This is a genomic window from Segetibacter koreensis DSM 18137 (genome assembly GCF_000374045.1).
Taxonomy (GTDB): domain Bacteria; phylum Bacteroidota; class Bacteroidia; order Chitinophagales; family Chitinophagaceae; genus Segetibacter; species Segetibacter koreensis.
This window is the reverse complement of record NZ_KB893315.1, coordinates 230,686-288,356: the sequence shown is the minus strand read 5'-3', so window position 1 is coordinate 288,356 and position 57,671 is coordinate 230,686. Positions and strand designations below refer to the sequence as shown.

General features: G+C 37.7%; 50 protein-coding genes and 1 tRNA gene (1 of these 51 running past the window's edge). 29 read left to right on the top strand and 22 right to left on the bottom strand.

Going from position 1 to position 57,671, the window contains the following annotated elements:
* Window positions 1–125 precede the first annotated feature (125 nt).
* Window positions 126–1,223, bottom strand: coding sequence for a tRNA 2-selenouridine(34) synthase MnmH (gene mnmH / locus B154_RS27615; RefSeq protein WP_018612009.1), 1,098 nt, complete (start codon window positions 1,221–1,223; stop codon window positions 126–128).
* A 185-nt stretch (window positions 1,224–1,408) separates the two neighbouring features.
* Between mnmH and B154_RS0103875 the strand changes: the two genes are divergently transcribed.
* Complete coding sequence (locus B154_RS0103875) at window positions 1,409–2,992, top strand: peptide chain release factor 3 (RefSeq protein ID WP_018612008.1); 1,584 nt, start codon at window positions 1,409–1,411, stop codon at window positions 2,990–2,992.
* Between the two features lie 116 nt (window positions 2,993–3,108).
* Window positions 3,109–4,107 (top strand): YpdA family putative bacillithiol disulfide reductase, encoded by a 999-nt coding sequence (locus B154_RS0103870; RefSeq protein ID WP_018612007.1) that lies wholly within the window; start codon window positions 3,109–3,111, stop codon window positions 4,105–4,107.
* 78 nt (window positions 4,108–4,185) lie between these two features.
* On the opposite strand, the gene B154_RS0103865 is transcribed toward B154_RS0103870, so the two are convergent.
* Window positions 4,186–4,638, bottom strand: a complete 453-nt coding sequence (locus tag B154_RS0103865; protein ID WP_018612006.1) for a hypothetical protein — start codon at window positions 4,636–4,638, stop codon at window positions 4,186–4,188.
* 8 nt (window positions 4,639–4,646) lie between these two features.
* On the bottom strand, window positions 4,647–5,966 hold the full coding sequence (locus B154_RS0103860; protein ID WP_018612005.1) for an aspartate kinase: 1,320 nt from the start codon (window positions 5,964–5,966) through the stop codon (window positions 4,647–4,649).
* A gap of 286 nt (window positions 5,967–6,252) precedes the next feature.
* Here B154_RS0103860 and pafA point away from each other — a divergent pair, with 286 nt between their 5' ends.
* Both pafA and B154_RS0103850 read left to right on the top strand, forming a co-directional pair.
* A complete protein-coding gene (gene pafA / locus B154_RS0103855; RefSeq protein WP_018612004.1) occupies window positions 6,253–7,881 on the top strand; it encodes an alkaline phosphatase PafA in 1,629 nt (542 codons plus the stop codon).
* A 135-nt stretch (window positions 7,882–8,016) separates the two neighbouring features.
* Window positions 8,017–9,156: an acyl-CoA dehydrogenase family protein gene (locus B154_RS0103850; protein WP_018612003.1), complete on the top strand. Its 1,140-nt coding sequence runs from the start codon at window positions 8,017–8,019 to the stop codon at window positions 9,154–9,156.
* Window positions 9,157–9,253: 97 nt separating this feature from the next.
* On the opposite strand, the gene B154_RS0103845 is transcribed toward B154_RS0103850, so the two are convergent.
* The 6 genes from B154_RS0103845 to B154_RS0103815 all read right to left on the bottom strand — a co-directional run bounded on the left by B154_RS0103845 (window position 9,254) and on the right by B154_RS0103815 (window position 14,346).
* Window positions 9,254–9,436, bottom strand: a complete 183-nt coding sequence (locus B154_RS0103845; RefSeq protein WP_018612002.1) for a hypothetical protein — start codon at window positions 9,434–9,436, stop codon at window positions 9,254–9,256.
* A 245-nt stretch (window positions 9,437–9,681) separates the two neighbouring features.
* Window positions 9,682–10,917 carry an ATP-dependent Clp protease ATP-binding subunit ClpX gene (gene clpX, locus B154_RS0103840; protein ID WP_018612001.1) on the bottom strand — a complete coding sequence of 412 codons (1,236 nt, stop codon included), beginning with the start codon at window positions 10,915–10,917 and terminating at the stop codon, window positions 9,682–9,684.
* Between the two features lie 157 nt (window positions 10,918–11,074).
* Window positions 11,075–11,704: a ClpP family protease gene (locus B154_RS0103835; protein WP_211217449.1), complete on the bottom strand. Its 630-nt coding sequence runs from the start codon at window positions 11,702–11,704 to the stop codon at window positions 11,075–11,077.
* Window positions 11,705–11,718: 14 nt separating this feature from the next.
* Window positions 11,719–12,435, bottom strand: coding sequence for a ClpP family protease (locus B154_RS0103830; RefSeq protein WP_018611999.1), 717 nt, complete (start codon window positions 12,433–12,435; stop codon window positions 11,719–11,721).
* Window positions 12,436–12,641: 206 nt separating this feature from the next.
* A complete protein-coding gene (gene tig, locus B154_RS0103820) occupies window positions 12,642–14,003 on the bottom strand; it encodes a trigger factor (protein WP_018611998.1) in 1,362 nt (453 codons plus the stop codon).
* Window positions 14,004–14,264: 261 nt separating this feature from the next.
* Window positions 14,265–14,346, bottom strand: a tRNA-Leu gene (locus B154_RS0103815).
* Between the two features lie 157 nt (window positions 14,347–14,503).
* Between B154_RS0103815 and B154_RS0103810 the strand changes: the two genes are divergently transcribed.
* The 3 genes from B154_RS0103810 to B154_RS0103800 all read left to right on the top strand — a co-directional run bounded on the left by B154_RS0103810 (window position 14,504) and on the right by B154_RS0103800 (window position 19,727).
* Window positions 14,504–16,453 (top strand): M1 family metallopeptidase, encoded by a 1,950-nt coding sequence (locus B154_RS0103810; RefSeq protein ID WP_018611997.1) that lies wholly within the window; start codon window positions 14,504–14,506, stop codon window positions 16,451–16,453.
* A gap of 139 nt (window positions 16,454–16,592) precedes the next feature.
* Entirely contained in the window at window positions 16,593–18,836 is a 2,244-nt protein-coding gene (locus tag B154_RS0103805; protein WP_018611996.1) for a RelA/SpoT family protein, read from the top strand.
* Between the two features lie 306 nt (window positions 18,837–19,142).
* On the top strand, window positions 19,143–19,727 hold the full coding sequence (locus B154_RS0103800; protein ID WP_018611995.1) for an outer membrane beta-barrel protein: 585 nt from the start codon (window positions 19,143–19,145) through the stop codon (window positions 19,725–19,727).
* A gap of 566 nt (window positions 19,728–20,293) precedes the next feature.
* Here B154_RS0103800 and B154_RS0103795 read toward each other — a convergent pair.
* A complete protein-coding gene (locus B154_RS0103795; RefSeq protein ID WP_018611994.1) occupies window positions 20,294–20,932 on the bottom strand; it encodes a carboxypeptidase-like regulatory domain-containing protein in 639 nt (212 codons plus the stop codon).
* Window positions 20,933–21,363: 431 nt separating this feature from the next.
* On the opposite strand from B154_RS0103795, the gene B154_RS0103790 reads away from it, so the two are divergent.
* The 12 genes from B154_RS0103790 to B154_RS0103735 all read left to right on the top strand — a co-directional run bounded on the left by B154_RS0103790 (window position 21,364) and on the right by B154_RS0103735 (window position 31,885).
* Window positions 21,364–22,488 carry an Mrp/NBP35 family ATP-binding protein gene (locus B154_RS0103790; RefSeq protein WP_033411080.1) on the top strand — a complete coding sequence of 375 codons (1,125 nt, stop codon included), beginning with the start codon at window positions 21,364–21,366 and terminating at the stop codon, window positions 22,486–22,488.
* Between the two features lie 157 nt (window positions 22,489–22,645).
* Window positions 22,646–23,530 carry a glycerophosphodiester phosphodiesterase gene (locus B154_RS0103785; RefSeq protein WP_033411021.1) on the top strand — a complete coding sequence of 295 codons (885 nt, stop codon included), beginning with the start codon at window positions 22,646–22,648 and terminating at the stop codon, window positions 23,528–23,530.
* A gap of 10 nt (window positions 23,531–23,540) precedes the next feature.
* Window positions 23,541–24,359 carry an orotidine-5'-phosphate decarboxylase gene (pyrF, locus tag B154_RS0103780; RefSeq protein WP_018611991.1) on the top strand — a complete coding sequence of 273 codons (819 nt, stop codon included), beginning with the start codon at window positions 23,541–23,543 and terminating at the stop codon, window positions 24,357–24,359.
* Between the two features lie 198 nt (window positions 24,360–24,557).
* Entirely contained in the window at window positions 24,558–25,181 is a 624-nt protein-coding gene (locus B154_RS0103775; RefSeq protein ID WP_018611990.1) for an NUDIX hydrolase, read from the top strand.
* 226 nt (window positions 25,182–25,407) lie between these two features.
* Window positions 25,408–26,592, top strand: a complete 1,185-nt coding sequence (locus B154_RS0103770) for an acyl-CoA dehydrogenase family protein (RefSeq protein WP_018611989.1) — start codon at window positions 25,408–25,410, stop codon at window positions 26,590–26,592.
* Between the two features lie 196 nt (window positions 26,593–26,788).
* On the top strand, window positions 26,789–27,367 hold the full coding sequence (locus B154_RS0103765; RefSeq protein WP_018611988.1) for a shikimate kinase: 579 nt from the start codon (window positions 26,789–26,791) through the stop codon (window positions 27,365–27,367).
* The gene (locus B154_RS0103760) at window positions 27,360–27,755 is read left to right on the top strand and encodes a DUF423 domain-containing protein (RefSeq protein ID WP_018611987.1); all 396 of its coding nucleotides are present in this window, start codon (window positions 27,360–27,362) and stop codon (window positions 27,753–27,755) included. Before B154_RS0103765 ends, B154_RS0103760 begins: the two co-directional genes overlap by 8 nt.
* Window positions 27,756–27,762: 7 nt before the next feature.
* Window positions 27,763–28,509, top strand: a complete 747-nt coding sequence (locus B154_RS0103755) for a PPK2 family polyphosphate kinase (RefSeq protein WP_018611986.1) — start codon at window positions 27,763–27,765, stop codon at window positions 28,507–28,509.
* A gap of 180 nt (window positions 28,510–28,689) precedes the next feature.
* Window positions 28,690–29,736, top strand: coding sequence for a hypothetical protein (locus B154_RS0103750; protein WP_018611985.1), 1,047 nt, complete (start codon window positions 28,690–28,692; stop codon window positions 29,734–29,736).
* Between the two features lie 20 nt (window positions 29,737–29,756).
* Window positions 29,757–30,254 (top strand): hypothetical protein, encoded by a 498-nt coding sequence (locus B154_RS30510; protein ID WP_018611984.1) that lies wholly within the window; start codon window positions 29,757–29,759, stop codon window positions 30,252–30,254.
* A 124-nt stretch (window positions 30,255–30,378) separates the two neighbouring features.
* Window positions 30,379–30,792: an EamA family transporter gene (locus B154_RS0103740; protein WP_018611983.1), complete on the top strand. Its 414-nt coding sequence runs from the start codon at window positions 30,379–30,381 to the stop codon at window positions 30,790–30,792.
* A gap of 232 nt (window positions 30,793–31,024) precedes the next feature.
* Window positions 31,025–31,885, top strand: coding sequence for a DUF6089 family protein (locus B154_RS0103735; RefSeq protein ID WP_018611982.1), 861 nt, complete (start codon window positions 31,025–31,027; stop codon window positions 31,883–31,885).
* Window positions 31,886–32,592: 707 nt separating this feature from the next.
* On the opposite strand, the gene mqnE is transcribed toward B154_RS0103735, so the two are convergent.
* Window positions 32,593–33,771, bottom strand: coding sequence for an aminofutalosine synthase MqnE (gene mqnE / locus B154_RS0103720; protein ID WP_018611980.1), 1,179 nt, complete (start codon window positions 33,769–33,771; stop codon window positions 32,593–32,595).
* Between the two features lie 197 nt (window positions 33,772–33,968).
* Window positions 33,969–35,228: a NupC/NupG family nucleoside CNT transporter gene (locus B154_RS0103715; RefSeq protein ID WP_018611979.1), complete on the bottom strand. Its 1,260-nt coding sequence runs from the start codon at window positions 35,226–35,228 to the stop codon at window positions 33,969–33,971.
* A gap of 170 nt (window positions 35,229–35,398) precedes the next feature.
* Here B154_RS0103715 and B154_RS0103710 point away from each other — a divergent pair, with 170 nt between their 5' ends.
* Window positions 35,399–37,630: a M28 family metallopeptidase gene (locus B154_RS0103710; RefSeq protein ID WP_018611978.1), complete on the top strand. Its 2,232-nt coding sequence runs from the start codon at window positions 35,399–35,401 to the stop codon at window positions 37,628–37,630.
* Window positions 37,631–37,771: 141 nt separating this feature from the next.
* A complete protein-coding gene (locus tag B154_RS0103705; RefSeq protein WP_018611977.1) occupies window positions 37,772–38,170 on the top strand; it encodes a hypothetical protein in 399 nt (132 codons plus the stop codon).
* Window positions 38,171–38,184: 14 nt separating this feature from the next.
* Here B154_RS0103705 and B154_RS0103700 read toward each other — a convergent pair whose 3' ends face one another.
* Both B154_RS0103700 and B154_RS0103695 read right to left on the bottom strand, forming a co-directional pair.
* Window positions 38,185–38,889 (bottom strand): SAM-dependent methyltransferase, encoded by a 705-nt coding sequence (locus tag B154_RS0103700; RefSeq protein ID WP_018611976.1) that lies wholly within the window; start codon window positions 38,887–38,889, stop codon window positions 38,185–38,187.
* A gap of 99 nt (window positions 38,890–38,988) precedes the next feature.
* Complete coding sequence (locus B154_RS0103695; RefSeq protein ID WP_018611975.1) at window positions 38,989–39,750, bottom strand: EI24 domain-containing protein; 762 nt, start codon at window positions 39,748–39,750, stop codon at window positions 38,989–38,991.
* A gap of 97 nt (window positions 39,751–39,847) precedes the next feature.
* Here B154_RS0103695 and B154_RS0103690 point away from each other — a divergent pair, with 97 nt between their 5' ends.
* The 3 genes from B154_RS0103690 to B154_RS0103680 all read left to right on the top strand — a co-directional run bounded on the left by B154_RS0103690 (window position 39,848) and on the right by B154_RS0103680 (window position 41,877).
* Window positions 39,848–40,495 carry a DNA-3-methyladenine glycosylase gene (locus B154_RS0103690; RefSeq protein WP_018611974.1) on the top strand — a complete coding sequence of 216 codons (648 nt, stop codon included), beginning with the start codon at window positions 39,848–39,850 and terminating at the stop codon, window positions 40,493–40,495.
* 18 nt (window positions 40,496–40,513) lie between these two features.
* The gene (locus B154_RS27605) at window positions 40,514–41,038 is read left to right on the top strand and encodes a GNAT family N-acetyltransferase (protein ID WP_018611973.1); all 525 of its coding nucleotides are present in this window, start codon (window positions 40,514–40,516) and stop codon (window positions 41,036–41,038) included.
* Window positions 41,039–41,148: 110 nt separating this feature from the next.
* Window positions 41,149–41,877: a ferredoxin--NADP reductase gene (locus tag B154_RS0103680; protein WP_018611972.1), complete on the top strand. Its 729-nt coding sequence runs from the start codon at window positions 41,149–41,151 to the stop codon at window positions 41,875–41,877.
* Between the two features lie 88 nt (window positions 41,878–41,965).
* On the opposite strand, the gene B154_RS0103675 is transcribed toward B154_RS0103680, so the two are convergent.
* From B154_RS0103675 to porW, 5 genes are all read right to left on the bottom strand, one after another.
* On the bottom strand, window positions 41,966–43,429 hold the full coding sequence (locus tag B154_RS0103675) for a glycine--tRNA ligase (protein ID WP_018611971.1): 1,464 nt from the start codon (window positions 43,427–43,429) through the stop codon (window positions 41,966–41,968).
* A 72-nt stretch (window positions 43,430–43,501) separates the two neighbouring features.
* Window positions 43,502–43,720 carry a hypothetical protein gene (locus tag B154_RS0103670; RefSeq protein WP_018611970.1) on the bottom strand — a complete coding sequence of 73 codons (219 nt, stop codon included), beginning with the start codon at window positions 43,718–43,720 and terminating at the stop codon, window positions 43,502–43,504.
* A gap of 252 nt (window positions 43,721–43,972) precedes the next feature.
* Complete coding sequence (locus B154_RS0103660) at window positions 43,973–44,299, bottom strand: nucleotide pyrophosphohydrolase (protein ID WP_018611966.1); 327 nt, start codon at window positions 44,297–44,299, stop codon at window positions 43,973–43,975.
* A gap of 289 nt (window positions 44,300–44,588) precedes the next feature.
* Window positions 44,589–47,087: a transglycosylase domain-containing protein gene (locus B154_RS0103655; protein ID WP_018611965.1), complete on the bottom strand. Its 2,499-nt coding sequence runs from the start codon at window positions 47,085–47,087 to the stop codon at window positions 44,589–44,591.
* 71 nt (window positions 47,088–47,158) lie between these two features.
* Window positions 47,159–50,197 carry a type IX secretion system periplasmic lipoprotein PorW/SprE gene (gene porW / locus B154_RS0103650; protein ID WP_169337641.1) on the bottom strand — a complete coding sequence of 1,013 codons (3,039 nt, stop codon included), beginning with the start codon at window positions 50,195–50,197 and terminating at the stop codon, window positions 47,159–47,161.
* 250 nt (window positions 50,198–50,447) lie between these two features.
* On the opposite strand from porW, the gene B154_RS0103640 reads away from it, so the two are divergent.
* Both B154_RS0103640 and B154_RS0103635 read left to right on the top strand, forming a co-directional pair.
* The gene (locus tag B154_RS0103640; protein ID WP_018611963.1) at window positions 50,448–50,834 is read left to right on the top strand and encodes a hypothetical protein; all 387 of its coding nucleotides are present in this window, start codon (window positions 50,448–50,450) and stop codon (window positions 50,832–50,834) included.
* A gap of 230 nt (window positions 50,835–51,064) precedes the next feature.
* The gene (locus B154_RS0103635) at window positions 51,065–51,604 is read left to right on the top strand and encodes a hypothetical protein (RefSeq protein ID WP_018611962.1); all 540 of its coding nucleotides are present in this window, start codon (window positions 51,065–51,067) and stop codon (window positions 51,602–51,604) included.
* Window positions 51,605–51,760: 156 nt separating this feature from the next.
* On the opposite strand, the gene rfaE2 is transcribed toward B154_RS0103635, so the two are convergent.
* From rfaE2 to panC, 3 genes are all read right to left on the bottom strand, one after another.
* Window positions 51,761–52,264: a D-glycero-beta-D-manno-heptose 1-phosphate adenylyltransferase gene (rfaE2, locus tag B154_RS0103630; protein ID WP_018611961.1), complete on the bottom strand. Its 504-nt coding sequence runs from the start codon at window positions 52,262–52,264 to the stop codon at window positions 51,761–51,763.
* Window positions 52,236–53,267, bottom strand: coding sequence for a lysylphosphatidylglycerol synthase transmembrane domain-containing protein (locus tag B154_RS0103625; RefSeq protein ID WP_018611960.1), 1,032 nt, complete (start codon window positions 53,265–53,267; stop codon window positions 52,236–52,238). The genes rfaE2 and B154_RS0103625 overlap by 29 nt, the downstream gene beginning before the upstream one ends.
* 70 nt (window positions 53,268–53,337) lie before the next feature.
* Entirely contained in the window at window positions 53,338–54,189 is an 852-nt protein-coding gene (gene panC / locus B154_RS0103620; RefSeq protein WP_018611959.1) for a pantoate--beta-alanine ligase, read from the bottom strand.
* Window positions 54,190–54,320: 131 nt separating this feature from the next.
* Between panC and B154_RS0103615 the strand changes: the two genes are divergently transcribed.
* The 3 genes from B154_RS0103615 to metK all read left to right on the top strand — a co-directional run.
* Entirely contained in the window at window positions 54,321–55,139 is an 819-nt protein-coding gene (locus B154_RS0103615; protein ID WP_018611958.1) for a glycogen/starch synthase, read from the top strand.
* A 33-nt stretch (window positions 55,140–55,172) separates the two neighbouring features.
* A complete protein-coding gene (locus tag B154_RS0103610; protein ID WP_018611957.1) occupies window positions 55,173–56,639 on the top strand; it encodes a DUF4270 family protein in 1,467 nt (488 codons plus the stop codon).
* A 69-nt stretch (window positions 56,640–56,708) separates the two neighbouring features.
* Window positions 56,709–57,671, top strand: the 5' portion of a protein-coding gene (metK, locus tag B154_RS0103605) for a methionine adenosyltransferase (protein WP_018611956.1). 291 nt of this gene lie beyond the right edge of the window; the window shows 963 of its 1,254 coding nt (coding positions 1–963); it begins with the start codon at window positions 56,709–56,711; its stop codon lies off the right edge, out of view.

Sequence of the window (57,671 nt, the reverse complement as noted above, 5' to 3'; positions counted from 1 at the left end):
TTTCTTAACAGATCGACGGAGACTAGATATCCAGAACCCAAAGATTGTTGCTTGATGAAGTCAATGATCATAATAATAGAAACAAGTCAAAAAAATAGGAATAATATGTTGCTGCCATTCATGGCTCAATTTACTAGTGCACCTGATAGTGAATGCTCCTGACTTGCTATTTCCAAGATAATTGTGGCATTTTCACCAGGATGAGTACTTTCTAAAGGAATTTTTTTAATGAACAATACCTTATTTTTTTTTTGCTCGAGGCATTTTAAGTAGTACTTATCATAATACTTTAATAATATCTTAAAACAATCCGAGACATTTCCGGCCTCCAAAAGCTCAAGTGCTGTTTTTGTTTCAAGGCCGCCTAAACGTTTTGTTATCCTTGTAATACTTTCTGCTAATTTAACTTTTTCAAATCTGCCGTACGTATTGACAATATATTTCAATCTTTCTTCAAAGGGGATTTCTAAAAAGTATACGGGCCTCGTTTGGATATAGGAATACAAGTTATTAGGAATGCTAACAGATCCGATCCGCTGACTTTCATCCTCGAGCCAGATAGAACCTGCTGAAGCGTTAGCGGACAATGCTATAGCCAGCTTATTCTCAAACATCTCCTGGCTTGGTGGTGTGTTTTCGCCTAAATGACCAAAGGCTGATCCTTTGTGATGGGCCAGTGCCTCTAGGTCTATAACTGCACTGCCTTGTAGTGCAAGGGCTTTTAATGTTTCAGTTTTGCCACTGCCAGTATAGCCACCAATAATCTTAAAGGGATATTGTATATTGAACTGCCCTGCGCACCATCTTCTAAAGGATTTGTAGCCACCAATGATGGTGTATACTTTAAAGCCATACAGGTCTAATAACCAGGCTGCTCCCGCACTACGCATGCCCCCACGCCAGCAGTGAATAATTACAGCCTTTTCTCTTGATTGTTCTGATGCCTTTTTTGCCTTATGAGATTCAAAAATCCTTTCAGCTTCATCAACCATTTGCACCATTTTCACTCCAAAATATTGTAAGCCTTTTTTTATTGCTTTTTGTTTGCTTTCCTGTTTATATGCAGTACCAACTACCTTTCTTTCTTCATCGCTAAACAATGGCAAACTATAAGCTCCGGGTATATGGGCATGTTCGTATTCTCCCGGGCTTCGGACATCTAAAACAGGGTAGTTACCTGCAAGTTCAAAAAATTGCTGTATTGTGATTTTTTCAATAGCCATAGGTAAGAATACAAATTAACTTTATAAAATTCATATAAAAATGTTGTATTTCTTTCTTGTCTTTTAAACAAGCAAATCATTCCGTTTCTGCATCTTACCTTTGCAGCCGGTTTAAGCGACTGTTAAGTTGTATAAGTAAGATTTGAAGTTTTGCTTATGCTTTTTGTCTTAAACCTTTTACAAAAATGAAGTACGAAAAAGAAATAAACCGACGAAAGACATTTGCTATTATCAGTCACCCTGATGCCGGAAAGACGACATTAACTGAAAAATTCTTACTGTTTGGCGGTGCAATCCAAACAGCAGGAGCGGTAAAAAGCAATAAAATAAAAAAGCATGCTACCAGTGACTTTATGGAAATTGAGCGGCAGCGCGGTATATCAGTAGCAACATCTGTAATGAGCTTTGAATACAAGGGAATGCTGATAAACCTGCTTGACACTCCCGGTCACAAAGATTTTGCTGAAGATACCTACCGCACCCTTACGGCGGTAGACAGTGTAGTGCTGGTGGTGGATAGTGTGAATGGTGTGGAGGAACAAACACGCCGGCTAATGGAGGTGTGCCGGATGAGAGATACGCCGGTAATTGTATTTATAAACAAAATGGACCGCGACGGTAAAAACCGTTTTGATTTGTTGGAAGAAATTGAGAATGAACTGAAAATTTCTCTTCATCCTATGACCTGGCCTATTAACCAGGGTAAGGATTTTAAGGGTGTTTATAATTTGCACGACAAGAGCCTTGTGTTATTTGCTGCAAGTACCAAAGGAGGAGATGAGGATACAGTTGAGATTAAAAATCTAAACGACAAAATACTCGATGAAAAAGTTGGAGAACGCGACGCAGAAACTCTACGTGAAGATGTGGAGTTGATCGATGGCGTGTACGGGGAGCTCAACACAAATGATTACCTGCAGGGAAAAGTGGCTCCCGTATTTTTTGGAAGTGCTGTTAATAATTTTGGCGTTCGGGAATTGCTGGACACGTTTATACGAATCGCACCTACACCGCGGGATAGGGAAACAAATGTAAGAGCTGTAAATGTGGCAGAACCAAAATTTAGTGGCTTTATCTTTAAGATACATGCAAACCTTGACCCTAAACATCGTGATAGAATAGCTTTTTTACGTGTTTGCAGCGGAAAGTTTGAACGCAATAAGTATTTTCATCACGTACGTATAGACAAAGATGTGCGCTTTAGCAACCCATATTCTTTTTTAGCCCGTGACAAAGAAGTAGTAGATGAAGCGTTTCCCGGAGATGTGGTAGGTTTGTTTGATACAGGTAATTTTAAGATAGGGGACACATTAACTGAAGGAGAAGATTTTTACTTTACAGGTATTCCTACATTTTCGCCCGAAATCTTTAAGGAGGTAGTTAACAAAGATCCTTTAAAAACCAAGCAACTCGAGAAAGGGTTGATACAGTTGACAGATGAAGGCGTTGCTCAGTTGTTTACACAATTTGGAGGAAATAAAAAGATAATTGGTTGTGTGGGTGAGCTTCAGTTTGAAGTTATACAGTATCGTCTGTTGCATGAGTATGGTGCGTCAGTTCAGTTTAATAGTCTTCCTTTTTATAAAGCGTGCTGGCTTACAGGTGACCCCAAGAAACTGGAAGAATTTGCCAGGTTCAAACAGGCAAATGTAGGAGCCGATAAGGATGGTAATATGGTATACCTGGCACAGAGTGAATGGTTTTTAAATACTGAAATGCAGAACAATCCTGATATTAAATTTCATTTTTCAAGCGAAATACATAAATAGCCGGAATTTAAATTAACGGGCTTAAGCAGATTTCTTTGCAGATAGAAAAAAAATGATAGTTGTGGTGAGGCCATCCTTTCACATTATCTTTTAATTGTCGAACTTTAATTGTACCTATGGAAAGTGAAACGACTTACGATTTAATAATAATAGGAGGCGGTCCTATTGGCCTCGCCTGCGCTATTGAAGCTAAAAAGGCGGGGTTAAGTTATGTAATACTTGAAAAAGGAGCACTGGTCAATTCCTTATACAATTATCCTTCAAACATGACTTTTTTTTCTACGAGCGAAAGGCTTGAGATTGGAGGTGTTCCTTTTGTTAGCAATAGCCCTAAACCTACAAGAGCCGAAGCCCTGGAATATTATAGGCGAGTAGCTATTTCGGGCGGCCTTCATATAAAACTTTTTGAAGAAGTAATGAAAGTTCAAAAGGAAAACGGAAGTTTTTCGGTTGCTACAACCAAACAAACTTATACTTGTAAAAACATTATTATCGCTACAGGCTTTTATGATATTCCGTACCTTCTAAATGTACCAGGAGAAAACCTGCCTAAAGTAAAACATTATTATAAAGACCCTCACTATTATGCTTTTCAAAAAGTACTGGTTGTGGGTGCGGCAAATTCTGCCATAGATGTCGCATTGGAAACGTGGCGCAAAGGTGCAGAAGTAACCATGGTAATAAGAGGAGATAAGATAAGTGATCGCGTGAAATATTGGGTAAAGCCTGATATTGATAACAGGATTGCGGAAGGTTCAATTAAAGCATATTTTAACTCATCTATTGCTGAAATAAGGGAACATGAAGTAGATATAAATACACCCGAAGGTTTGATAACCATTGAGAATGATTGGGTGCTTGCAATGACAGGTTACCAGCCAAATTTGAAATTTTTAAGAGAAATGGGTATACTGTTATCAGACGATGCCGTGCTGAGACCTGACGTAGATGAAGATACCCAGGAAACGAATGTTCCGGGAGTATACCTGGCAGGCGTTATTTGCGGCGGAATGAACACACATCGCTTATTTATTGAAAATTCAAGAATTCATGCCGAAAAGATTATTAATCATATTAAAATGAGAAGTTCGATTCCTGAAGCTTCCCTGGTTTAAGGGAAGCTTCAGGAATCCTTTAATTTTCCCGGTTAATAGCATTTTCATTTCTCCTTTGTAACATCCCGCCTTATCTGTTTACTTGTTTGCAAACGGGTTGCCCTTGTCTTCTGTTAAACTCAGGTATTTACCTTTTAAAAAAGACATATAAACTATCACATACAATAACGCGGGAACAATTAAAATAATCTTAAGCGTACTTATCCAGGCAGGAACAGGCACTTTTCCTATTTTAAGAAAAAAAGGCAGAAAAAGACCCACAAGCATCATTATGTACAGGGGGAAATAATATTTCATCCCGTTGCTTACCCTTAGGTAAGCATTTTCTCCATCTTTTAAATCAACAGTGTGTATGGGACTGCTCATCCAGTTGAGTTTGCATTGTACCGTATACGTTCCGGGCTCAAGCTCATACTCTTTGCTGTCGTCGTTGTTAATAAGACCCGCTTCTTTATTATTAATAAAAACTTTGAAACGTTGCCTTCGGTTTATAAATTCTCCTTTCCTGGTTAATATTATTTTTAATGGCATTTCTGGTTTTATAAATTAAACAGACCTTTATTCAAGACCTGTAGTGTCTGCTTTTTATATTTTGCAGGTATCAGCAAAGTAATGTTATGTTTACTTCCACCATAACTAACCATGCGAACAGGAATATCACTGATCGAATCAAACAAATGCATCATCACCTGTGGTGTTTGCACAATTTCATTTCCTACAATAGATACTATTGTTTGATTATCGTCAACCTCGACTGTGCCAAAAGCCTCTAGTTCATGTAAAATCGCTTCCAGGTTATCTTTATTATCTATAGTAAGTGAAACAGCAACTTCCGAGGTTGTGATCATATCAATAGGCGTACGGAACTTTTCAAAAACTTCAAATACTTTTCTCAAAAAGCCATAAGCCAGCAGCATACGACTGCTTTTTATTTTAATTGCCACAATACCATCTTTTGCTGCAATGGCTTTTACACCTACGCTGCCTGCTTCTTCCACAATCAAAGTTCCTCTTGCATCCGGCTGCATGGTATTTAATAATTTTACAGGAATATTAAATTGTTGTGCAGGCCATATAGAAGCAGGATGCAAAATTTTTGCTCCGAAATAAGCCAGTTCTGCCGCTTCATCAAAACTCATTTGTTCAATAGCAATAGTTCTATCTACAACCCGCGGGTCATTGTTGTGCATGCCATCTATATCGGTCCAAATCTCGCATACGCTTGCTGAGATAGCCGCAGCTATTAGTGAAGCTGTATAATCGCTGCCCCCACGTTTTAGATTATCAACCTCTCCTTTGCTATTACGACAAATATATCCCTGGGTAATAAAAAGCTTTTTGTCTTTATGGTTTTTTAGTAGTTGCGTTAGCTTTACTTTAATGTTTCCAATCAAAGGTTCTTCAAAAGAATCAATTTGCATAAACTCAAGTGCTGGCAGCAATTCATGTTCAATTCCCTTCTCGCTTAGGTAAGCGGAGAATAGCTTTGTGCTCATTAGCTCGCCTTGTGCAAGAATATCTTTGTTTAAAGCTTCGCTATAAGAAATCTTAAGAATAATGTTTAAAAACTCAAAATGCTCCCCGATTACCTGCAAAGCTTTTTGTTTCGCTTCATCGGTTTTCAATAAATCATTAATAAATTGTTTATAATGAGCTTCAAGAGTATCTATTCGTTGACTTGCAGCTGTGCGGGTATTGCTTGCCAGGCAAGTACTTATTTCCACCAAAGCATTTGTAGTTCCGCTCAATGCACTTAATACCACAATTTTAGCTTCATCATCACTTGTTATAAGTTCAGATATCTGGTGCATTCTTTCTGGCTTGCCTACACTGGTGCCGCCAAATTTCATAACTTTCATTGTCGCACTTTTTTTAAGGATTGTGCAAATATAATTGTAGCAGCACATAAAACAGAAAATCCTTCTTATCCTCTTGCCGTCCTTACATTTTTTTTTTGATACCGGTATTTGTTTTCTATAGTAGCATCGTTGCGACGCATTTCGTTCATCTGAATCTCATTGTGCAACTGTAGCGTTTTTTGCTAACCCTCTTTTACAGATTTTCAGACATCTTTCCGGCTTCATTATTTTTTAATATAGCGTTCAACCGTATAAAATACATTTGCGTAAAATCACACACTTACTAATGAGAGTTATCGTTACAATTACATCATTCCTGTTGATTTCAATTTTTACCAGTGCACAAAAGACAACTTTTTCAAATGCAAATCCTCAAAGACCAAAACTGGTGGTTGGTATTGTAGTAGACCAAATGCGGTGGGATTATTTATACCGCTATGCAGCAATATATTCCACTAATGGTTTTCAGCGTTTGATTAATAATGGTTTTACCTGCGAAAATACTTTTATCCCTTACACGCCTACTTCTACTGCTCCCGGCCATACGTGTATTTATACAGGTTCTGTACCTGCTATTCACGGCATTATTGGCAATACATGGTACAGCAGGCAACTGCAAAGAGAAATATACTGTACAGAAGATAGCTCTGTAACCTCGGTGGGTAGTACCTCAGAAGCGGGCCAAATGTCTCCCGATAATTTATGGCCTACAACTGTGACCGATGAGTTGAGACTGGCGACAAACTTTCATTCAAAAGTTGTAGGTATTGCATTAAAAGACCGTGGAGCTATACTGCCTGCTGGTCATGCTGCCAATGCAGCTTACTGGTTCGATAATGCAAACGGTGCATTTATTACCAGTACCTATTATATGAAGGATTTGCCGGAATGGGTAAAACAATTTAACAATAAAAAACTGCCCGACCAGTATTTGCAGCAAAACTGGAATACGCTTTATCCGATAAACAGTTACACAAACAGCACAAGCGATGAGAAAACCTACGAATCAAATTTTGCATCAGGTGGAACTACCTTCCCGCATATGACCGCAAATATTCAAAAAGATAAATACAATGTTCTTCGCTCTACTCCCTACGGAAATACGATGACAATGGAAATGGCTAAAGCTGCCATTGAAGGTGAAAAACTCGGTCAAAATGCAAATACAGATTTTCTTGCTGTCAGTTTTTCTTCTACCGATTATATTGGTCACGCATTTGGGCCTAACTCAATTGAAGCTGAAGATACTTATCTGAGGCTTGATAAAGACCTGGCTTCTTTTTTAAATTATTTAGATGAAAAAATTGGTAAAGGCCAATACACGGTATTTCTTTCTGCAGACCATGGCGCAGCCCATGTGCCGGCTTTCTCACAAGAAAATAAAATGCATGGTGGAGTAGTAACTGAAGCAAATATTGAATCTTCCTTGAATGAAATGATTGAAAATCGCTTCAAAATAAAAAAAGGGGTTGCGCATATTACCAACTATCAAATTTATTTAAGCCCTGCTATACCCCCTGCAGATGAAGCAGAGGTTAAAAAAGCGGTTATTAAACAATTGCTGACGTTTCCCTCCATAGCGGAAGCGATAGACTTACAAGATGTGAGTGCAACAACAATGACAGGTAATATTAAAACCATGATTACCAATGGATACAATCAGAAGCTTAGTGGTGACATCCAATATATATTCAAGCCGCAATATTTTGAAGGTTCGGGCAAGGGAACTACCCATGGCCTTTGGAACCCTTATGATTCTCATATTCCATTGCTCTGGTATGGCTGGGGAATTAAAAAAGGAAAAACAAACCGTGAAACTTATATGACCGATATTTCTGCCACAGTTGCAGCATTGCTTCATATACAGATGCCAAGCGGATGCATTGGAAAAGTGATTGAAGAAGCAATTCAATAATATGTAAACAAGCTTTGATACTATTAATGTTAGCAGTACGAATATTTTTTTTATAAATGCTTATGCCATAACTTCAATATAGCGTGTAAAAGATTGAAATGAGCGCTTTCGAATTATTGAAAAAATGGGATAGCTATGAATTTTGAGGTTTCGGAATTAACACAGCAGGTGGCACAAACAGCAAAGGATTTCGCTTTACAACACATAAGACCATTTGTAATGAAATGGGATGAGTTGCAGGAGTTTCCTTTAGACGTTTTTAAGAAATTGGGTGAATTGGGATTAATGGGTGTGTTGGTACCCGAAGAGTACGGAGGTGCTGGCTTATCATATTTTGAATACAATGCAGCTATCCAGGAAATTTCAAAAGTTTGCGGTTCAATAGGTTTAAGTGTTGCGGCCCATAATTCTTTATGTACCGGTCATATCTTATTGTTTGCAAGTGAAGAACAAAAGAGAAAATATCTTCCAAAACTTGCGGTAGCTGACTTTTTAGGCGCATGGGGATTAACTGAACCTAATACCGGCAGCGATGCAGCCAACATGAAAACTACAGCCGTGCGGGATGGCGATGAATGGATATTGAATGGAACTAAGAGCTGGATAACACACGGCATTTCGGGTGACATCGCAGTCGTTATTGCCAGAACCGGTGAACCGCGGGCGAGCGGTAATAGCACAGCATTCATCGTAGAGAGAGGAACGCCGGGATTTTCCGGAGGGAAAAAAGAAAATAAACTTGGAATGCGAGCAAGCGAAACGGCGGAAATGATATTTGATAATTGCCGCATCAGTGATTGGCAAAGAATAGGAGAAGTGGGTGACGGTTTCCGGCAGGCTTTAAAAGTACTTGATGGAGGAAGAATATCAATTGCTGCATTGAGCCTGGGAATTGCAAGAGGAGCTTTTGGAGCTGCATTACAGTATTCGAAAGAGCGCCATCAGTTTGATAAACCTATTTCTTCTTTCCAGGGAATTAGTTTTAAACTGGCGGATATGGCTACCGAAATAGAAGCCGCAGAATTACTTACTCAGCAAGCGTGTGATTTGAAGGTCAGAGGCGAAAAAGTAACGCGGGAGGCGGCAATGGCAAAATATTATGCAAGCGAGGTAGCCGTGAAAGTATCTACAGAAGCTGTACAGATTTTTGGCGGTTATGGATATACCAAAGATTTTCCGGTCGAAAAGTTTTATAGGGATTCCAAACTTTGTACTATCGGTGAAGGAACCAGTGAAATTCAAAAAATAGTTATTGCAAGAGAAGTACTGCATTAATTTCGCTTACGTATAAAAGAAATAGGTTGTCAGGCAATTCGCGACAACCTATTTCTTTAAATTCAATTTTAAAGAATTGCTACAGGAAAACTTGGTTTTATTCTCCAAACCCCCCGAAGCCCCCAAACCCTGAACCGCCGGAAGTAAACATTTGATCAACTGCTCCACCCAGCATAGGAAATTTTTCTTTTACGTAGTTTGCAATAGTTTCAAGTGCCTTTTGGGCCTGTTCCGGAGTTAAGTTTGCTTCTTTTGTGAGACGTTCTACTATTTCGTTCATTTTCTTTTAAATTTAGTTTGGCAATATACTTTATTGTTTAAGCACAGAAAAAAGTGTTCCAACAAAGGAAGCTGATAAAAACTCAATGGGTCCACTTGTTTTATAGATTTATCCTAAAAAGATTTGTAAATGACTGTAAAGCGAACCAAAGGAGGATACATTAAAAACGTATTTCCCTTTAAAAATTAAAATGCAAAAGCCCTGGAAATAAATTCCAGGGCTTTTGTAAAAACTATATAAAAGGATTATGCTACTTTAAGCATACTCATCTTGCTCTTTCCAAATTGTCTTTCTGCATACTCAAGGGTTACGTGCAGTGTTTTTTGGCCCGAACTTGGCAATTCGTACATGGCTTCTGTCAATATACTTTCGCAAATACTTCTAAGACCACGCGCACCAAGTTTATATTCCATAGCCTTAGTGACCATAAAATCATAAACGCCATCATCGATAGTAAGGGTTATTCCTTCAATTTCAAACAGGCGGTTGTACTGTTTCATTATGCTATTCTTTGGCTCGGTTAAAATAGCTCTTAGTGTTTCTGCATCCAGCGGATTTAGGTAAGTTACTACCGGTAAACGTCCTAATAATTCCGGTATTAAACCGAAGGATTTTAAATCCTGGGCATTTATAAACTGCAATAAATTCTTTCTCTGATAATCCTGCAATTGCTTGTTTACGTTAAAGCCGATCGCATTTGTGTTTACCCTGCGTGCAATCACTTTGTCTATACCGTCAAAGGCTCCTCCGCAAATAAATAATATGTTTTGCGTATTTACCTTTATCATTTTCTGTTCAGGGTGTTTTCTGCCACCCTGTGGCGGCACAAGCACTTCAGTCCCTTCCAGCATTTTCAATAATCCCTGCTGTACACCTTCACCACTTACATCACGTGTTATCGACGGGTTATCGCCTTTGCGTGCTATTTTATCAATTTCATCTATATACACTATTCCCCTTTCTGCCGCATTTACATCATAATTACAGTTTTGTAGCAAACGGGTAAGCATGCTTTCTACATCTTCACCTACATAACCGGCTTCGGTAAATACAGTTGCATCTACTATGGCGAAAGGTACATTCAAGAGGCGGGCAATTGTTTTAGCCAGTAACGTTTTACCGGTACCTGTTTCTCCCACCATTATAATGTTACTCTTTTCAATCTCAACATCAGATTCTGTCTGCCGGTATTGCAAGCGTTTATAATGATTGTACACTGCTACAGCCAAAACTTTTTTAGCGTCGTCCTGACCGATAATGTATTCATCCATAAACTTCTTTATTTCTGTGGGCTTACGAACTGTAAGCTTGAAAGAAGCTGGTTGAGATTCGGTCTTCAATTGTAATTCCTGCGCGATTATCTCCTGCGCATGTTCTACGCAGTTTTCGCAGATATGTCCATCCTGTCCGGCAATGAGTATTTTCACTTCATCGCGGCTTCTTCCGCAGAAAGAACAATGTAAGTGACTTTGTTTAGGCATAATAAAATATCTTTTTCATAGGTTGGTTTAAAATCAGCAATCAGATTATAACTAAAAGCCGACAACCTAAGAAGGATTTACAAAATTATAAAAAACCGCTACTAAATAAGCCATAATCTACAGCTTATTTAGTAACGGGGTTTATTTTAACAAGTATCTACAGTTTTTCTAATATACTATCCACTATTCCATATTCAACCGCTTCTTTAGCATCCATCCAGTAATCACGGTCAAAATCTTTCATGATCTGGTCAAACGTTTTACCACAGTTATCAGCAAGAATTCTGGCACCTAACTCTTTGGTTTTTTGAGTTTGAATAGCCTGTATTTCAAGATCTGCACTTGTGCCCTGGAAATATCCTCCTAAACTTGGCTGGTGTATCATCACTTCTCCGTGAGGAAATATAGAACGTTTCCCTTTTACTCCTGCACTTAGTAATATCGACCCCATACTTGCAGCCAGACCCATGCAAATAGTGCTCACAGGTGAAGCAAGCATTTTTAGAGTATCATAAATAACCATGCCGCTGGTAACTACACCTCCAGGGCTATTTATATATAGCTTTATTTCTTCACCTGGTTTGTCACTATCTAACAACAACAGCTTGCTTACGACATCACGTGCTGTTTTATCTTCCACTATTCCCCATAAGTAAACGGCTCTTTTCTCAAAAAATTGCTTTTCAAGCTTTTTGGCTAACAATTTATTTTCCGGAGACGGCTCTTCCTTTGGTTTTTCTTCCTCGTCCATCCTTAAAGGATTGACCATATATTTTGATATATTCATCTTTCTAAAGCTGTTTATTTGAAAGTATCGGGTAAATTATTGTCTTTCTTTTGTTTGCGTGGATTGATCAGCAATACCTCATCCACCAGGCCATACAGTTTTGCTTCTTCAGCACTCATCCAGAAATCCCTGTCGCTGTCTTTGGCAACTTCTTCTGAAGATTTTCCTGTATGAAACGCAATAATGTCATACAATTCTTTTTTAATCTTCTTGATTTCGTTTACTGTGATAAGTATATCGGTAGCCTGCCCACCTATACCACCGCTGGGCTGGTGCATCATCACCCGGCTATGTTTTAATGCCGTACGTTTACCTTTAACTCCCGCACACATCAACACTGCACCCATACTTGCTGCAATACCGGTACAAATAGTTGATACATCTGGCCCGATAAACTGCATTGTATCGTAAATGCCTAAGCCAGCGTAAACACTGCCACCGGGGCTATTTATATACATTTGAATATCGCGGCTACGATCGGTGCTTTCCAAAAAAAGCAACTGAGCTGTTACTATATTAGCAACATAATCATTTATACCCTCACCTAAAAATATAATCCTGTCCATCATCAGCCTGCTGAATACGTCCATACTTGCTACGTTCAGTGGCCTTTCTTCTATTATATAAGGGGTAAGATTTGTTACCTGGTGCTGCTGAAAATTGTGCAGGGTAGCACTGCTTATGCCCCGGTCTTTAACAGCGTATTTTTCAAATTCTTTTCCAAAATTCATTTATCGATAATTTATTTAAAGTGACTTTAAGAGGGTTAACTGATTGAATGAGCTATGTTTCAAATACTGTGCAAAACATAATAAACGACAAAATAGCATATAAGTTGCAAAGTATTAAAGAATACACACTTTTTTTTGATTAGCAGATATAGCAAAAAAATAAGGCCAGACCCTCGCCTGACCTTATTTTTTATATTTCTTCTGCATTAATGGCTGTGATGATGCTGCATGCCTGCTAATTCTTCAGGTGTAACCAGGTCTTCAATTACGTTTACCTGTTGTTCTAGAGCATCAAACAACTTGTTGGTTTGTAATTGAAAATAGGTATTTTCAATAAACTTTTGGTCTTTCAACATACTGTCAGCATAACTATCTAACCATGGAGCATCTTCCAGGCTCTGTGCACCCATGTAACCCATTATCTGTTGCTTAGCAAAATCCTTTATTTCTGTAGGTTCTACATTTATATCAAACTGCTTTGATAATTGATTAGTTATTAAGGTCCATTTTAAAGAATTAGCAAAAGAAGGATATTCCTTCTCTGCCTCTTCGGCAGTTTTTGGCTGTTCCTGGCCTTTTTGCATCCACCGTTTTAAAAATTCTTCGGGAAACTCCATTTGCACGTTCTCAACCAATTGATGATAAATCTGGTCGTGGAGTTGATTACGGCTTTGAGCATCCCACTGCTGTTCTAATGTTTCTTTAACTGCCTTACGAAAATCATCTTCATTCAAAATTTCCCTACCTGGAAAAGCCTGTGAAAAAAATTCTTCATTCATTTCCGGTTTTTCAACGAGCCCGACTTTGGATATAGTCATTTTGAAGTGCTTCTCTAATGATGCCGTGTCATCTTTTGCAATTCCCAAATCACTTGCTATCCATTCTCTTTCTTTATCGTCAAAAGCTGTATTTAATTGCAATACTATTGTATCATCCTTTCGCTTTCCCATTAATTGGTCACGAAAACCGGGAGTAAAATATTTAAGCAGCAGTGAATTTCCTTTATTAATACCGCCTTCAATTATATTGCCTTCAGCATCGCTTTCTGCAAAAGTTACATTCAGTACATTGTCTTCAGTAGTCACTTCTTCTGGCTCTGTCATTTTCCCATAACGAACCTTTAAACGCTCAACTTCTTCGTCAATCATTCCTTCTGTTATATCTACCTTATGCCGCGTAACGGTAATATTTTTAAGGTCAATATTAATTTCAGGCTTAAGTCCAATTTCAAAAGCAAAGGCATAGTCAGAAGGATTGTTCATATCCAATTGCCGTGCATCTACATCAAGTGGCAAAGGCTGACCAATCATATCAGGTTTTTCCTCCTGTATGTATTTTGTAAGCTCTTTTTCGACTGTTCTAAGTACTTCGTCGGTAAAAACGCTGCTTCCATGCATTTTCTTGATCATGCCGACGGGAACCATTCCCTTTCTAAAACCAGGAATGTTAGCGGTCTTAGCATATTTTTTAATGGATTGTTCAAATGCCGGAAGGTAATCATCTTTAGAAAGGGTAACAGTCAGTTTATCATTTAGTAACCCGATATTCTCCCTCGAAACAGTAGCCATACTTATTATTTTGTGTGAGTTTTTAAAAAGTTAATATGCGACAAAAAAAGGTCAGCACATTTTTCGGGCTGCAAAGGTAAGTTTTACCACGAACAAAAATACGTTATTATTATTTTTAACCCTTTGAAACAAGAATGGAGTTCGGAAATGCCACTTTCACTTTAGCAGGTTTGTCGAATATTCTGTTTATCCTCTTAGATATCTGATTGCCTCATGCCCTTAAAACGGAAAAACCTGGTCAGTTACAACCAGGTTTATAAGTGCGGATGATAGGGGTCGAACCTACATGCCTTGCGGCGCCAGATCCTAAGTCTGGTGCGTCTGCCAATTTCGCCACATCCGCGGGGTTGCAAAAGTAGGGGGTTTTAATAAAAATAAAAAACAGTATTTATAAAAACTAAAAAAGTATTTTATATCATTAGCGGAAGGATATTTGCAATTCTTTTGTAACACTCATCTTTTTTCCTGCTTTCTCCATTGAAAGCTTTGTAATAACTGATATGAAAACACTTTTTTCTATTATTTATCTTTTTGTCTTTTTATTATTTACCAATGGTTTGACAGCCCAGGTTTCTATTTTTGACAAGCAACAGGCTTTCAATCCGGAGTTTTATCCTAATTATGGTAATGATATAAGAACTGCGGCTGGTACACCAGGACCAAAATATTGGCAAAACAATGCGAATTATAAAATCAACGCAACGTTAGACGATAGCAATCATTCAATAACGGGCAATGTACTTATCACTTATAAAAATAATAGTCCTCAAAGTCTGCCTTTTCTATGGCTGCAAGCCGATCAGAATATTTACAGCTTACAATCAAGAGGGGTTGCTCAGACTACCATAGCGGGAGGCAGATGGGCAAATCAAAATTTTAACGGTGGATATAATATTTCTTCAGTTAGTATTATAAGAAGTAGAAAAGAATCAAAGGCTGATTATTACATAAGTGATACAAGACTCCAGATACAATTGCCACAGCCGCTAAAGGCAAATGGAGATTCAATTCAGATAAAGATTGATTTTTCCTTTTCAATTCCCGAATATGGCACAGACAGGTTAGGAAGAATAGAAACTAAAAACGGCTGGATATATGAAGTGGCTCAATGGTATCCGAGGATGTGTGTTTTTGATAATGTACTGGGATGGAACACCTTGCCTTACCTTGGCCAGGGTGAATTTTATCTTGAGTATGGCAATTTTGAATATAACATTACTGCTCCCGAAAATGAGATTATAGTTGGATCAGGTGAACTACAAAATCCGAACGAAGTACTAACTCCTGTTCAGATAAGCAGGTTGAAGGAAGCAAGGCGAAGTGATCAGACTGTTACCATACGTGATGTAAGTGAAGTAGACAATGCTTCGACGAAACAGGCTACGAAAAACAAAACCTGGAAATTTAGATGCCATAATGCAAGAGATGTTGCCTGGGCAGCAAGCAGAGCCTTTGTATGGGATGCTGCCAGAATAAATCTTCCTAATAACAAAACTGCCTTAGCAATGTCGGTTTATCCGGTAGAAACTGCGGCCGATACTGCTTGGCAAAGGTCTACGGAATACGTAAAAGGTGCTATAGAACATTATTCAAAGCAGTGGTATCCGTACACCTATCCCGTGGCAGTAAACGTTGCGGGACGGGTAGGGGGAATGGAATACCCAGGCATCGTATTTTGTAGTCTAAGGGCTGTAAAAAAGAGTCTTTGGGGTGTTACAAGCCACGAACTTGGACATAATTGGTTTCCCATGATAGTAGGCAGCAATGAACGTAAATATGCTTGGATGGACGAAGGTTTTAATACTTTTATCAATAGTATTGCCAATACGGCATTTAATAACGGGGAATATGGAAACGACACTACGAGCAGGTATATACCCGCCAAGCAGTATTTTTCCGACAGCACTGAAAGTATTTTTAATCTTCCTGATGTAAACACACCGAAAAACTGGGGTATCAATAGTTACTCAAAACCGGGGATGGGCTTAGAAATATTACGTGAAGAAATACTTGGGCCGGAAAGATTTGATAACGCTTTTCGTTATTATATAAATAGCTGGGCATTTAAACATCCTACACCTTGGGACTTTTTTCATGCTATAGAAAACTATAGTGGTGAAACGTTGGATTGGTTTTGGCGCGGATGGTTTATAAATAACTGGAAATTTGATGCTTGTGTTAGCGGAGTGCAGTACGTAAACAGTGACAGCTCAAAAGGAGCTTTAATAACAGTTGAATTGCTACAAATGATGCCAATGCCGTTGACTGTAAAGATAACTACAGTTGGCGGTCAGGCGCAGGTTGTAAAATTACCGGTCGAAGTTTGGCATCATGGAGGTAAGTGGACTTTTAAGGTAAATACAACCGAAAAGATAACATCCGTTGTTATAGATCCCGATAAGCGATTGCCCGATATTAATGAGGCAAATAATACTTGGATTGGAAGATAACAAGCCGGTTATACTTCTTCTTTGTAAGCAGTGCTGGTTTCGATAATTTCCCAAAGATCCCATAATTCCTCGCTCGTACAATTTCCTGGTTCGGTCAAATTGGTTCTATTTTCGTAAATTCGTAGGATAAGTAAGTGGAATGGAAGAGCAAGTAATAGTAGCATCGCAACAGGTGCCAAAATATAATTTGAACGAAGAGCAGGAAAAGAAAGAAATCCTGAGGCATTACCGTGCATTGCTCCGTGCGTTAAGAGAGAAACTAAAGAAAGGTGATAAAGAACTGGTAAGACATGCTTTTGAAATAGCAGCAGAGGCTCATAAAACCATGCGTAGAAAAAGTGGGGAACCTTATATAATTCACCCCATTGCCGTTGCCATGATCTGTGTTGAGGAAATAGGTTTAGGCGTGCGAAGCACTATTTGTGCTTTGCTGCACGACACAGTAGAAGATACAGATGTAACTCTCGAAGATGTGGAGAGGGAATTTGGTCATGAAATAGCAAGGATCGTGGATGGCCTTACCAAGATTTCAAATGTTATTGATACCAATACCAGCCAGCAAGCAGAAAATTTTAAAAAGATTTTACTTACTCTTACCGATGATCCGCGGGTGATTTTAATTAAGCTTGCCGATCGGCTCCACAACATGCGTACCCTTGACAGCATGAAGCGTGAAAAGCAGTTAAAGATTGCAAGTGAAACAGTTTGGGTATACGCTCCTTTAGCTCATAGAATGGGCTTGTACAACATAAAAACAGAACTCGAAGACCTGTCGATGAAGTACATGGAGCCCGACACGTACAAGGACATCGCCAGGAAACTTGCTGAAACAAAACGTGAGCGCACAAGATATATAAATGAGTTTATAAGACCGGTAAAGGATAAATTAATCCAGGGTGGTTTCAATTTCGAAATTCACGGGCGTCCAAAAAGTATTCACTCTATCTGGAATAAGATAAAGAAAAAAGGGGTTGCGTTCGAGGAAGTGTACGACCTTTTTGCCATTCGCATTATTTTAGATTCGCCCCATAGCCGGGAGAAAGAAGACTGTTGGAAGGTATNTTCTATTATAACTGATGAATACACCCCCTCTCCCGAACGTTTGAGGGATTGGCTTAGCAACCCCAAAAGTAACGGGTATGAAGCTTTGCATACAACGGTAATGGGTCCCCAGGGCAAGTGGGTAGAAGTGCAGATAAGGTCTAAGCGGATGAATGAAATTGCTGAGAAAGGCCTGGCAGCTCATTACAAGTACAAGGAAGGTTCGTCAGATGAAGACCGTTTTGATAAATGGTTTGGACAAATAAGGGAAGTTCTGAACAACCAGGAAACAGATGGAGTAGATTTCCTGCAAGACTTCAAAATGAGTTTTTTGGCCGAGGAAATTTATGTTTATACTCCAAAAGGAGACGTAAAAATGTTGCCTGTAGGAAGCACAGCTTTAGATTTTGCTTTCAGCATTCACAGTGCAATTGGTTCAAAATGTATCGGCGCAAAAATCAATCATAAGCTGGTACCTATAAGCCATAAGCTAAGAAGTGGGGACCAGGTGGAAATTATTACTAGCAGCAAACAAAAACCAAACGAAGACTGGTTAAACTTTGTAGTTACAGCAAAGGCTAAAACGAAGATTAAAGATGCTTTAAAAGAAGTAAAGAGAACAGTTGCTGAAGACGGAAAGGTGATACTGCAAAGAAAGCTGGAAGGAATGGGCGCTTCCTATTCCCAGACAAATATTGATACACTTGTCTCCTTTTACAAGTTCAACTCGCAACTCGACTTTTTTTACCAGGTTGCAGTAAAAGCGCTTGACCTTAAAGAACTTAAAGAATTTAATGTGCTTGGCGATAAGCTGGAAGCCCCCAAGCCTCAGAAACCCGTACAGGAGGTAGCAGTTGAGCCTGCACCTCATTATAGTAAAAAAGATGCGGAGCTTATAATATTTGGAGAAAGTAGTGACAAAATAATGTACAATCTTGCCAAATGCTGCAATCCAATTCCGGGCGACGATGTGTTTGGTTTTGTTAGCACCGGCAAAGGGCTAATTATTCATCGTACAAGCTGCCCCAATGCTCCCAGTCTGCTTTCAAACTATGGACATAGAGTTGTTAAAACAAAATGGGCTAAAAACAAAGAGATCAGTTTTCTTACAGGATTAAAAATTGTAGGTATGGATGACGTTGGTGTAATTAATAAAATAACCAATGTTATTTCAGGCGAGTTGAAAGTAAATATTTCTGCACTTGCAATTGAATCTCATGATGGACTGTTTGAAGGTAGTATAAAAGTATTTGTACATGACAAGGAAGAACTTGACCACCTTGTAAATAGTCTAAAACAATTGAAAGGAATACATACTGTTGATCGTTTTGATACTGAATAAAGATTTTCTTTCAGATTCTTTAGTTTTGGTCTTCTTGATTCTAATTCCAGGTCCCATTTTATTACTTCTTCAGCACTTTAAACATCACTTGACTATAAATTTCCTTCAAGAATTATAATATATCTCTCCTGGCTATTTATAATTTATTTAAGATTCATTTTGCAGCAGAAATTTATTTCATACTTGTCTTTTTATTGTCAGCCCTTGCTGACGATAATGGTTAGAGTTTGAGTTAGTAAGGGGTATTTTATGGCACGGTTTTTTGAATTCCGTTCCTAAATCTAATTAATAAGAAAACTAGAATTTATGAAAAGAATCAAACTTTTACTTGCAGGCGCTTTTATCGTCTTTGCTGCAAGTACTTACGCGCAGGAAACACCAGCAAAACGTGGATTGTCTTTGAGTATCGGCCCTGAGTTTGCAGCACCTTTAGGTACTTTTAGAAATGGTTACACAGTCCCGGGAGGTAGTACTTCTGGTTATAAGCTGGGCTTTGGTGGAAGTGCAAAATTAAACATCCCGGTAGCTAACAACATTGATGTTTCTATCTCAGCAGGTTACATGGGTTTTTCACAAAAAGCCTCCATTGGCCAAATCGACTCAATTTCTATTAACAAAGGATCCTACACCTTTATTCCTTTCAAAGGTGGTATACGTTTCCGCACTAACGGAGGATTTTATGTAGAGCCTCAGATTGGCTACACCCAGACCAAGTTAAAGAATGCAGAGGGCGCAGGTGAGTTTACTTATGCTGGTAACATTGGTTACCTAATCGGAAGAGCCGTAGACGTGGCAGTTCGTTATGAAGCTATCTCTACCAAGCCAGAAAGTTCTAAATTTATAGGCTTAAGAGTTGCTTATAATATTCCTTTCGCAAGAGTTAGACAATAAAATTTACTAGTCCAGGACAAAAAATTTGTTGATTAATAAAATGGGCCGTGCTATCAGCGCGGCCTATTTTATTTTATAAAACGCCCGACGAAAATTTAAAGATGAGTCCAGAAAGTTAAGTACATCTTTAAGTATTAAGAATTGTAAATGGCGAAAATAATTAGGGAAGAAGCAATTTCAGGGTGGAAGTTACAATCCTCTATTTCCGGAAATAATTGCCAAAAACGCTAATTGGAAATCAATTCTTCTAAGTCTTATTATTTCAAATGTAATTAAAACAATTTTTGAAAATTTCCTGTTTTTAAAGAACTGATTTCTACAAGTGATAGATAAGGTTAATACAATCAGTGTTTATAATTCTTATAATTATAGTTCAACATTTTCCACAATAATCATTAAAACCTTTTTTAATCAAATTCAAGATTTTCCTCACTCTCTTAAAGGAATGCTAAAATGAAATGAATTAAGATTAATAACTTGCCAGAAGTGTTTCAATAAATCAGAAAAGTTTGCGTGATTATTTTTTCTTGAAGCAAATTCTATATCAATAGAAAAAATTCGGCTTCTTACTTACTCTTAAAATCGCCACGTTTCCAGGCTTGTATAAATTCTGACCAGGCAAAAGGATTTAGGATATTCATTGGCGGGGTTTGACCATTATAGTACATTTTACTTGCGCCTTGCCTTAATTGGTAATTTGTTGCTTCTCTTCCATCAGCAGGCAAGCTTGCCATTAATATTCTTCTTTTAGCCGCATCGTTATTTTGTCGTGCTATTTCGTACTTGTCATCAGGTATGCGGGTATTTACAAAATCACGTTCAAATTGGGCCCGCGTTGGCCTTGGTTTTAATATAGTTGCAGGGAGGTAAGCGGTATCAGTCACCAAAAGTTGTACAACGCTGTATTGGTTACTTTCAAGCTTTGAAGGTATTTTTATAACTTTTGACTTAAATCCAACACTTGTAAACTCAACTTCATCGTTTTTTAGAACTACAATTGAAAATACTCCGTCGTCATTAGTCATCGTGCCACGGTTGGTTCCTTTTATTATCACGCTGACCGACGGCAGAGCTCTGAGACTGTCAGCAGTCATTACTACACCATATAATTGAACAACGCTATCCTGTACACGCTCAAACTGTGCAGATAGTTTGAAAGGAAGAAAAAAGGCTAATATGACAAAATATCGTAAAATTTTATGCATGTATTCTTATCAACTTGTCTGCTTCTTTTTTTTTGACGCATTAATCCGGTCAAAATAAAAAGCTTTTTGGTTAACCGGTTTTTGTATTTTATATGTTCAGAGCATTATCATGAAGCCAGGACGAATTCGTTATATTGTCACTTACTATATCTTCTCGTTCTTTATTTCAGTAACAATGTAAGGAAGACAAAGCACTTCATACACTTTATCATTCATTTCTATTGTCTTCAAGCCTTTGCTAAAAAAGATCAATAAACAACAGATAGCACAAGAGTGCGACGCAACGACTGTTTAATCAAAGATACTAATGCGTGGCACATAAAAAATCTATTCAACGCCTTCTTAACATATAGCTAAATCACTAAAACAAAGTAAGGTACACAATGGTTACCTTTGCAGCCTCAAAATCTTATTTAACAAAAACTTCTGTCATGACAAAGAACGATATATTGAAGGCGCTGAGTAACGTGCAGGAACCTGACCTTGGGAAAGATTTGGTAACGCTGAACATGGTAAAGGATATTGAGATAGACGGTAATTATGTAGCCTTTACAGTAGTGCTTACAACACCTGCTTGTCCGCTTAAAGACATGATAAAAAATGCGTGTATAAATGCTGTAAAAATACTTGTAAATAAAGAAGCAACGGTCAACGTAAAGTTTACATCCAACACAACAAGTAAGCGCAAAGAAGGTGACGTTGTTTTGCCAAAGGTTAGAAATATTATTGCTGTAGTGAGCGGAAAAGGTGGCGTTGGTAAAAGTACCGTTGCAGCAAACCTTGCTTTGGCGCTTAGCCAGGGTGGGGCAAAGGTGGGGCTGATGGATGCCGATATTTACGGACCAAGCGTTCCGATAATGTTTGGTGTGCGTGGTGAGCGGCCAATGATGCAGGAAGTAAATGGCAAAGGAATGATACTGCCTCTCGAAAGATATGGTATCAAACTTTTGAGCATAGGTTTACTGGTAGATGAAAAAAATGCAGTGGTGTGGCGTGGACCTATGGCAAGCAGTGCTATAAAGCAATTTGTTACTGATGTCATGTGGGACGAGCTTGATTACCTTGTTATAGATATGCCACCTGGCACGGGCGATATTCACCTTACTTTAGTTCAAACCGTACCTGTAACAGGGGTGGTCGTAGTAACGACTCCGCAGGAAGTTGCTTTGGCTGACGCAAAAAAAGCTATTGCCATGTTTGGGCAGGCGCAAATTAAAGTGCCTATTATTGGTTTAATTGAAAACATGAGCTATTTCACTCCGGCAGAGTTGCCCAACAACCGTTATTATATCTTTGGTAAAGAAGGCGGAAAAAGATTGGCTGAAGAATATGACATTCCTTTTCTTGGACAGATACCTCTGGTGCAAAGCATAAGGGAAGGTGGCGACCAGGGTGTTCCTGTAATGATGGGCGATGATGAAATCACCAAAAACGCTTTTGAAGAATTTGCAGCTTCAGCAGCCAGAAGTATAAGTATGCGTAATGCAAATATGAGCGCCACCGAAGTGGCAGAGGTTGTGGAAGAGGTGGGAATGGCGAGCAAAGTGGGAGAGTAGTTAATTGCACATTACTATAGATATCGTGGCAATTGACGATACTTTTTTAGTTGTAAATTTAGTTGATGTGTCAATTAGAAACATTATGATTTCTTTTGGCGCTTTTACGAATCATAAATACAATCAGTAGCAACTATAAGTAGAGAAATAAAAAATAATGAAAAATCTCCTGGTTTTATGTTTATTGTTTTTAATGACAGGCTGTATACTCACAAAGAAATCTGCTCAACCTATGTCTTTTGATTTGGAAGGTCATCGTGGTTGCCGTGGTTTAATGCCTGAAAACACTATTCCTGCAATGTTACATGCTGTTGACCTTGGTGTTTCTACGCTGGAGATGGATGCTATTATTACCAAAGACAGTCAGGTTATTTTAAGTCATGATCCCTTTTTCAACCACCAGATAACTACAAAACCTGACGGCAGTTATGTCAAAGAAAGTGAGGAGAAACAATTGAAGTTGTACCAGATGACTTATGAAGAGGTGAGTCATTTTGATGTAGGAATGAGGGGGAATCCAGCGTTTCCCCAACAAAAAAGAATTAAAGCAACTAAACCAAGATTAGCTGATGTAATTGATAGCGTTGAGGCATACGTAGCTGCAAAAAAACTTCCCGCCCGGTTCTATAATATTGAAACAAAATCGCAAGTTGCAACTGATAACATTAATCATCCTGCGCCAGCAAAATTTGTTGAATTGATAATGCAGGTAATAAAAGACAAAAAAATTGAAGCAAGAACGATCATTCAATCTTTTGATGTTCGCACACTTCAATATCTGCATAAAAATTATCCTGCAATAAAAACTGTTTTGTTAGTCGAAGGTGCAGGCAGTTTACAAGAGCATGTAGCGAAATTGGGATTTACACCAACCATTTATAGTCCTGAATATTCTTTGGTAAATCCATCATTAATAAAAGAATGTAAGCAGATGGAAATGAAAGTAATTCCATGGACTGTAAATGAAGTTTCGAAAATGAAAGAACTAAAAGAGATGGGCGTGGATGGAATAATTACTGATTATCCCAACCTGTTATTTTAAAACATACCACATGAACAGACTAGAATTAGTAAGGCAAATAAAAGAAAAAAAGAATTATTTATGTGTAGGGTTGGATACTGATATCACGAAAATTCCGCAGCATTTACGGTCCCATTCAAATGCTGTTTTTGAATTTAATAAAGCAATAATTGATTCTACAAAAGATTATTGTGTAAGCTACAAAATCAATACTGCTTTTTATGAATCAATGGGCATCAGAGGCTGGGAAGCTTTGGAACAAACGGTAAATTATATTCCTGCAACGCATTTTAAAATAGCTGACGCAAAGCGGGGCGACATAGGCAATACCTCTGCTCAATACGCAAAAACTTTTTTCGAAGCATACCGGTTTGATGCTGTAACCGTTGCTCCTTATATGGGTGAAGATAGCCTTCGGCCGTTTCTTGAATATAAAGACAAATGGACGATTGTCCTCGGTCTTACTTCTAATAAAGGTGCTGCTGATTTTGAACAGTTAACGATTTCAACAGCAAATAATCAGAAACAATTTTTGTATGAAAAAGTCATGCAAAAAGTTTCAGAATGGGGTACGCCAGATAACCTGATGTTTGTTGTCGGTGCTACAAAGCCAGAGCAACTTGAAGAAATTCGAAAGACCTATCCTGCGCATTTTTTCCTTGTGCCAGGCGTGGGAGCACAGGGTGGAAGTTTAAAAGAAGTTTCGGCCGCTGGATTAAATGATGACGGAGGTATTTTGGTAAATGCAAGCCGGGCTATTATTTATGCAAGCAGTAATGAAAATTTTGCCGAAGAAGCAAAACTTGTTGCTAAAGAATATGCAGGTGAAATGAAAGAGTATATTTCGTAATTGGGAAAATGTTCTAAATATATTCTGAACTAAATCTTTTCTTCCCTTTTTTTTCGATTTGTCAGCAAAAAAGTTTAATATCAAATTCGCACTACACATTTCTTTAAGCAATAATGACAACTGTACCTGCCATGTTTATTGCTGCAACAATTGTAAAAGTGTTACCGCGTACATATCTTTAATAAACTAAAAGTTTGTATGTTGAACATAGATTTCTTAAATGAAATAAAAAGGCTAAAGTCAATTGCCGATACTGGTCTCATTTTCAGTAAAAACGAATATGATCAGGAACGGTACAAAGAATTACAGGAAATAAGTTTTAGGCTTCTTAATACATTCAGCGGTTTAAGCATACAGAATTTGAAGTTTCTTTTGCCGCCGGAAAAAGATTATCCGACAGCAAAAGTGGATATACGCGGGCTAGCGATGTCTGATGATAATAAAATATTACTTGTAAAGGAAAGGGTCGATGGCAAATGGTCATTACCCGGAGGCTGGGGAGACATTGGCTACAGTCCAAAAGAAACAGTTATAAAAGAATTTAAAGAAGAAACAGGACTTGATGTAACGGCTAAAAAACTGTTAGCCATTTTTGATAAAAGAATGCATCCGCATCCTCCACAATCTTTTTATGTATATAAAATGGTTTTTCATTGTAAAATTATTTCTACTGAAGTTACCAGAGGATTTGATGTTTTGGATGTTCAATATTTCGATATAGAAAATCTTCCGGAACTTTCTGAAGACAGAATTTTAAAAAAGCAATTGGAGCTTTTGTTTAATAAGGTTGTCTCCGAAGATATGGAAGTGTACGTGGACTAGGTTAATTTTTTGGGACAAGCTGTTGTGCTGCTTTTAAACATCGTTGCGTCGCATTTCGTTCATCTTTGTGCAATCCTATTCAGCTTTTAGCCTGTATAAATTCGAATTGATTTAATTGAAATCTTTTTCTTTGTTAGTTGATGATATAGGGTAAAAGAGTGCAACGCAACAGGTTTTAATAGTACGAGTTAGCTAAGTACAAGATAAAAACTATAAATTATATTACATGGCTGCTAAAACTGATGCTTTTCAATCACCTGACTATTTTTTGTTAGATGAGTTGCTAACAGAAGAGCAGAAATTGGTGCGTGAAACGGTTCGTAATTATGTGAAAAAGGAGATATCGCCCATAATTGAGGATTATGCACAACGTGCCGAATTTCCCAAACAAATAGTAAAACAATTGGGGGATATGGGTTGTTTTGGGCCTACCATTCCTACCGAGTACGGTGGTGGAGGAATGGACTATATAAGTTATGGATTAATGATGCAGGAGCTGGAGCGGGGCGATAGCGGCGTGAGGTCTACTGCATCTGTGCAGGGCTCACTGGTTATGTACCCGATACATGCTTACGGAAGCGAAGATCAGCGGCAGAAATATTTGCCAAAGCTTGCAAGCGGCGAATGGTTAGGTTGCTTTGGATTAACTGAGCCTGACTTTGGCAGCAATCCTGCAGGCATGCTTACAAACTTTAAAGATGCCGGTGATCACGTCATTTTAAACGGCTCTAAAATGTGGATTAGCAATGCTCCCTTTGCGCAGGTAGCAGTTGTATGGGCTAAAAATGAAAATAACGAAATACAAGGTGTAATTGTTGAGCGCGGAATGGAAGGTTTTACAACTCCGGCGACGCATGGAAAGTGGAGTCTTCGTGCAAGTGCAACAGGCGAACTTGTTTTTGATAATGTGAAAGTTCCTAAAGAAAATATTTTTCCAACCGTTAAAGGATTAAAAGGTCCCTTGGCTTGCTTAAGTAAAGCCCGTTATGGTATTTCGTGGGGCGCCCTAGGTGCTGCAATGGACTGCTATGATACAGCTTTGCAATATAGCAAAGAGCGTGTACAGTTTGACCGACCTATAGGCGGTTTTCAATTGCAACAGAAGAAGTTGGCTGAAATGATAACCGAAATAACCAAAGCCCAGTTATTAGTGTGGAGATTAGGTGTTTTAATGAATGAAGGGCGTGCAACACCGGCACAAATATCAATGGCGAAAAGGAATAGTTGTGAAATAGCAACTAACATAGCGCGAGATGCCCGCCAAATATTGGGTGCAATGGGAATAACCGGTGAATATAGCATTATGCGCCATATGATGAACCTGGAAAGTGTTATTACTTACGAAGGAACGCACGATATTCATTTATTAATTACAGGAATGGATGTAACAGGTTTTAATGCCTTTAAGTAATGTGAAACTGCTTCGATCGGTAACTAAAATGTGCAGATAAGAAAAATCTCAATTTCTTTATCTTGCATCGCCTACATATATGATGTAGACAAGATAATATCGGTATTCTAAAAACTACGCACCTTGAAACTTTTACTTCAGATTAAATTTTTTATTTAAGTAAAGGGGGAAATAGTTCATCTTCAAAACCTTAAAAATGGCTGGTAATACAATTATTAAAAAAGACAGTGAAAATTCGTCTGCAAATTCTCAGATTGATTCATCTCCGCATAAGATATTCTTAATAGGAATGATGGGCTCAGGCAAATCTTACTGGGCAGAAAAGCTTAAAAAGAGATTAAAAATTCCTGCTTATGACCTGGATGTGTTAGTTGAAATGATGGAAGAAAGAACAGTTTCAGAAATATTTGAAGAAGATGGCGAAGAATATTTCAGAAAGGCCGAAGCAAAAATGCTGCGTTTATTTGCAGAAAAAAAACAGTTTATTTTGTCCTGTGGCGGAGGTACTGCGTGTTATCACGATAATATGAAATGGATGAATAAGCATGGAATAACTTTATGGCTTGATGAACCTGTAGACACCCTGGTTGAAAGATTGGTAAAAGAAAAAAAACATCGTCCGTTAATTAAGCATTTAGACGATACAGGTTTGAAAGACTTTCTGAATAATAAATTGCAGGAAAGAGAACCGTTCTATAGCCAGGCAACATACCGGCTCAGTAGCGATAATTTAAATGAAAATTTTTTTAAAAAAATCTTAAAGGAGTATGCATAAATTTTTTTTACAGTTGGCAGCGGTGATGGGGGCTTTGGCAGTAGCATTAGGTGCTTTTGGTGCGCATGCTCTTAAGCGTATTGTACCTGAAGCGGTAGTAAACATTTTCGAAACAGGAGTCCGATACCAGTTTTATCATGTATTTGCTTTGGCTGTTATTGGTATTCTCTATCGCGACTTTTCAAATAAATGGATGCTTTGGGCAGGAAATCTGTTTATTATCGGCATTATACTTTTTAGCGGTTCGTTATATATGCTTACCTGGTTAAAAGCTTCTTCAAAGGAAGGCCTTGACTGGGTAGGAATAATTACTCCTTTTGGCGGGCTGGCTTTTATAGCTGGTTGGGTTTGTATGTTTGTCGGGTTATATAAAACAGCAGTAATATAAAAGCGTTATGTCAATCAATCTTTCCAAAATTTCAACCAAAGCTCCAAAAGAGCTTGATAAAATTAGCGTAAAAGAAAAGTTAGTATCTATAATAGAGGAGCTGAATGTACTTCAAAATCTTTTATTTGCCGAAGGTAAACATTCTGTGTTGGTCGTCATACAGGGAATGGATGCAAGTGGGAAAGACGGAGCTATTAAAAATATCTTCGGTACTTTAAATCCTCAGGGCGTCGCTGTTGCGTCATTTAAAGCGCCTACGCCAGAAGAACTTGCTCATGATTTTTTATGGAGAATTCACCAGCATGCTCCTGTAAAAGGTTCAATACAAGTCTTTAACCGGTCGCATTACGAAGACGTATTGGTAACACGTGTACATAAAATGATTGATGACGAGACTGCTTATAAAAGAATGGAAGCAATTAATCATTTTGAAAAATTACTTTGCGAGCATAATAAAACGGAGGTGCTAAAGTTTTATTTACACGTATCAAAAGAAGAACAGCTTCAACGTTTGCAGGAAAGAATTTCGGATGAGAAAAAACAATGGAAATATAATGCTAACGATTTTTTAGAATCTGAGCTTTGGGACGATTATATGAAAGCTTATGAAGATTGTTTTGAAAAATGCGATCATGTTCCATGGACAATTGTTCCTTCAGACCAAAACTGGTATAAGGAATATGTAATTGCAACTACCTTATTAAATACTTTGAAAAAACTGGATATGAAGTATCCCGGTATGAAAAAATCGTAATGTCATCTTATCATGCTCAATTTTATTTCAGATTTTGCGCCACCTCACATCCAGCTTTACAACTATTAGTTAGTTTGACATTATTATCTGAAAGCATCTGACCTATTGCTTTAAGAGGGAAAAGAATTATTTTTAGAAGATAGTTCAAAGCTTAATTTTTAAAGGGTACAATTTATAAATATGAGCAGTTTCCCCATTCTTGACCTTGTTGTAGGAATGATATTTATTTATTTTCTTCTAAGCATCATCAGCAGCTCGGCAGTGGAGATGATTTTAACGGGCCTTAATATAAGATCGAGAGTGTTGAAAGAGTGGCTTGTTACCATTTTTGATACAAAAATTAAAAAAACGGATGGTTCTGAAACTACTTTAGGACAGGAAATAATGGATCATTGTGCTGTAACAGTACTAACAAAAAAAGGCATTCCCCCTTCATATATAGATGCCAGAAATTTTACTTCCGCTTTATTGGAAAGAATCACTTACGATCCCAAAAATCCTAAAAGCATTGCCACTAACCTCGATGAAATTATTGCAGCATTAAATAATACTGCTGTTTTATCTGTAGAAATGCAGCGTGCACTGCTAGGGTATGCGTATGAAGCCAAAAATACTTACGCAGCTATAAGCAAGAAATCAATAAGTGAGGTAGAATATTTCAGGCATAAGGTAGAGCAATGGTACGATACGTCGATGGACAGGGTCTCAGGGACTTTAAAAATTAAATATGCCCGCCCATTTACATTTATCGTAGCTGTGTTAGCCGCAGGGCTTTTAAATGCTGACAGCATTGCCATTTCTAAATATTTGTATAGTAATCCTGATGCCCGTGCACGATTGGCTGAGCAGGCCTATAGTGCAGCCAAAGATACTACTTATATGAGTCGTCTTACCTCTGTACAAAGAGCAAACAATGACCCGGTTACAACGGCAACAATCGAAAAGGTAAAAGCTGACATAAAGAAAAGCCTGGAAAATATGGAAGAAGCAAAAGCGGCACTTGAGTCAACCATTCCTCTTGGCTGGAATAAAAATGAATTGAAGCACGATGGCAAGTACGCCCCTTCTTTGATTTTTAAAAAGATTACCGGTTTAGCCGCTACCATTTTCGCTATTTTTATGGGTGCGCCCTTCTGGTTTGATTTATTAAATAAAGTTACGAACCTTCGTGGTACCGGACCTAAGCCTTCTTCAAGCACTAATGAAGATGACGATAAGAAAAAGTGAATAAAAAATAATAAACAATCATGTTTGGAAAGTTCACAGATATTAACGCTTTTCTTGAGTCTTATGTAAAGGACCAGGAGCAGAAGAGGATGGAGTATATTAATTCTCTTTCTTTGGAAAATCAACTAGCCGAGTTGCGAAAGCTACAGGTTACAGATATTGCAGAAGTGAAAGCTACTATTAAAGACAGGCAACATGATGATCTGTCAATCCCCAAACATTACCAGATGATTGTCCTTTTATATGAAATAATGGAATTTTCGCCTGCTATAGAAGAAGACATGCTTAGATGCAAACAAACAGGCGCTCCTGTTTTTGTAGCTATCAGGTATGGCGACAGGCAAGGTATAAACCAACCTATAACACATGAAATGAACGATGGCGATAAAATGCATTTTAAAGGCCAATGGATCACTAAGGATAAGGCTTATAGTCATGGTGGCGAAGAAATGTCGGTTTTGCATTTTACGCATCATCCAATAGGTTTTACCTGCACTATTCAAAAATGCTATTCGTAAACTCAAACTGTAATAAATGTTTTACATTATAATTACGCAGCCTGGCTTTAATGCTATTAATTGAATTACATATTCAATCCATATTTAGCTCATCCAAGCTGCAATGATAAAAAAACTGAATATAATGTGGTGGATATTTGCTTTGCTATCAGCGTTCTTTGCAGCACTTACGGCCATTTTTGCTAAAATTGGTATTAAAGGCGTAGATACAGATTTAGCCACTGCTATACGTACCGTTGTTATATTGCTTCTTGCATGGGCTATTGCTATTTTCAGGGGTGGTGCGAGTACTATAAACACGCTATCTAAGCATAATTTAATTTTCCTTTGTTTATCAGGTATTGCGACAGGCCTTTCATGGATATTTTATTTTAAAGCATTGCAGTTAGGTAAGGTTTCGCAAGTTGCACCGGTTGATAAAATGAGTGTAGCGATAGCGATAATATTAGCAGTAATTTTTTTAGGAGAACCTCTTACTATTAAGTCTGCTATTGGCGCTTTACTTATAATTGGCGGAACAATCGTTTTAATTTTATAAGTTATATTAACAGTAAGTTCTTCCTGCGGACTCTTCTGCTATTGCTTTTTTTAACTAAAAGTTTCGGATTATCAACTGTAATTTTAAAGCTTAACTACAGTAATAATTTTCAATAGCAGCATGTTTTTTGCTATAGATTGATCTGTTTTAAAATTTAAATTCTAATATCTCTATAAAAGCAAATACTACTTTTTAACTGCTTTCAGGCTTTCGTACCTGCAAAAAAATATAGATGAAAAAGAATGTTTTTTTCTTTTTGATTTTTCTTGCCTCAGCTTCGGTTGCCCAACCCGTCCGGTTGCACCTGATGGGCGGCTTCTCCAACTACAGTGGTGATATTCAGCAAAAAATGTTTACTTTAAAACAAGCTAACTCAGTCATAAGTGCCGGTGGTACTTTCAATATTACCGATAAGTTTGCTCTTCGCAGCGATTATTCTTTTACGCGACTTGGAGCAGATGATAAACTAAATAAACCACAGTTACGACTAAGAAATTTAAATTTTAAAACGCTTATCCAGGAGTTAACTTTAATGGGTGAATATGATTTTGCAGACTTAAGCCTTCAGCGTTTTACCCCATATGTTTTTGCAGGCATCGGTGTTTTTCATTTTAGCCCATATACTTTAGACTCTGCCGGTAACAAGGTATTTTTAGTTGGGTTAAGTACAGAGGGACAGGGCCTCAGTGAGTATCATGACCGAAAGGTGTATAAAAAAACACAGCTTAATATTCCTTATGGTGCAGGAATAAAATACGCTTTATCTGATGATGTCTATGTTGGGTTTGAATTAGGATTTAGAAAGCTTTTTACAGATTACCTGGATGATGTAAGTTCGACTTACGTAGACCGAAATGTACTTCTAACAAGCAAAGGACCGCAGGCAGTGCAGTATGCCTTTCGGGGTGATGAACTAAAGCCTCCTTTGCCGTACCCTGCCGCTGGTGCTTTGAGGGGTAATAGCAAGAAAAAGGATTATTACTACTACGGACAATTTAGGATAAGTTTTAGAATGCCCTGGTTTGATAAAGAGGGTAGCAGAACAGACAAAAGAAATAAACGTGGACTCGGATGTCCTTCCTGGCATCTATAAATTGATTGTATTTCTTCTACAATTGACCTCAGTACTCAGTCAATAAAGATCTCTCATATCGTCTTTTTTACTCTTCAAACTAATATTGAAAGCGTAAAAAAGGTAGGAATATGTTTATACTTTTTTGAATAGAAGTCTTTCAGCTTCTAATTTTTTATAGTCGCTTATTTCATTCTCTCATATTAGATATTGTCCTTGTATAAACAGATTAATAAAATTTTAATATTTTCTTGCGTGGTTTTTTTTCTACACAATAAGTGGGGAATAAAGTAAGATGCGAAAGTTTGAGAAATTGGAAAAGGAGAGGAATGAAAAAGTTCTTGTTCCTTCTATCATCTTAATTCGAGCTTTGCTTGTTTATCTTTTAGGGTTTCTGCTAATATGAGGTGACATACGAACAATACATAAAGACGGGAAAGTGTATAAAAAAAATTGGAAAAGAAGCGTTATTAGAGATGAAATGTTGAGAAAAAAAATTGCTAAAAAAAGAAGAGGCTCAAAGAATTGAGCCTCCTTTTCAACCCTAAACCCTTAAAAAACATTTATAGTATGAATAAAACCATGCCAGTTTTATTGCAATTTAAAAATACTGTAAAAAATTTCCTTTTTTTACAGTATTTTTCTTCATGAAATATTGGGTGAGAGAAAATGAAGAAAAGAAAAAAAATCGTGAAAAAAGATTTAAAGGTCTTTTTGTTATAAGTTTATCAATTTAAATGCGCATCAATTTCCTGTTCCTCAGTATTGACAAGATTATAATTTTTTATCACGTTATATAACGTGTCTCTTTCTACAGGCTCTCTTTTCACCTGTTTAATTAAATTCACAAGCTCTTTAGTGCTCATCGTGGGCTTTTGTTCTTCACTCCCAGCCATAGAGTAAATTTTTGTAGTATCATCTATGGTGCCGTCAATGTCATTTACCCCGAAAGACAAGGCAAGCTGTGCGTTTTGCCGGCCCAGCATTGGCCAGTACGCTTTTAAATGCGGAAAGTTATCCAGGTACAACCGGGCAATTGCGTACATTCTCATATCTTCAACGACACTGCTTTCGGGTACATTGCTCATGGCATTATCGCCATTTCTGAACTTAAGCGGAATAAAAGTATTAAAGCCGCCTGTTTCATCCTGCAGTTGTCTTAATCTCTCCATATGGTCTATTCTGTGCCAAAACTTTTCTATGTGTCCATACAACATTGTAGCATTGGTTTGCATACCGATAGCATGTGCTGTCTTGTGAATATGAAGCCAACCTTCTGCATCTACCTTGTCATCACATATTTGCTGTCTTACCTGAGGATGAAAAATTTCTGCTCCACCCCCGGGCAATGATTGCAGTCCTGCAGCCTGCATTCTTTTTAAGCCTTCTTCTGTAGAAACTTTAGCTTTTCTAAACATGTAATCAAGCTCAACGGGCGTAAAGCCTTTTACATGTAAACCAGGACGATGACTTTTTATTTCTTTAATAACATTGATAAAAAAGTTTAAATCCATTTTAGGGTGAACTCCGCCTACAATATGAACTTCGGTCACCGGTTGTCCATCGTATTTTTTTACAATGTCTACCATTTCTTTCGAGCTCAGCTCCCATCCTTCTTCACGGTGTGCGTACAATCTTGAATAAGAACAAAAGTTGCACGAGAAAACGCAGATATTAGTAGGTTCGATATGAAAATTTCTATTAAAGTAGGTTTTGTCGCCATGCAACTGTTCACGCACCCAATTGGCAAGAGCACCTGCATAAGAAAGAGAAGCTTCTTCAAATAAGAAAACACCTTCATCAAAAGATAACCTTTGCCTGTTTAATACTTTTTCACCTATTCTTTTTAGATCTGTATTCTGACACGTTGAAACCAACTTTTCAACTGTTGAAGCTTTTTCTGTCATCTAAACATTATTTACTGCAAAATTACGGGTAAATAGTTTGCAGCAAGATTTTACGATCATGTGCAAGCTGCAAGACAGATTCCATTTTAACATACTACTTCAAAAATGGGATTGAGATTATAACAAGCAACCGGGTGTTTAATAAAGCAATTAATTTTAAATCGTTGGTTAACAGGTACCAGTTTGCAGCTTTCTCTCTACCCAATTAAAATACCTGCAATTGTCGCGGATAAATAGGATGCAAGTGTACCACATAGTAAAGCTTTCATTCCAAGCCGGGCAAGATCCGCGCGACGTTCTGGCGCAAGTGCTCCGATGCCTCCGATCTGCATGCCTACGCTGCTAAAGTTTGCAAAGCCACAAATTGCAAAGCTTACTATCAATAATCCTTTGGGAGAAAGTGTTTGTTTAATGCCATGGGTAAGATCGAAAAATGCTACAAATTCATTTATCGTTAATTTTTTACCCATCAGCATTGCAACTTTACTGATATCTGCCGTCGGTACTCCCATTGACCAGGCTATAGGATAAAATATCTTGCTGAATATCCAATCAAGCGTTAACGGAAAACCGAGGTGTATCCATCCGCCTATTTTACCTAAAAGAAAGTTTACCAGAGCTATGATAGCAAGAAAGCCAATCAGCATTGCTATTACATTTATCGCTATTTTCATTCCGTCTGCTGCACCGTGAGAAATCGCATCAATAATATTGCGGTAATCACTTTTTACTTCCAGTTTTACCTTGCCCATTGTCTGGCTCTCTTCTGTTTCAGGCCAAACGATTTTTGAAATCACCAGGGCTCCCGGCGCTGCCATTAAACTAGCTGTTAAAAGGTATTCTGCAGGAGCGCCCATATTTACATAAACGATCAAAATACCACCGGCAATACATGCAAGGCTTCCGCTCATGCTTGCCAATAATTCACTCATCGTCATTCCTGATAAATAAGGTCTTATCATTACCTGCGCTTCTACCTGCCCTACAAATGCACTGGCAACATTACTCAAAGCTTCTGCTCCGCTCACCTTCATCACAAAATTCATTGCTTTTGCAATAACAGCCACTATTCTTTGCATTATGCCCAAATAATAGAAAATGGCCACTAAAGCGCAAACTATAATAATCGTAGCGGTCACGCTAAAAGCAAAAACAAATCCACCGGGTGCCTGGTAGCCGGCCATTCCGGAAGGGGCAGCCGGATTTTCTACCACTACACCTGAATATACAAAGGCTGCTCCTGCTTTGGCAAACTCTTCTATATGTCCGATCTGTCTTCCTATCCAGTGAAAGAAATTAGTGACAAAGTGGACTTTTAAGACCAATATTCCTATAATTACCTGCAGTGCCATACCGCTAAATACCAAACGAACATTGATTCTTTTTCTATTATTAGAGGCCAGGAAGGCGATACCTAAAATAAGAACAATACCAATTAATCCCTGAAAACGTTCCATAAATACCAGATAGATTGCGGTTAAGGGTTCAAGATATGTATTTTTTATACCCAGAAGTATTTTTAAAAGATGCGATAACTGATTTAAAAAAACAATAAAGGTTGTTTTTATTATGATCTGTTTCTTATATTGCTTTTTTTCCTGCTCTTAAAACAATTAAAATTTTTTACATGGGTCGCATTTTCGCCAACATTCTTACTTTTTTATCGCTTGTTTTGCCCTTTTGTGTTCAGTCTCAAAACACATCGATTACAGGTTTTACAGCAGTTACTGCCGCAACCCAAAAGCAGATAGAAAGCAGCTTTGACAAGCAATTGAGTGCAGAAAATATTGGCGCTTCCATTAAAACATTTTCCGCAAAGCCTCACAATATTGGTTCTGAAGGTGGTAAAGAATATGCAGAGCTTATAGAAAGCAAACTTAAAAGCTATGGTTTTGATACAAAAATTGAAACGTATAAAGTTTTGTTTCCCACACCTGTAACAAGAGTGCTGGAAATGAGTGGCCCTGGTTCTTATAAGGCATTGTTGAAAGAACCTGTGCTGAAAGAAGATGCAACCTCGGGTCAAAAAGGTCAATTGCCAATTTATAATGCATGGAGTGCAGATGGGGATGTGACAGGTGAACTTGTATTTGTAAACTATGGCTTACCACAAGATTATGAAGACCTGGCAAAAATGGGGATTGATGTAAAGGGGAAAATTGTAATTGCAAAATATGGCCGTAGCTGGCGGGGAATAAAACCGAAAGTGGCACAGGAGCATGGGGCCGTCGGATGTATTATTTATTCAGATCCTAAAGAGGACGGGTACTACCAGGGAGATGTTTATCCGAAAGGAGCTTTTAAAAATGAATTTGGTGCACAGCGGGGAAGTGTAATGGATATGGTAATCTATCCGGGCGATCCCTTAACCCCAGGTATTGGAGCTACAGAAAACGCGTCGAGAATTGCAAGCCACAACGAAGCACCTAATCTATTGAAAATACCAGTTTTGCCGATCAGCGCTCATGACGCGCAACCTCTGCTTACCGACCTTGATGGCCCTGTTGCTCCTGCTGAATGGCGCGGCGCACTACCTATTACTTATCATGTTGGTCCTGGTAAAACGAAAGTTCATTTGAAATTACAGTTTGATTGGAAAATGGTACCATGTTACGACGTGGTAGGTATGATAAAAGGTTCACAATTTCCTGACGAATGGGTTATTCGCGGTAATCATCACGATGCGTGGGTGAATGGTGCAGGTGATCCGGTTAGTGGACTGGCTGCTTTATTAGAAGAAGCAAAGAGCATTGGTGAATTGGTAAAGACAGGATGGAAGCCTTTGCGTACTGTTGTTTATTGTGCCTGGGATGGAGAAGAGCCGGGACTATTGGGATCAACAGAGTGGGCAGAAGATCATGCGAAAGAATTGCAGCAAAAGTGTGTCGTGTATATAAATTCAGATGGCAATGGAAGGGGTTTTCTCGATGCGGGAGGATCTCATGCTCTCACAAAAATGATGGATGAAGTGTCTAAGAACATAACAGATCCGCAAACTAAAGTAAGTGTATTTGACAGGATGAAGGCTGAGGAAATTATAAATGCTCCATCTACTAAAGCCAAAAAAGAAGAATTGGCAAAAACATCTATAGAGCTTGGGGCGCTGGGAAGTGGTTCAGACTTTTCTTCGTTTTTGCAACATCTTGGTATTCCTTCGCTTAACCTTGGTTATGGAGGTGAAGATGCTGGTGGAGAATATCACTCTATTTATGACTCTTACGATTTGTACAGGCGCTTCAAAGATCCTGGATTTAGGTATGGAGTAACTCTAGCGCAAACAGCAGGGCATGCAGCACTGCGTATGGCAAATGCAACTGTACTGCCATTTGATTTTACAGACTTATATAAAGTTATAAATGGATACGCAACGGAATTAATAACCCTGACAGATAACATACGTGAAAGCACAGCTATAGAAAACAAGCTTCTTACACAGAATAAATATGTTATTGCAGCAGACCCAACTAAAACCTTTATTGCTCCAAAGCCTAAAGAAGAAGTGCCTTATCTGGATTTTTCACCGTTGCAAAATGCATTGGTAGCGTTACAACAGAGCACAGACAGCGTGGCTGCCATAGTAAAAAGATCAGACAGCATAAATGGTAATCATGATGAGTTGAATAAGAAACTGTACCAGGCCGAGCAACAGCTTTTATTACAGAATGGTTTACCGCGCAGAAATTGGTATAAACATTCTATATATGCTCCCGGGTTTTATACGGGGTACGGAGTGAAAACATTGCCAGGAATTCGTGAAGCAATAGAGCAACGCAACTGGAAAGAAGCGCAGGAACAAATAGCTATTGACGCGCAAGCGCTAAATAAGCTCGCAGACTATTTACATCAATTATCAAAGTGAAAACAGTTTTACTGAACTAATAAAACAATAAATTGTTTTCTATAGAAATATTCGATGTAAATATTGTTGTTACAAATTTCACCACAGCCTTGGCAGGATTATTTTACCTTGTATAAAACAGAAGTTTTAAAAAAACATTGTATGCGTAAAGCCGGTGCTATTATTATAACAATTATTGTTGTTGTCCTTATAGGTTTTATTTACTGGCGGTACTTTTTTGTTTTCGCTGAAGGCACTAAAGCGGGTGTTTTAAATACTTTTCAGAAAAAAGGTTATGTGTTCAAAACTTATGAGGGCCAGTTAATACAAAGCGGCTTTAGAGGAAGTCCAACAACTGCCATACAAAGTAACCAATTTTCTTTTAGCGTCACTGACGAAAAAATAGCACAAAAGCTAATGGAAAATAGTGGAAAAGATATGGAACTGCACTATAAGAGATACCAGGCAGCATTGCCGTGGCGTGGAATGCAATTGTTTGTTATAGATAGTATTTATCGAATATCAAATGAAAGCAACTCAAATGGTTTTAATTCTCAATAAAGAATATTATCAAATCATCTTTCGCTCCAAAGCAGAAATATAGCAAGCCTTTTATGTATATCCGGTAATTGTTTTTTCCATTCAGTTATGCTTTTTGTTACAATAGTTTCAGATGGCGCTGTAATATCTGCTGCAATGCAAAGTTGTGTTTGCGGCTTGCAGGTTTCCACTATTTGTTTAATCAATTGATTATTTCGATAAGGAGTTTCAATAAAAATTTGTGTGCAGTTTTTTTTCCCCGATTCATTTTCAAGTTCTTTCAATACAGTTTTTCTGGCGCCGGTTTCTATTGGCAAATAACCTACAAACTGAAAGTGCTGCCCATTCATTCCGCTGCCCATTAAGGCTAATAAAACACTGCTTGGGCCCACCAAAGGCTTTACGATTGCTCCGGCTTTATGGGCTGCATTAACTAATATTTGTCCCGGGTCTGCAACGCCAGGGCAACCTGCCTCACTAATAATTCCAATGTGTTTTCCTTCTTTTAGCAACTTCGTAAATACTTGTTGAACTTCTGTTTCGGCTTTATGTATTGTAAACCAGGTGTAATCATCAATCACCATTTCGCGCCAAAGCTGTTTAAGGTATCTTCTTGCAGTTCGTTCATTTTCTACAAAAAAAACTTCGCATTTTTTTACTGCGTCAGTTACGTAAGAGGGAATTGTTTCAACCGCCTGTTCGTATAAAAATGTCGGAATAAGATAAACACTGCCGGGCATAAAAATTTTAAAATTAAGAAATTTGAAAATTTGAAAATTAAGGCAAATAGTTTGTAATCTTCACAGATTGTCTTTTCATATAAGATGAATATGATCTAATCAATCCGGTTTCTGCTCTTTCACTACACTCAATGTAGCTGCTATTACTGCATAAGCAGGAGCGAAAATCCATCCGACAATTGGTATAAGATGCATTAAGTAGAAGAGGATTCCATTTGCAATTGCCAATCCTTTTCTATTATCTATAAAATGAATGCTTTCAGAGATACTAAGCTGATGTCGTTCAAGACTGTAGTCTATCATTGAAAATCCGTAGTAATAGCACTCAAGTATAACTGCAAAAACCGGAACGGCCCATCCTACAATAGGTATAAATGAAAGTATAAAAAAAGAAATAAGATAAACGGTTTGCCATAAAGTGTTTCGAAGCGCAATGCCGGTGCCACGAATAATGTCTTTTAAAAATTGAGAAATATCAAATTCATATTCTTTTCCTTCTATAATCGCTTCTGTTTTCTCGCTTAAATATGCAGATATCGGCGAGCCAATAATGAGCCATAAATATTTAAACAAAGAAAAATATAAAAGCATTAGCACAACCCAAAGCATCATTCCTGCAAGCGTAAATATAAAACCTACTATGCTGCTCTGCATGCTTTCTACCCATTGATGTATTCCTGTTTCTACAGTTAAAAATTCAATTATGTGACTGGCGCTTTTTCCAAAAAAATAAATACTGATGCAAAACATAACCATGTACATTATCCCGGGAACTATAATCCATTTCCAAAGGTTATGTCGGCGTATAAAAGTATGGGCAAGACCATAGGCCCGAATAGCGATTATGATATCTTTAAGCAAATAGTCTTTTATTTTGTAGCATAAATTTAATTGTTATTGGCTGCGAATTATAATTAATATAAATTAACCGGGATTTTAAAACAAGGAATATTTAGAATTGACACAAAAGGAAGAATTAAAGAAAGTTACCAGCGCGTGGAAGATACTTCCACAGTCATTTTACGAAAGAGCTGACGTAGTAGCTGTAACAAGGGATTTGCTAGGGAAAATTGTTGTTACCAATTTTGGGAATACTCTTACGGCGGGAAGAATTGTTGAGGCGGAAGCTTATAACGGACCTTTTGATAAAGCAGCCCATTCTTATAACAACCGCCGTACAAAACGTACCGAGGTTATGTTTAGCAATGGCGGTGTTGCCTACATATATTTATGTTATGGTATTCACCAAATGTTTAATATTGTCACCAATAAGGCAGGTATTCCCAATGCTATTTTGATAAGAGCCTTAGAACCTATTGCAGGAATTGATACCATGCTTGCGCGTTCAAATAAAAACAGTCATGGTTTTGACCTTACACGCGGTCCGGGTAACGTAGCAAAAGCATTAGGTGTGCATACGAAACATACGGGAATGGGTCTGCAAGATGACGAAATATATATAGCAGATGACGGGTTGCGCTATAATGACAATGAAATAGTGGTAACTACAAGAGTGGGTGTGGATTATGCAGCCGAAGACGCGCTATTGCCTTACAGGTTTATTGTAAGAGGTAATAAATATGTAAGTGGAAAGAAAATTGGATAATTTTTTATAAATGTAATAATGCCAGAGATGCAGGTTAGGCTAATCGACAAAGAAGATTCTGAGGAATTATTCGCTCTTATAGAAAGAAACAGGGAAAGGTTAACGATGTACTTTCCAAAAACTTCTGAACGAATAAAAGACGTGGATGCTGCAAAAAAGTTTGCTAAACAGAAGGTAAGGCAGGCATTGGAAAGAGAACAATACAACTTTGTTATATCATTAAAAAGTGAACGCGATCTTATAGGAATGGTAATGGTAAAAAATATCGATTGGACTATTCCAAAGGCCGAACTTGCTTATTTTGTAGACCAGAATTATGAAGGAATTGGAATTACTTCAAATGCAGTAAAATGGGTTGTTGAATATTGTTTCGAGGAGTTAGAAATGGAGAAGCTGTTTATTAAATTTAATCCCGAAAATCTGGGAAGTAAAAGAGTAGCTATAAAAAATGGTTTTGAAAAAGAAGGTTTTTTTAAACGTGAGTTCAGAACCGGGTTTGGAGAGTTGACAGATGTTGAGCGTTACGGATTGTTAAGAAGATAAATGAACAGTTTTTTGATTTTTAAACCCTAGTTCCATTAATTTTCATTTTGCCGATATTTCGTTTTTTGTAAAGCGGTAAGCAATGTTATTAGTATTTTTAAAAAAAAGCAATGTTAGAACCCTGGCGGAAAGGAGTGGTTATAAAAATAACGGAAGAAACAACAGCGACCCGTCGTTATTGGATACAAATACCTGAAGTTGAATCTTTTGATTTTATTCCCGGTCAATTTGTTACGCTCGACCTTCCTATACATGAAAAAAAGAATAAAAGGTGGCGAAGTTATTCAATCGCTTCTGCGCCTGATAAAACAAATATTATAGAACTGGTAATCGTTTTGCTTGAGGGAGGTGCAGGTACAACCTATTTATTTAATGAAGTTAAAGAAGGCTCCGAATTGTTACTCCGCGGACCGCAAGGAGTATTTGTTTTGCCGCAAATTATCGACCGGGATGTTTTTTTTATTTGCACAGGTACGGGTGTTGCTCCGTTCAGAAGCATGCTACATCATATTAATCGTTACAAAATTTCACATAAAAACATCTACCTGCTATTTGGAACACGCGTTATAAAAGATTGTTTATACTACAATGAATTAAAGGAACTGGAAAAGGAAATAGAACACTATTTTTATTTACCAACTTTTTCCCGTGAACCAGAAGAAAACATAAATGTTAGAAAAGGTTATGTACATGCTATTTATGAAGAAATTCTTGCCAAAGAGAGGGCGCCCGCTTATTTTTATTTATGTGGATGGAAGAATATGATAGATGAAGCAAAAAAAAGAATACTTGATTTAGGCTACGATAAAAAAGACATTCACTTAGAATTGTATGGTTAAAACTTATAAGAAATGTAGTAGAAATAATAAATAAAAAAAAGATGCTGACTTACATAAAGACAGCATCTTTTTTTACTAGCGCAATAATTTATAAAATATTATTCAATACAATCTCTCTCACCTTGCTTGCCGGAATTCTTTCTTGTAACATGCTGTCACGGTAACGAATCGTAACAGTATCATCTTCTTTTGTTTGGTGATCGATGGTGACACAGAAAGGAGTGCCTATAGCATCTTGTCTGCGGTAGCGTTTCCCTATAGCATCTTTTTCTTCATAAAAACAGCGAAAATGTTGTTTACACTCATCCATTACTTTACGGGCTATTTCCGGTAAGCCATCCTTCTTTACCAATGGTAAAATAGCCAGCTTTACGGGAGCAATCTTAGCGGGAATATGTAAAATAGCCCTTGTATCTGTACTTCCGTCTTCCTTGGTCAAAATTTCTTCTTCATAACTCTCGCTTAAAATAAGTAAGAACATTCTGTCTAGGCCAATAGAAGTTTCCACGACATAAGGTATGTAGTTTCCAAACGGTTTGCCGGTAGCAGGATTAACATCATTATCAAAATACTGCATCTTTTTTTTGCTGTACAGCTGGTGTTGAGTCAAATCAAAATCACTGCGTGAGTGAATGCCTTCTACTTCTTTGAAACCCATTGGAAATTCAAATTCTATATCGCAAGCTTCTTTTGCATAATGTGCAAGTTTTACATGGTCATGATATCGGTATTTTTTGGGTGATATCCCCAGGCTCAGGTGCCATTGCAGCCTTGCTTCCTTCCAGTACCTGTACCACTCACCTTCAGTGCCGGGGCGAACAAAAAACTGCATTTCCATTTGTTCAAATTCACGCATTCTGAAAATGAATTGGCGCGCCACAATCTCATTTCTGAAGGCCTTACCAATTTGTGCAATACCGAAAGGAATTCTCATCCTCGAAGTTTTTTGCACATTTAAAAAGTTTACAAAAATACCCTGGGCAGTTTCCGGGCGCAAGTAAATAGTGTCCGCTTCTTCTGTTACACTACCTAATTGGGTGGAAAACATGAGGTTGAACTGCCGGATGTCAGTCCAGTTTGCTGTGCCGCTAACTGAGCAAACAATATTGTTAGAAATGATTAAATCCTTTAAACCCGTGTAATCTTCGGCACCCAGCAATTGCTCCATTTCTGCAATTAAGTTTTCAGCTTCCTCTGTTTTGCCTTCATCGTTCAGTTTATCGGCAAGACCTTCTATTAAGTGGTCTACTCTATACCGTTTGTTGCTGTCCCTGTTGTCAATCATCGGGTCGCTGAAATTATCAACATGTCCGCTTGCCTTCCATGTTGTAGGATGCATAAATATCGCTGCATCTATACCTACTATATTTTCATGCATTTGCGTCATAGACTTCCACCAGTAGTCGCGCAAATTCTTTTTTAATTCGCTGCCGTAAGGGCCATAATCATACACGGCGCTTAATCCATCGTAAATTTCGCTGCTTTGAAAAACAAATCCATATTCTTTTGCGTGAGATATTATCTGTTGAAACTTATTTTCGTTTGTCGTCATAATTCGGCAAACCTACATAAAATAACAGTAAAATGAATTGCAGAAACAGTTTAAGAGAAGGGATAGAAAATATTAATTCATACTAAAGCCGTGTTTTAAAAACTGGCTCTCAAAGTCTTTGAGACGCTTTTCGAGCTTCTCGTTTAAGTCTTCCAGTTGCCTAATTCTTTCCTGGTTTTCTAAAATGTCATTTTCGTAATTCTTAATCTTATTTTTCATTACAGATCTAAAATATACTTTGCAAATAAGTCCGGCAACAATTCCTGATATAATTTCGAAAGGAAGCTTCATAATATTTAGTAAGGAAAAAAACTTTAAAAACTTTTTTATACAGATAATTCTTGTTGGCTTTTAATGACTGGTATACTTCAAACTTCGTTGCATTTTCCTGCTCATTTAACAGTTCTTCCTTTTCGAACATTTGAAGCTCGTGCGGGCACGGTATAGTTATAAACGATATGCAGAAATGTAGGTTCTGTTTTGAATAAGGCTATTAATTTTAAAAAATGTTTTTAATATTCAGATTACAGAGATGAGATTTTTCTATTTTAATTTCTCATTGTTTTTATGTCTTTCGCTGTCTCGTGCGTTTTTCTTTTCGAGGTTTTTTTCGAATGCTTTAGTTAAATCAACTCCGGTCTGATTGGCAATGCATATAAGAACCCAAAAGACATCGGCAAGTTCATCAGGCAATTCATGTCCTTTGTCAGACTCCTTAAATGACTGTTCGCCGTATTTTCTTACCATAAGCCGGCTTAATTCGCCAACTTCCTCCATTAAAATACCAAGATTGGTAAGTTCATTAAAATATCTTACACCCACTGTTTTTATCCATTCATCAACAGATTGCTGTGCTTCACTAATTGTCATTGTAATAATTTTAAACAAATTTTAAAAAAGATGCTAAAACCCTTTAAAATGATAAGAATAAATCTTTCAAATCTTTTGTACTAACATGGGGTTAAAAGTATAAGGTAGCTACTTTAAAAATAGCCATGACTTTAAAGTCATGGCTATTTTTAAAACAAGAAATATTAGTTTCAGTTAGAAAAGGACTTTGTAGCTTAAAATCTGTTGAGTAATAATAAAGCCGTACAAGAGTGACGCAACAACTGATCAGGGAAAACAAATGGATCTGCTCCCCTAAAATCTACAAATTTTATTGTTTCTTTTTATCATCATTTCCCGGCATTACCGCTTTCGCCGGTTCATTGTTAATGTCTTCCTTTTTCTTTTTTCTAAATAATCCGCGTAAAAAACCACCTTTTTTCTCTTCTTTCACTTCAGGCTTCGGTTGTTCCTTTGCAGGCTCAACTACTGCCGGAGCCGTTGGCAGACCCGGCTTTGCCTTTTCCTGGGGAACATCACTTTCTGCACCGATTTCCTCCGGAGGTGCTTCCGGAATAATATAGTCTTCCGAAGTTCCATTTCCTACATCTTCTCCTTCTGCAGGTGCAGTACGTGCATTGATGGTATTCATATAATCGAATATTACATCGTTGCTCATTACTTCGGGTTTTGAAAATTTAGCCTGTTTGTCTAACCCCAGCGTTTTATCTGCAAGTGCCTTTTTGAAAAAGTAAGCCCAGATAGGTAAAGCAGCGGCATTACCTTCCCCGATTTTACTGCTGAAGCGAATAAAGCGATCATCGCAACCAACCCATGTGCCTGCAAGCAATTGTGGCGTGTAGCCCATAAACCATGCGTCGCTGTTATCATTTGTTGTTCCGGTTTTTCCCGCTATGTCATTTGTCAATCCAAACTGGTTGCCCATACGCTGACCTGTTCCGTTTTTTACCACTCCTTCCATCATTAAGGCAACAGAGTATGCTGTTACTTCATTGATTACTTCATTGCGTTGAGCGGGTAAAAAGTTTTCAAGCACATTTCCGTTTTTGTCTTCAATCCTTGCTATCAACAAAGGTTTCGCATTAAAACCATGTCCGGGAAACATGCTGTAACCCTGCATCATTTCATACAAACTAAGCTCCACTGCACCCAATGCAATAGAAGGGTAGGGGTCTATTTTTGTGGTAAAATTGCATTTTTTTAAAAATTCAGCAAATCGTGTAGCAGCGTCATTTCCATTGTTACCAAGCTGTTTTAAAATGTATGCGGACGCACAGTTTCTTGACCATGCCAAGGCATTTGCCATAGGCACCGACCGACCGGTACATGTTGCAGCTGTGTTAGGTACGAGGCCCAAATCACCAAAATCCTGCTGTACATCTTGCACAATAGTATTAGGGGTAAAGCCTGCTTCTTCTATTGCAAGGCTGTATAACAAGGGTTTTATAGTACTGCCTACCTGCCGTTTCGTATTAATATTAACGTGGTCATATTTAAATGTTTTAAAATCAATTCCTCCTACCCACGCCTTAATTTCTCCGCTTATCGGGTCCATAGCCATAAACCCTGCCTGTAGCATTTGCCTGTGATATTTAATTGAATCATAAGGAGTCATGGTAGTGTCTGTTTCCCTTTTAGTGTTCCATGCAAACACTTTCATTGGTGTTTTCTTATAAAACGTCTTTTTTATTTCACTATCCTCAAGACCATCTTTTTTAAGGTTTTTCCAGCGATCGCTGTTTTTCATAGCAGCTTGCAATATGTCTTCGCGGCCATTCCAAACAGTTCCATTCTTTATATTGTTTTGAGAATTTAATATCTTTTGCATGTAACTAATATGCTTTCCCACAGCTTCTTCTGCATATAATTGCATCCTGGGATTAATAGTGGTGTAGATCTTTAATCCGTCCCGGTATAAGTCGTAATTATTGCCATTTTGCTTTGTATGCTTACTGCACCATCTTTTCATTTCCTGGCCTAATACCATGCGGAAGTAAGGAGCAAGACCGGCGGTCTCATCCATTTTTTTATAATTAAGTGCAATAGGCTTCAACTTCAACTTGTCAGCTTCCGCTTGGGTAAGAAAAGAATTACGAACCATTTGATCTAAAACCGTATTACGACGGTCAAGTGCCATTTTAGGGTTTACGCGCGGATTATATAACGTAGAACCTTTTAGCATACCTATCAAAACTGCCGCTTCTTCTACATTGATCACATCGGGATCTTTTTGAAAAAAAGTTCTGGATGCATTTCTTATACCATAAACATTATCGCCGAAAGGAACAGTATTTAAGTATAAAGCAAGTATTTCATCTTTAGTGAAATTTCTTTCGAGCTTAATAGCAATTATCCATTCTTTCACTTTTTGCATGGCCCTGCTAAAAGGGTTTCTTGCCCTGTTGCCATTAAAAAGGTTAAAGGCAAGTTGTTGTGATATAGTGCTACCACCACCTTCTTTACCAAGATTGATCACTGCTCTTGCCAGCGCCCTTCCGTCTACGCCGCTGTGGCTGTAGAAGCGTTCATCTTCAGTTGCCACTAGAGCATTGGTAATATTTTTACTGATATCTTTAAAATCAACGGTAGTTCTGTCTTCAAGATAATATTTCCCCATTACTGTTCCATCGTCTGCAATAACCTCACTTGCAAGTGAAGCACTGGGGTTCTCCAGGTCCTGAATGGAAGGCATTTTGCCAAAAAAACCCCAATTTGCTAATAAAAGTAAAAGAACAAAAGCGCCAAAGACAAGAAATACGAGCCGCCAGAATATTTTGACAGCGGTGCTCGTACGATTTTTTAAAGCCATGATGTTGAGATCTATTTAATCTGAAATTTGTACAAAAAGGGTGCTAAGCTATAAAACAATTAAGACTTTAATTAAAATTTACCCGGAAACGCTTTTTGTATAAGCTGTTTATAAGTATCCATATCTTTTCCTGATTTTAAAACCTGGAGGTTCGCATTGCTAATAACAAGGAAGCTATACTTGTCTGGTGCAAGCCATGGTACAATCCTGCTTTTTGTAACAGGTCTTACTTCATCGACATATTCCATAGCTGCATCTGCATCTGCAAAAGGTCCCTGCAAAACAAGGTTAAATCGGTCATCGAGCTGCAAATTGCTAATATCTATTTTTTGATTGTAATATTTTTCTTTGTTATAACGGTTAAACGCATTATTTGCTTCGGTCGCATATACCTTATCAACCTTGTCGAGCAGTATTACAACATACTGAGAATCCGATGCAACAAAACGATAATCTTTAAGAACAAGAGGTGGTGACGGTTGTGAAGTTGCAGTATCTGCTTCGACCGCACCCTCATCTGTTGTGGTAGCAGTTGTATCTGTTGTTGCGTCAGTTTCGTCTGTTGTTGCAGTGGTCGTATCTGTTGGCGCGGCCGCGTTATCTGTTTGTGCCATAGCAGAATCGCGTGAAATAACAGGCGCTGCTGCAGTATCAACAGGAGCCGCATGTTTTTTAGGAGTTGTATTTACAGGCTGACTGGCAGGGGCGGATGTTTGGCCTTCGTTTCTTGTTACGTTTAGTTTAGTAAGGTAATCCACAATTTCCCGACGACGTTTTAAAACATCTATCATCGTTTTTGCCTTTTCTGCTAATAGCGTATCTCCATTAAAATTAGTAAGATCTGTAAGCACCCTTATAGCGGTACTGTCCTCTTGCTGTTTGACGTAATAAATTGCCTCAATATATAAGAGTTGTGGCGTCCAGAACGAATTGCCATAAAGGCTGTCAGCTACTTGCTTCTCATTTTTTGCCTCATCAAATTTTCCTTCTATAAATAAATTATATATCTCTTCATATTTCTTTGTAGCAGGGCTTTCCTGTAAATTCTTTTTAGCCTGTTGAGGATTTTTTACCAGTTGTGCCCACTTACTTTGAGTAGAGTCTTTTAATAACAGTTTTTTATATTCATCAGATTTTGCCTTATCCCCGGTTTTTTGATATGCATATACCAGATTAAACCAGGCTTCTTCTTTATTGGGTGTATTCGGAAAACGACGAAGTAATTCTTCATAAGCTTTTATTGCAGAAGGATATTCTTCCAGGGGGCTTATGAAAGTTTGTGCAAGGTTAAATAAAGCCTCCATGATGCTTTTATTACTAGCATCTAATTTTTCCGCTGTAAGCGGAATATTACCCATCAGTCCTTCATAAGAATTATCAGTAGGTTTTTGTTGTGTGACAGCCGGTGTTGCTGCAGCGGCTGTATCGTTTACGTCAGGAATGTTTTGGTTTTGACGTTCTATTGCTGATTTTCTTCTCCAGTTATCAACGTTAGGACGTTCTCCCCACCGGGCTTTAAACTCGCTAAATCCACGAGCTTTTACAGAAGCATTATAAAAATAAAAATCACTGCTTTTGTTATTGTTTGAAAATAAATCGGAAACCTTTTGTACCGCAGCATTGGCGCTTCCCGGTTCTTCTTCTTTGAGGCCCTGTGCTTTTCGTAACAGTTTAACCTGTTTTTTTATTATCGCGTCTCGCTGCTGTGCGGGAAGCTTTGCAAGTGCCTGCAAACTATCTTCCCTTATTACTATTAATGTATTTTCAGCAATCTTTTGTAAAGGGGGCTTTCTAAAATTAATTCTGGCTTTATCTGTATCGCTGCTAAGCGTGTTTACATCTACACTATCGTAAAAGTTATACGCAGCAGGAAAAGATTGCCGGTTGTAGTTAAGATCTCCTAATAAAAGAAAGGACTGGCTGCGTTGCGGAGGGTTGTTGGTTGCAAACTCCACACTTTTCAGTAGATCGTTTTGAGCATTATTAGAGTTATTTCTTTCTAATTCTATTTTAGCAGTAGCATAATAAATAATATCCCGATAATTTTGATATTTATCCCTTTTTGCCATTTTCAAAAGGTCATTGATATTCTGCTGAATGTAATCACCTTTATTGCTCCGCTTTATTCTGATTGAATTAAGCCTTGCATAGACATCCATTACAGGGTCTGTAGTATGACTGACACAACGATTATAAAAATCAACCGCATCTTCATACTTTTTAGACAATTGGTACATTTGCGCGATCAGGTATTCCCAACGAGCCTTTTCCTGTTTGTTGGTGGCTTCATTCAGGGCGTTACGCAGGTGGAATGCGGCACTGTCATATGCCTGCTGTTTATAAAACCAATACGCTGTTACTTCATGTAAGTCTGTCTGCAGTCTTTTGGGAAAATTGGGGTCGTGTCGTAGAATTTCTATAATTCCCGACGCTTCCGGTAGTTCATCTTTTTCAATATGTGTTCGTATTTGCCATATAAAACTTTCATTACGACTGGGTGGACGGCTGGTAAGTTTCGTCCAGATGCTGTTCTTTTCTTTGGTAGCAATACTAAATTCTCCTTTATCATTGCTGGAATTACTTCCGATAGGAACGTCGTAGCCACCCTCTTCTTTAGGGGCGTAAGAAAAGTTGAGGTATTGCAAAGTTAGTTCTGCTGAATCCAGGTCTTTTCTAAACAGGTATGCTTTTGCCAGAAGCAGGTACATGTTATCGATCCAACTATTTCTTAGATCATGCAATAGTATACCTGCAGTACATTTATAAACCACAGAATCTAAATCACTTTTATTTTCTGCAGTAGCATCGAGTGAATAATTGTAAAAAGGGAGAAGCTGGGAATAATCGTCTTTCGACGCCAGTTTTGCTGCGGCTACAATCTCATTGAGACGATTGTTAGCATTAAAATAGTAATTATAATGTGTAACAGTATTTTGATATAATTTTCTCGGTATTGTAAATTTTTTTTCACCAGTTTTTTCCGAGCCTAATTTCCGGTTTTCATATTTTTTTGGTTTTTGAACTTCAATTTCAGCCCCTGGCTGTGCGTGCGCAATGGAAAAAAACATTACAGCAATAATTACTGTTATTACAGAACGTATATTATTCATGAATAAATTCCTGGCAATTAATAAAAAAATCGACATTAATATAACGAATTTAGGCGTATGGTGCATGCTGCAGTTTCTGATAATATTGGTTTTTTTATATCATTGTTTAAGCTGGCAGTCCATTATAAGATTGTCAGTATTACGTAAATGGCTATTCCAACACCTTTTTAATTGGTTAAAAGTACAGTTATTTTCTTTTTCCGGCGCACTCTTATATCCCAAATGTTACCTTTAACCTTTACAAAACACTATGGCTAAAATTGAAGCCACTACAACTCTGAGACGCCTTCGAAATCGTTACCGCCTGGTAATAATGAACGATGACACTTACGAAGAGGTCATCACATTTAAATTGTCAAGATTAACTGTTTATGTCGTTTTCAGCAGCATTTTTGTTATTTTGGTTTGCCTGACCGTTGCGCTTATTGTTTTTACACCATTAAAGCAGTACCTGCCTGGTTATGGCAGAAAAAGTGCTCACAAAGAATTGCAGATGATAAAATTAAAAGCGGATTCTCTTGAAGAAGAAATTCGCTACAAAGACCAATACCTTCTAAACTTGAAAAAGGTACTTACCGGTGATGTTAGTGTACAATATGATACCTCTGTCTTAAAAGCTGCCAGGAAGAGCAAATGAAGTATTAGTGTTGTTTTTTCGTAGCTGTATTAATTATTTCAAAGTAATTTTAGTGATCTCTAAACATTTACATGTTATTATATACTGTCTTATTTTAATTAAAAATTCAGAAAAGTAAAAGTTTTAGTAACTTTTTCATCAATTCTTTCTTCATTTTTTTAAATTCATTACCGATCCTATTTTCTAGCAAACGCTTGCTGATAATCTTTGTTTTACAAAAATTAAAAAAAATGAAAAAACTATTATTATTGGTAAGTTTTGCAACTATTCTGGCTGTGGGATGTAAAAAAACAAATGAAGAACCGGGTATACCGAATGGTCCACGAACAGAAGTTCCAGCGGAATTAAGGGGAAATTGGATGTATGGAAATTTTTCAATGACAGAATACTGGAGCCAGGATCCCGCAAGTTATCTCGGCAATGCTCTTGAATTTGCCTTTGCATTTACTTTCAATTCAGACGGCACCTATACTCAATATTTTACAGGTAGCAGTGTTACAAGTGGAGTAACAACATACCAACAGTCAGTTACAAAAGGTACTGTAGAAATTGATCCAGCCAACAAAAAAATTGTAACACATGCATACTCTTCCCATTATAAGAGACTTCGTAATGGAATTGTTGAAGAAGAAAGAGATCTTAGAAAAGATGAAATAACTTCTGCAACAAGTTATACCTACACAACAGGTGTTGAGCAAAGCGGAACAAAAGCCTTATATCTGAGACTAGAGAATACCGCATCTCCATTAACTTTTTTGAATAAACCGTAATTAAAAGTTGATATAAGTCAAGAAGTAAATCGATAGGAATTGAGATTTGAAAAATAAACTTTAACTGTAAGAAAAGCTAAAAGGGGTCTAGTATATCTTTATACTGGATCCCCTTTTACATAGACAGTATCAGGACCAGTTTTAATTTAAAGAAAATTAGGTTGTTTGTGCCAACTTTTTAATCGTTTCAATAATGTTAGTAGTTGAAAAACCTTCAACTATTGGATTAATAACTACTCTTCCACCATTTTCAATTACTTCTTTTGCACCAATCATTTGTTCCATCGTATAGTCGCCGCCTTTTACAATTACATCCGGCATTGTAGCTGTAATGAGCTCAAGTGGGGTATCTTCTTCAAATATTGTAACAGCATCAACAATTTCAAGACTGGCAAGTAGTAAAGCTCTGCTGCTTTCGTTGTTGACCGGCCTTTCATTTCCTTTTAATCTTTTAGTGCTTGCGTCGCTGTTAACACCTACAATTAAAATGTCTCCTTCCTTTGCAGCTTCGCTTAAAGAGGCTATATGACCTGCATGCAAAATATCGAAACAACCATTTGTAAAGGAAATGCTTTTTCCTAAAAATCGCCACCTGTATATTGCCTGAACCAATTCTTCACGTGAATAAATCTTAGACGGTATTATTTCCGGTTTCTTCATGTTTTTTTAATTTTTTATTATACCATGGCAAAAGGCCAAGCGATATAAAGCCAACAAAAATAACGATAAGAAATTGGGCGAACCACTGTAAAGTTCCATTAGCGAACCCAATGTAAAAAGGGATGCCGTTTTTTTCTAAAACTTTTGCTATAAAAATGGCATAAGTGCCAATTCCGCCCGGGGTGATTATCATACCAAGGCTTCCAAAAGCGAGCGAGGAAATGGCAATTTTCAAAGAAAGCCCTTCGGTTCCGACGGTACCATTGAAGCCAAGCCATGTACCAAGAATGTACATCGCCCAGATACCAATACTTGCAAATATAAATTCCCATTTTTGCTTTAGCCCTTTAACACTAACAATGCCCTGCCATACTCCTTTTACGACATTTCGTACAGCCTTTATTAATCTGAAATCAGAAAATCTTCTAAATAATATTTTTATGATTACAACAACGGAAATTATTATAGCAAGGAGTATAGCAAATTTTTTTATATCGAAATTGCCTGTTTTGCCTATAAATAATCTTTTCAATAATTGAATTCCATAGTGGCCTATCTCCTCAAACTGAATTGCAAACGCGGTTAAAAAAACAAGTATAAGGCATAGTATATCAAAAGCCCGTTCGGCTACAATAGTACCAACCAGTTTCTCTGCCGGCACCTTTTCATACTTTGACAAAATTGTGCACTTTAATACTTCACCAAGCCTTGGTATAGCCAGATTAGCCAGGTAGCCAATCATAACCGCAAAAAAAGTATTTATCAAAGAGGGATTATACCCCATTGGCAGTATAAGCATTTTCCAACGCAAAGCCCGGAGGAAATGACTGAGCGATATAATAAAAAAGACAGGAACAAGTAACCAATACCTGGCTGTAGAAAAAGCAGTTCTAAAATCTTTCCATTTTTCTGCAGGTATTTGGTGCAGGCTCCACCAGACTAGAAAAACACCCAGCCCAAGAAATGAGATGTATTTGAGTATGTTGAGTATTTTCCTTTTCATGTTATCGTTAACGCCGATGCAATATAGGCTAAAGCGCGAAAATGCATGTTAAGAGCAAATAACGAAAACATTAATCAGTTAAAACCATATTGTCTATAAGTCTAACCTCTCCTATAAACGCGGCAGCAAGCGCTACCAGCCTGGCCGCTTCTGATAAATCATTAACAGGATGTAAAGTATCTGCATCTGCAATGGCAACATAATCTACTTTTTGAAAACCATTAGTTAGTAAATAATCAGTGGCATAGATGTTTATCTGGGGTATCGGTATAGTGGTAAAATTATTTTTTATATACATCAACATTTTAAAAATACCGGCAGCACTTTTTTTCTGTTCTTCAGTAAGTCGCAGGTTTCGGCTGCTCATGGCCAAACCTGAATTTTCCCTTACAGTTTTTACTATAATGACTTCCGCGCGGCATTTAATAATCTGTACAAGACGCATTATGACCTGGCATTGTTGGTAATCTTTCTGACCCATAAAAAGATAATGAGGATCTACAATATCTAGTAACCTATGCACTACCTGGCATACTCCCTGGAAATGCCCCGGTCTGTATTTCCCTTCAAAAATGTATTCCAGTTCACCTATGTCATAATGGTTCTGGCGATCTGTACCGGCAGGATATATTTCTGTGACAGAAGGAAGAAACAAAATATCGCATCCGCTATTTTCCAACATCAAAATATCGTTAGAAATGTTGTCAGGATATTTTTCAAAATCTGTAGGATCATTAAATTGAGTTGGGTTTACAAAAATGCTACAAACAGTGATGTCGCATTTTTTAATAGAAGCTGAAATTAATGAAATGTGACCAGAGTGTAGGGCGCCCATAGTAGGAACTAATCCAATTGTTTTACCATATTGTCTCGTTTCTGCTATTTTATTTTTTAAAACTGCTACTTCTCTATATATTATCATTTATTTAGGTTTGTGTTATAAAAGCTTATGGAAATCGCCATTAAAGCCCTTGTCTCTGCTATTTCTAATAAAATTCCTTAACTTTGCCAACTCTTTTTTTAAAGGGTTAACGAGTAAAACAAATCGGAATAATGTCAACAAAGAAAAGAATTTTATTTATTGCTAACGAAATGTCACCTTATTTAGAGTTGACCGAATTTGCGGAGATAGTGAATAAACTGGCAATAAAAAGCAATGACGCAGGTTTTGAGGTAAGATGCATTATGCCACGTTTTGGAACAGTAAATGAGAGAAGACACCGCCTGCATGAAGTGGTTCGTCTATCGGGAATAAATGTGAGTGTTGACAATGATGATTATCCTTTACAAATTAAAGTAGCTTCTTTACCCAATGCAAGATTACAGGTTTACTTTCTTGATAACGAAGATTTTTTTAAAAGAAAGTATGTTTTCAACGATGAAGAAGAACAATGGTATGATGATAACGACTTGAGAACAGTTTTCTTTTGCAAAGGTGCTTTGGAAACAGTAAAAAAGTTTGGATGGCCTCCAGAGATTATTCACTGCAGTGGATGGATGACCGGGTTAATACCTTTATATTTAAAAACAGTGTATAAAAAAGAGCCTGTTTTTGCTCAAAGTAAAGTTATTTATACAATTGGAAGTTCAACTTTTGAAGAAAAGCTTGGAGAAGACTTTGCAAAAAAAGCCATAATACACAATAGTTTAAAGGAAAAAGATCTTGAAGTATTTAAGGGTGCAACAAATTATGCACTGCAAAGAGGAGGAGCCATGTACGCTGATGCTATAACCTTCGGGGCTGAAGATATTGATCAAAGACTTGTTGATGAATTTTCAAAAGTTAAGGGAAAGAAGGTAATTCCTTTTAAAGGATGGGATACTGATTTAACAGAGTATTTAGAATTGTATAGCGACCTTGCGGCGAAGTAAAAATTACCCCTTAACCTAATGTTTAACAAATAGATGCGTAAGCTTAGTTGGATAGCTATTGCTGTTCTTTTCTGTATTTTTTCCTGTACTAAAATTGATACTACTAACATCGGAAGCGGGTTAATTCCTCCTATTGATGGGGTCACTACTTTAGATACTACACTCGATGTTATTTCCACTGATTTTATCAATCCAACAAATGATTCTTTAAAAGTATATAAATCAGACGATCATGTTATAGGTGTTATTAATAATGATCCTTTGTTTGGTAAAACTTTAGCTCAAACTTTTTTTGAACTTAAACCTACCTCTTACAAATTTTCCTTTCCTGGCGGGGCTTCAGTTATTCCTGATTCTGCTGTGCTTATTTTAAGCTATAAAGGTTCGTTTGGCGATACTACTGTTCCTCAAACCTGGGAAGTAAGAGAACTTACAGAATCATTAAAAAAAGATTCAGCTTACCCTGTTAGCAGGCAATTTGCAACCGGCAATATTTTAGGCTCTAAAACTGTAGATATCACTACATTTAACGATTCTGTTAAGTACGGGTTGGAAAATGCAAGCAACCAGATTAGGATTAAGCTTAGCGGTGAGTTAGCGAACAGACTTATTAAACAGTATGACTCGACTGCAGGCAATGCCTACGAAAATGATTCTTTATTTCGCTTAAATTTTAAAGGATTTGCAGTTGGCCCTGCTGCTGGAAGTGCCGGCAATGCTTTGATCCGGGTAAATCTTTTAGATAGCAATACAAAGCTTGCTTTATTTTACAATTATAAAATTCCTGACTCTGCCAATAGAAGCACTGCCGTGAGCTACTTCAGATTTAGCACTGGCAATATATCAACCATTCCTGTTTCAGCAAGTTCAAATTATATTAGGCGTAATTACAACGGCTCGCAGTTGGCAGCTAATCTGTCAGATAACGATAATAATGATAGCGTTTTATTCATTCAAACCTCTCCCGGATCCTTTGCAACTATAAAAATTCCCGGGTTAAGCAGTCTTCAAAATTCTATTATTCACCGGGCAGAACTGGCGGTATACCAGGCACCTGATGTATCTGCTTCAGACATGTTCGCTCCACCCCGGTATTTGTTGCTTAGTGGTTATGATAGCATTAGCAAGCAAAAAATAAATATTCCTAACGATTTTGTTGTTAATTCCACTTCAGGTGCTAATATTTCACAGTTTGGCGGCTACGTTATCCAAAAAAATATTCCTGATTTTGGTACGGTAAATGGGTATGTTTTTGACGTCAGTCGCTATGTTCAGGGGATAGTAACTCGTAAAGAGCCTAATTTGACCTTACGGTTGTCCGCTCCATCGAACGACTCATTAAAGTACACAGCTCCTTATCCTGCAACAACTGCGTCTTCCTATTACCTGATGCCTTCAATTGCTAATAATGTTGCTATTGGAAGAATCTTGCTTGCGGGTGGAGGAATGAAAGCGAGCCCTTTGAGAATGCGTTTACGGATAATATTTTCCAAGATATAATATTACTCGCTCAACCCTTATCTTTGCTGCCATTTTAAAAATATTTTACAGTTTTTTATTTTATAATCTATGCCTTATTTATTTACTTCTGAGAGCGTGTCTGAAGGACACCCGGATAAAGTAGCGGACCAGGTCAGCGATGCACTCATCGACAACTTTCTTGCCTTTGATCCTAATAGCAAAGTAGCATGCGAAACCCTCGTGACAACGGGGCAGGTTGTACTTGCAGGCGAAGTTAAAAGTAAAGCCTATCTTGACGTACAGGAAATAGCACGGGGAGTAATTCGTAAGATCGGTTATACCAAGAGCGAGTATATGTTTGAAGCAAATAGTTGCGGTGTATTATCTGCAATACACGAACAATCTGCTGATATAAACCAGGGTGTAGATAAAGTGAATAAAGAGGAACAGGGAGCAGGAGACCAGGGAATGATGTTTGGCTATGCAACAAACGAAACGGACTCTTACATGCCGCTGGCTCTCGATTTGGCTCATAAACTACTGATGGAACTAGCAGTTTTAAGAAGAGAAAATTATATCATCAGTTATTTGCGACCTGATGCAAAAAGCCAGGTTACCCTTGAATACGATGATAACAACCGGCCGGTAAGAATTGACGCTATTGTTATATCTACACAACACGACGACTTTGGTGCTGAAGAAGTGATGCTTGAAAAAATCAAGAGCGATGTAATTAATATATTAATTCCCAGAGTAAAGGCTAAATACGAAAAATACGCCCATCTTTTTTCTGGTGATATTAAGTATCATATTAACCCAACCGGTAAGTTTGTTATAGGTGGACCTCACGGAGATACAGGGTTGACAGGTCGAAAAATAATTGTGGATACTTACGGTGGTAAAGGTGCCCATGGAGGCGGAGCATTTAGTGGGAAAGATCCTTCTAAAGTTGACCGCAGTGCTGCCTACGCAACAAGGCATATTGCAAAAAACCTTGTAGCTGCAGGGTTATGTGAGGAAGTACTGGTGCAGGTATCTTATGCTATAGGAGTCGCTAAACCAACAAGTATT

Excerpts from the sequence above, each read along its gene's own strand:
- B154_RS0103845 (WP_018612002.1), bottom strand. The coding sequence starts at position 9,436 with ATGAACGAAATAGTAGAACGTCTCACAAAAGAAGCAAACTTAACTCCG.
- porW (WP_169337641.1), bottom strand. The coding sequence starts at position 50,197 with ATGAATAATATACGTTCTGTAATAACAGTAATTATTGCTGTAATGTTT.
- B154_RS27605 (WP_018611973.1), top strand. The coding sequence starts at position 40,514 with ATGCCAGAGATGCAGGTTAGGCTAATCGACAAAGAAGATTCTGAGGAA.
- B154_RS0103680 (WP_018611972.1), top strand. The coding sequence starts at position 41,149 with ATGTTAGAACCCTGGCGGAAAGGAGTGGTTATAAAAATAACGGAAGAA.
- mqnE (WP_018611980.1), bottom strand. The coding sequence starts at position 33,771 with ATGACAGAAAAAGCTTCAACAGTTGAAAAGTTGGTTTCAACGTGTCAG.
- B154_RS0103610 (WP_018611957.1), top strand. The coding sequence starts at position 55,173 with ATGCGTAAGCTTAGTTGGATAGCTATTGCTGTTCTTTTCTGTATTTTT.
- tig (WP_018611998.1), bottom strand. The coding sequence starts at position 14,003 with ATGGCTACTGTTTCGAGGGAGAATATCGGGTTACTAAATGATAAACTG.
- B154_RS0103635 (WP_018611962.1), top strand. The coding sequence starts at position 51,065 with ATGAAAAAACTATTATTATTGGTAAGTTTTGCAACTATTCTGGCTGTG.
- B154_RS0103675 (WP_018611971.1), bottom strand. The coding sequence starts at position 43,429 with ATGACGACAAACGAAAATAAGTTTCAACAGATAATATCTCACGCAAAA.
- pyrF (WP_018611991.1), top strand. The coding sequence starts at position 23,541 with ATGAACAGACTAGAATTAGTAAGGCAAATAAAAGAAAAAAAGAATTAT.
- B154_RS0103870 (WP_018612007.1), top strand. The coding sequence starts at position 3,109 with ATGGAAAGTGAAACGACTTACGATTTAATAATAATAGGAGGCGGTCCT.
- clpX (WP_018612001.1), bottom strand. The coding sequence starts at position 10,917 with ATGCCTAAACAAAGTCACTTACATTGTTCTTTCTGCGGAAGAAGCCGC.
- B154_RS0103785 (WP_033411021.1), top strand. The coding sequence starts at position 22,646 with ATGAAAAATCTCCTGGTTTTATGTTTATTGTTTTTAATGACAGGCTGT.
- B154_RS0103615 (WP_018611958.1), top strand. The coding sequence starts at position 54,321 with ATGTCAACAAAGAAAAGAATTTTATTTATTGCTAACGAAATGTCACCT.
- B154_RS0103770 (WP_018611989.1), top strand. The coding sequence starts at position 25,408 with ATGGCTGCTAAAACTGATGCTTTTCAATCACCTGACTATTTTTTGTTA.
- B154_RS0103755 (WP_018611986.1), top strand. The coding sequence starts at position 27,763 with ATGTCAATCAATCTTTCCAAAATTTCAACCAAAGCTCCAAAAGAGCTT.
- B154_RS0103790 (WP_033411080.1), top strand. The coding sequence starts at position 21,364 with ATGACAAAGAACGATATATTGAAGGCGCTGAGTAACGTGCAGGAACCT.
- B154_RS0103735 (WP_018611982.1), top strand. The coding sequence starts at position 31,025 with ATGAAAAAGAATGTTTTTTTCTTTTTGATTTTTCTTGCCTCAGCTTCG.
- B154_RS0103625 (WP_018611960.1), bottom strand. The coding sequence starts at position 53,267 with ATGAAAAGGAAAATACTCAACATACTCAAATACATCTCATTTCTTGGG.
- B154_RS0103740 (WP_018611983.1), top strand. The coding sequence starts at position 30,379 with ATGTGGTGGATATTTGCTTTGCTATCAGCGTTCTTTGCAGCACTTACG.
- B154_RS0103700 (WP_018611976.1), bottom strand. The coding sequence starts at position 38,889 with ATGCCCGGCAGTGTTTATCTTATTCCGACATTTTTATACGAACAGGCG.
- pafA (WP_018612004.1), top strand. The coding sequence starts at position 6,253 with ATGAGAGTTATCGTTACAATTACATCATTCCTGTTGATTTCAATTTTT.
- rfaE2 (WP_018611961.1), bottom strand. The coding sequence starts at position 52,264 with ATGAAGAAACCGGAAATAATACCGTCTAAGATTTATTCACGTGAAGAA.
- B154_RS0103775 (WP_018611990.1), top strand. The coding sequence starts at position 24,558 with ATGTTGAACATAGATTTCTTAAATGAAATAAAAAGGCTAAAGTCAATT.
- B154_RS0103860 (WP_018612005.1), bottom strand. The coding sequence starts at position 5,966 with ATGAAAGTTATGAAATTTGGCGGCACCAGTGTAGGCAAGCCAGAAAGA.
- B154_RS0103715 (WP_018611979.1), bottom strand. The coding sequence starts at position 35,228 with ATGGAACGTTTTCAGGGATTAATTGGTATTGTTCTTATTTTAGGTATC.
- B154_RS0103670 (WP_018611970.1), bottom strand. The coding sequence starts at position 43,720 with ATGAAGCTTCCTTTCGAAATTATATCAGGAATTGTTGCCGGACTTATT.
- B154_RS0103810 (WP_018611997.1), top strand. The coding sequence starts at position 14,504 with ATGAAAACACTTTTTTCTATTATTTATCTTTTTGTCTTTTTATTATTT.
- B154_RS0103795 (WP_018611994.1), bottom strand. The coding sequence starts at position 20,932 with ATGCATAAAATTTTACGATATTTTGTCATATTAGCCTTTTTTCTTCCT.
- B154_RS0103830 (WP_018611999.1), bottom strand. The coding sequence starts at position 12,435 with ATGAATTTTGGAAAAGAATTTGAAAAATACGCTGTTAAAGACCGGGGC.
- B154_RS0103760 (WP_018611987.1), top strand. The coding sequence starts at position 27,360 with ATGCATAAATTTTTTTTACAGTTGGCAGCGGTGATGGGGGCTTTGGCA.
- B154_RS0103655 (WP_018611965.1), bottom strand. The coding sequence starts at position 47,087 with ATGGCTTTAAAAAATCGTACGAGCACCGCTGTCAAAATATTCTGGCGG.
- B154_RS0103660 (WP_018611966.1), bottom strand. The coding sequence starts at position 44,299 with ATGACAATTAGTGAAGCACAGCAATCTGTTGATGAATGGATAAAAACA.
- B154_RS0103765 (WP_018611988.1), top strand. The coding sequence starts at position 26,789 with ATGGCTGGTAATACAATTATTAAAAAAGACAGTGAAAATTCGTCTGCA.
- B154_RS0103865 (WP_018612006.1), bottom strand. The coding sequence starts at position 4,638 with ATGCCATTAAAAATAATATTAACCAGGAAAGGAGAATTTATAAACCGA.
- B154_RS0103875 (WP_018612008.1), top strand. The coding sequence starts at position 1,409 with ATGAAGTACGAAAAAGAAATAAACCGACGAAAGACATTTGCTATTATC.
- B154_RS0103850 (WP_018612003.1), top strand. The coding sequence starts at position 8,017 with ATGAATTTTGAGGTTTCGGAATTAACACAGCAGGTGGCACAAACAGCA.
- B154_RS0103640 (WP_018611963.1), top strand. The coding sequence starts at position 50,448 with ATGGCTAAAATTGAAGCCACTACAACTCTGAGACGCCTTCGAAATCGT.
- mnmH (WP_018612009.1), bottom strand. The coding sequence starts at position 1,223 with ATGGCTATTGAAAAAATCACAATACAGCAATTTTTTGAACTTGCAGGT.
- B154_RS0103750 (WP_018611985.1), top strand. The coding sequence starts at position 28,690 with ATGAGCAGTTTCCCCATTCTTGACCTTGTTGTAGGAATGATATTTATT.
- B154_RS0103710 (WP_018611978.1), top strand. The coding sequence starts at position 35,399 with ATGGGTCGCATTTTCGCCAACATTCTTACTTTTTTATCGCTTGTTTTG.
- B154_RS0103705 (WP_018611977.1), top strand. The coding sequence starts at position 37,772 with ATGCGTAAAGCCGGTGCTATTATTATAACAATTATTGTTGTTGTCCTT.
- B154_RS30510 (WP_018611984.1), top strand. The coding sequence starts at position 29,757 with ATGTTTGGAAAGTTCACAGATATTAACGCTTTTCTTGAGTCTTATGTA.
- panC (WP_018611959.1), bottom strand. The coding sequence starts at position 54,189 with ATGATAATATATAGAGAAGTAGCAGTTTTAAAAAATAAAATAGCAGAA.
- B154_RS0103835 (WP_211217449.1), bottom strand. The coding sequence starts at position 11,704 with ATGAATATATCAAAATATATGGTCAATCCTTTAAGGATGGACGAGGAA.
- B154_RS0103800 (WP_018611995.1), top strand. The coding sequence starts at position 19,143 with ATGAAAAGAATCAAACTTTTACTTGCAGGCGCTTTTATCGTCTTTGCT.